We start from the raw sequence: 41,042 nt of genomic DNA, 5'->3' as shown, positions 1-41,042 counted from the left end.
ACCCCCTGTACCAACGCAACAAAAAACGAGAAGACGGGCGAAGAATTTGCACTACATTTTCGAGTTCCTAACGCCACAATTGCCCGCGAGCCCGCTCTGGGAGCGGATCCCGCAATTTTTCCGGCCGGATAACTGTCCAAGATCGGCGAGACTTAACCGATACGATTATGCCCATTTTCCCTCCTGATTTTTCAATCATCCTATTTGTTAAACCTCAATAATCGTCGATTCGACGAATGCCGTGCTGATCGTTTCGCCTTGCCGTCTGCGCTCGCCGAAGTTCGGGATAAACTCCTGGTTGTTGCGAACGTAAGTCTCGAACTCGGTAAGACCATCGGCAACCTTCTCCGCGGCCGCTGAATGCGCCTGAATCAAACTCAGGTCGCCGTCTGAACCGTCTCTCCCTTTCCCAAGGCTGGGATTTTCCGTCAGCCCGCCCCGGTGCGGGACCAACTAGAAAGGAAACGCTTTTTCCATGGAGAACATCCTCGACAAAGTCTGCGTGTTGGTCACCAGCGCTTTCGTGCTCGCGCTGGTGCCGCCGCCCCGCGGGCGGCCGCAACGCTCGTTACTCGCCGGGCGCGACCGCGGCACCGCGTTGCTCATCTTCGCCGTGCTCGGCTCCGTCGAGGAGCTCGCCGATTGGCACACGGGTTGGCTAAACGAGCGCATCGTCGCGGTGTGTGCCGCCGGGCTGGTGGCCGGCCCCTTGGGTGGGCCTGGCGATCGGGGCCTTTGTGACGTGGCTGGCCGTCTGGCACGACGGCTTGCCGCTGGGCACCATCGGTGTGGCCATGCTCGCCGGCGGCTTGGCCGGGGGGCTCGTGCAGCGCTTCGAATCGAGGAACGCATCGACCCCGGGATCGACCAGTTCCTGGTGCCACCCTTCTCCCTGCAACCCCTGGTCGAGAACGCCGTGCAACACGGCTTGCACCCCTGCCCGCACGCCGGCTGCCTGCGCCTTGCGGCGCGTCGAGCCGGCGCGTTCCTCGAGCTGAGCGTTGGCGACGACGGCCGGGGGATGGCTCCGGCCGAGGTCGAGCGCGTTTTCTTCGGGCCGCGCCCGCAGGCGCACGCGCTGAGCCTGTTGCGCCGGCGGCTGCAGGGCCTCTTTGGAGATTGCTTCCGGCTGGAGGTGCGCAGCGCCCTGAAGCAGGGCACCACGGTGACGATGCGCCTACCGCTGCAGACCCGGCCGGAGGGCGCGGCGCAAACCGCGCCACTCACGGGGGCTCGAGAACCAAGGGTTACTCAGTAGGCTAACCCTGCCTTTACGCTTGTTGTCATGTGGATCCGCATCCGTGCCCTCATCGTGGAGGACGAACCGTTGGCGGCCCAGTACCTGGCCACGCTGTTGGACGACGCCTGCCAGGTGGAGGTCGTCGGCACCGCCACCGAGGCGGCCGCGGCTCTGGCCCTGTGCGCCGAGCGGCGCCCCGACGCGGTGTTCCTGGACATCCGCCTGCCGGGCCAAGACGGCCTGTCGCTGGCCACGCAGTTGGACCTGCTGCCCCAGGCCCCGCGGCTGGTGTTCACCACCGGCCACGCCGAGCGCGCCCCTTCGAGGCGGGGGACCCGGCCAAGACGCTGCCGGCGGGCGGCCGTGCTCAAGGGGCCTGGGCCCGTGCGCGGGCCAAAGCGAACCGACGCGGGCGGGCGACGTCGCCCGGTTGAGCCCCGTTTATGCAACCGATTAAACGGGGGAGGCCACCTAAAGATCCGCCGCCCGTAGTGCGGGTTACCGCAGAAGCATTTGCGCACGGTTAAGCCCAAGCGGACTGACCAGTCGCCCCAGGTCAGATCGGCCAGGGTTCGCTGGTAGCGGCTGCGCACGCGATTGGTCGACGCCTCGCAACGCGGGCAGAAGAAGCGCGTCTGTTGGGAACTCAAGACTCAGGGCGACAACCCCCTGGACCGGATCAAGCTCTCCGCCCACGAGTTGCAGGCCGACCGGAACCGGTAACCGAAAAGGAGGAAGTTGCACAACCCCCGATATCGCGCGCCTCAGGCCGTTTCACCAAAAGTGGCCAAGAACCCGATTTAACTGCAAAAATCTGGCTCCAATTGCACTACTGAACGATTTGATTAAAAACGACAAAAGCCGCCGCGCCCAAATCCATTTTCAGGGGTCACGACACCAAACGTCAAAAATCGTTCGTTAACGGCATCGTTCAAGGAGTGCAATGCGCTGAATGCGTCAACTGAAACGCGGCCGACCCCTCGAAACGCAATGCTTACTGCGCTGACGGAGTAGCTTCTTCTGGAAGCGATTGCCGGCTTTTCACGTGCTCAGGGACAACACAAAGTTTTCGATGCGTCTGGCCAACTCCTCGGGTTCATCAATCGGGAGGAGATGCCCGCTACGCGGGATGACCTCAAACCGCGCAGTTGCGATCCGCGCCACCACCTCGCGCTTGTGCTGCTCGATCGAGTCGAGCTGATCGAGTTCGCCGGCCAAAACGAGCGCTGGAACCGCAATCTTGGGAACTTCGGAGGAGATGTCTTCAAGGATGGAGGCCGTGGGATATGCCAGCGTAGCTTCCCGTGACCCGGACAGGCTGTCCTCCACGATCTGTTCCACGATTTCCGGAGGGGGCGTCCGCGCGCTCAGAAAAGCGGTGGTCCGGAGTACATTCTCCCGATCGTCATAAGCGTGTATCTGGGTTTCGCGCATTTCGTCGGGAAATCGCAGAGGCGTGGGCGGAGCAGGAGCGACCAGCACCAAGCCAAGAAGCCCGGCAGGCCTGCGCGACGCGGCAAGCTGCGCGATCTTGCCGCCCAGCGAGTGACCCACCAGCACAAACTGATTGACTCCCAGTCCACGGGCGAGCGTCAGCACTTCGTCAGCCAGATCAGCCAGTGCATATCCGGCCGCTGGCTTGTCCGATCGCCCCCAACCGCGCGCGTCATAAGCCATCGTCCTAAATTTACCCTGCAGCTGGGCAGCAACCCGGCTCCAGGTCCGCGAAGTGCCTCCCCAATAGTGCAGGAAGATGATGGCCGGCTCTGTTGAGCCGTGCTGCTCAACATGAATGGAAAGACCCTGAACTTTCATGGATTCCCGCATCACAATGCAAATTGGATGTTCAGTTTGTTATTGAGTGACAAACCGGGCAGCTCAGCGCGTACGCGAGCGTGCGTCGTTTGCCGCATAGCGAATTGCCTCCGTCTCCCTTACAGTCCCGATCGGCTCGTACTTCTTCTGAAAGCTCTTAAGCACCTCAGCCGGCGCACCCTCGGGAGTCCCGGCGTGAAAGACGGGGTTCGGCGCGTACTCAATGGCAAGCTGGATCTCCTGAGCCGCCGCATCGCCGCGCAACAGAGAGACCAGCGCCAGCGCCGCATCCAGCCCCGCCGTCACGCCGGCGGCGCTGATGAGGTTGCCATCGACCACGACCCTTGCATCCACAAGAACCGCTCCGTAATACCGCATCAGATGCCGGGCACTCCAATGAGTCGTCACCGGTCTTCCCGCGAGCACACCCGCTGCACCACACAGCAGGGCTCCGGTGCAGACCGAAAACAGGAGCTTTTCCCTCTGTACGTGCTTGCGGAGGAGCTCAAGCACTTCTACATCGTGCATCAGCGCCTGCTGTCCATAACCGCCGGGCACGAGCAAAACATCAAATAGTCCCGCTTCCGCAATGCTCACCTCCGGCGAAAGCCGAAGCCCCTGCGCGTCGCGAACAGGCGCAAGTGCTTTCCCGATGATCTGAACGGTTGTGTCCGGCATGCGCGAAAGAACTTCAAACGGCCCCGTGAAGTCGATCTGATCCATCTGCTCGAAGATCAGGCAGCCCACAGAAAGCGCCCGCGTTGTAATTTGCGGCCTGGATCTCTCGCCAACGAACAAAGCAACGCTCATAATGCTGATCTCTCCTCAACATCAATCTTGTAAAACCAAGTGGGGTCCGTGGTGGCGCCACGAATCGACGTCGTGGCTGAATCCTTAGTGACCATTTGACCTATCCTTTATACTAACATTTGTAACGGCCGCTCCCGGCGGCCATGCCGGAGCATCGCGGCCGGCCAAACGCCTCACAGGCGCCAAGCGACCAAAAGCGCCCCGCCCAGCGCGGCCGCCGAGAGTAGCCAGCAAAGCGAGGTCTTCAGCGGGCGAGCGCAGCCGGTTAACCGCGCCCCGGGGGCCGGCGTGGGACGCTCTCCGGCTGGGGCAGCGGCGGGTTCAAACTCGGCCAGGAGCCGCTCCCGGGCGTGACGAAACTCCACGAAGCAGGCCAAAGACGTTGCGGTCGACAGGCCCGTATGGGCAGGGCGCTGCAGCGGCGTGCAGCGCGCGCCCGCTACCCGGGCGCTTCGATCACATGGTTGCGGTGTAACTTCCATAAGTTGCGGCAGGTCGGTGGGCCCCGAGTATGCGACGGAAAGGGCGCCGTCCTTCAGGCGCGGCCCCCCTCGCGTTTTTTGAAGCACTAAAGGCCAGGGTGGGACGGACCGGGCCGTCTCTTGTCCCAACCGCCGTAGTCGTTGTCCCGACTTTGAAATAAGGCGGCCATTTGCAGCTACATCCCGGGACCGAGCCTTGGGAGGCCCCCCTTGGCACTGGGTGTAGGTGTTTGCCACCTTGGCGAAACGGCCGCGCGCGTCCGTTAGTTTCGGCCCGCACCAGAACCCGCCGGCGCCGGCCCCCGTTGTTCGTTTGGGTTTCAGCATCGAGGGCATGAGTTGTTAGCGCTTATAGCGGCCGCTTCATTAACACTCAGTGACGCCTCCGCTTGAGGGCACCCGTCGGCACCAGTCCGAGGCGGCTTTGCCATGGCGAGGGTTAATCGGTTCTGCACCGCCACCACGGCCGGCAGGGGGCGCCACAGGACCGTCATCTCCTGGATCAGGCCCGCTGCATTGACGCGCCAATAGTCCATACCGTCCAACTCCTCCGAGCCGGCCGTGACCCCGAAGTACTGCGACGCATGCTCGGGGCCCTGCATGAGTTCGCGAAGGTCGAACCGGTCGACCACTTCGAAGAGGGCTTCGACGACCGCCCTTACGGCGGCTTTACCCTCGAAAGGCTCGGCCGCGAGCGGGGTTTTGAGGACGATGTCATCCGCCAGGTGAGTCAGCATGGATTCTAGATCTTTGCGCTGCATCGCAGCGGCGAAGGCGTGGATGTGGGTCAGATTCATGGATTTATTCTTACGTGGTTAGTGGGCCTTGGCGGTGGTGCGGCAATGGTTAGGAAACGCTCGGGGTCATCCGCAAGGGCGGCGCGCCAGGCCCCGAGCGGCAGGCGGTTCGGGGTGCGTGGCGGGGACGCAGGGCCCCAGACGGTTTCATCGTTCGTTTCCACGCGCAGGTGAAGGCTCGCACCGGGCAGCCGGGAGAAAACTTCAAAGGGCCCGGTAAAATCGAGCTGGTCGCGCCGCGGAAACAGCAGCGAGCCGATGCGCAGCGGCGTTTGCTCAGGTGAGGGGTTCATGGAGTAGCTTTCTGTGCTGTGATGAATCTCGCGGGCCAGGCGTATGGCCGCCAGGACAATTGCCCCACGGTTTGCGCCAATCTGCATTTGGTGCTTTCCTGGTCAGGATCCCGTACGCGCACACGCGTGCGGGGCCGACCAGTCATGCAACCCAAAAAGCCACCCACCGAGGGCCACGGTCGCTTTCAGCCCCGAAGGCGCATCGCCATCCTGGCCATTCCGCCCGTCAACGAACTGGACGTGGTGGGCCCGTTTCAGGTCTTTGCCACCGCCAACCGTTATGCCAAGCGCCCGGTTGAGCCGTACCGGGTTGAGGTGGTGACTACCGGAAGGGGACCCCGCATTGCGGGCAATGGCGGCCTTTCGCTCCTGGCCCACCGCCCCTATCAACGGCTCGGCAACCCGGTGGATACGCTGTTGGTGGCCGGCGGCGTGGGGGCACGCTCCTGCCGCGCGCCGGGCGTGCTGGAATGGCTTACCCGCATGGCGCCGCGGGTGCGCCGCCTGGGCTCGGTCTGCACCGGGGCCTTCATGCTGGCCGAAGCCGGGCTGCTGGACGGCTGCCGGGTCACGACGCACTGGGCGTTTGCCGCCGACTTGGCCGCCCGCTTCCCGCGGGTGGTGGTGGATCCGGGCCCGATCTGGCGGCGCGAGGGCAACCTCTACACCTCAGCCGGGGTGACGGCCGGGATGGACCTGTCGCTGGCGTTGGTCGAAGAAGACTTGGGCGGCGAGTTGGCCCTCGCGGTGGCTCGCGACTTGGTGCTCTTTTTGAGGCGACCCGGCACCCAAGCGCAGTTCAGCCGATTGCTGGACGCACAGGGCGCCGCTCGTAAACCGCTCCAGGAGCTTTTGGTTTGGGTTCTCGAGAACCTGGATAAAGGTTTATCAGTCGACCAATTGGCCGCGCGTGCGGCGATGAGCCGGCGCAACTTTAGCCGCGTTTTCGCGGAGGAGCTGGGCACCGGGCCGGCCCATTACGTCGAACAACTTCGGGTGGAGGCGGCCCGGCACCTGCTTGAGCAAACGAACCAAAGCGTGGAAGCCATTGCCTCGAGTTGCGGCTTCAGCAGTGCGGAACTAATGCGCCGGGCCTTTCTGCGGGCCCTCGGGATTTCGCCGAGCCAATACCGCGAGCGGTTTTGTTCCGCCCCGAGCGGTCCCGGTAACGCGTTGGGGGAGGTCCCCTCGTTCGGGCCGAATGCAGCCGCTACGGCGTAACAAAGGACCTAACCCCAAAACCCGGTGACGTTGAGCCAGCCGGACGACGATGGCTTTTTCAGCGGTTTCGGGGTGGCATTGCGATGTTTGGCGGGGACCAAAGGGGACGCAATCATCGTATGAATCGGGTGAGGGGAACCTGCCGCCGGGGAGGGGCGGGCTCAAGCGCCCCCCTTGACGGTTCTGGTGCAAATTTTATTAGGTGTATGTTTTCGTCGGGCAAGGGGCTTTGCAAATTTCAAGCGGCCCGCACCGCGGTGTCATTTGCAGTTAAATCGTTCAGCAAGTGACCGGCTAACCCCCTTTTTTTGGGTGCATCCATGCGAGCCGCGCGTGCGGGGCGCGCTTTGAAAGCAAGCCACCGCGGCCAGCGCCCGGGCGCACCCGCTGGAGGCCAGCTTCGGCAGCCGCTGTAAGAACGCCCCCCGCCTTTCGGCCGACAGCGGCCCGTAGAGGCAACCGAAGGGGGCCGGCTTACCCGGCGGCCGGTCTTCGCCGAGGCCGCTCCCGAGCGGTTCCGCGACGCCGGCCAGCAACTCGAAGCGCTCTTGGCGGCCCAGGCCCCCAAAGGGCTCGCATCCCGGCCGGCAACGGCCGCCCGACTGGCTCGGACGCACGGCAGGCGCCCCGTTGCAGGTGCTCCAGCAGCGAGAAACCCCCGCGGGCATCCGGCCAGCCCAACATTTCAATTAACTCGCCCACCAAGCGCACGAATGCCGCCAGCCGCCCCAGGACGACAGCAGCTCACCCGCCAGCGGCCGCGGGGTCACTGGCAGGTGGGCCGGCATAGAAACAAAGGGCTCCATCGCTTCCCTCAGGCCGCCGGACGCCGCGCGTGCCGATCGGAGATCGAAACTAGGCTGTGGGGAGCAACGCTTCATTCAGCAGATCGATTTCGATGCGCTCGCGCCCAGACTCGATGGCCTGGACCGCCGCGCTTTCCACCAATCGGCACAGCCGGACGGTGACGCCTTCCGTCAAACTCAAGAGCCGCTTTTGCAGTTTGGGCGCGCACAGTTCGAACGCTTCGCGCATGGGCAACATGGAAGCGTAGTTGGTGAGCAATTGGCCGAACGCGGCATCATCGGCCCAGACGGGGATCTCGAAGGCATCGAACCGGTCGGCTAACTGCTGATCGGTCATTAACGTCTGCTTGGCTTCCTGCGTGCCCAAACAGACCAGCGGAATGTGTAAGTCGTTGGCCAGAAATCACAGCGACTTTAGAAAGATGCGCTGCTCGCGGAAGGTGCCCGCCAGCATCGAATGGATCTCGTCGATCACCAACATGCGCACTTCCAATTCCCGGTCTCGCCCAGCAATCCCCCCTCAAGCGTACCACCACTTTATGTGCTCCCAACTACTTAGGTTGAGCATCCCAGTTTAAACGCCGAAGATGTCCTCGAGCGTCTTGCGCATAACTGTGGGCTCAGGATCGATTCCAGTCCAGTACCGAATGCTGATTACCCCCTGGCTGACGAGCATGCCAAGCCCGTCGAGAACCTTACAGCCGCGCGCTACCGCATCCTGGATGAGCTGGGTCCGCGGTGGATTGGGGATGACATCGGCAACGACCAGACCAGGACGCAGACTGTCCAGATCGAGATTAAGTCGACCTTTCACCTCAGGGAACATTCCGATCGAGGTTGCATTCACGACGATATCGCTTGCCTCTGGGATGCAGTACGCCCGATTCCCCCACGCCACAAATTCCGCCTTAGCCGGCGTCTTCTCATTGAGAAGGGTGACCAATTCCGACCCGCGCACCGGATCACGGTTCACCACCGTGATCGAAGCCGCCCCGGCCAGTGCGGCTTCCACCGCGATGGCGCGCGCGGCGCCACCTGCACCGAACACCAACAACGCTTTTCCCGCAGGGTCGGCCATTGTCCGCAGGGCCGTGAGAAACCCTTGTCCGTCGGTATTCTCACCGATGTAGGCACCGCCGCGCCGCACGACGCAATTGACTGCGCCGATGACGGCAGCTGAACCGCCCAGACCATCCAGATACTGGCGTATAGAAACCTTGTACGGCATGGAACAATTAAAGCCGATCCAACCCATCGCGCGGGCACCGCGCACGGCATCGCCGAGCGCCTCCGGGGCCACGTCACAATTGATGTAACGCGCGTTGATGCGGTGGTGTTCATAGGCAGCCTCAATCATCGCTACGGTCGGGTTTTGAGCCGCCGGCGTGGCGAATGATCCAGTGATCAGGCTCAGGAAGGTGGGCTGCTCAGGCATAAATGTTCCAGGGGTGAACTGGGCTCTCCGTAGGATGGGGAAGCCGGAGGGGGTGAGACGGCATGCTTTCCTGCCGCTGTCGTATTCAATTATTGAGACGAACCTTGAAAAGGCAAGCTCGGCACATGCCGTTCGGGCAACTTCCCGAACCGCGTTTTCAGAGGTGATGCGGCATTTGCAATGCACGTCCCAATAAATGCAATTGACTCTTGAGGTGGTAAACCCCCGTACGGCAACATGAGCGACGCCTTTCTTGAAGCCATCTTCATCACTGCGCATGCAGGTGCCGGGATGCAACGCGTCCACGAGGTGGAAGCCCTTGCCGGACGCGGTCTGGCTGGGGATCGTTACCTGCTCGGCACCGGCTACTACTCGGGGCATAACGCCTGCCAAGTGACCCTCATTGAAGCCGAAGCGCTGGAGCGGATGGAGGCCGGCTTCGGGGTTCAGGTGAGCCAGGGCGAGCATCGGCGCAACTTGGTCACGCGCGGCATTGCCCATGCCGAACTGCGCGGTCGCCGCTTTTCCTTCGGGGAAGCCGTGCTTGAGTATGAGCGGCCCCGCCCGCCGTGCGCTTACCTGGAACGCCTGACCCAGCCGCGCATGACGCGCGCCCTGGGCGAAGGGGCCGGCCTCTGCGCGCGGATCATCCAAGGGGGCATCCTGCACGAAGGCGATCCCATCCGGGTGCTGTCGGGAGGCGCGTTGCGCCCTTTTCCGCGGCTGCCTTAGAGGTCACCGCTGTCCCGGCCTTATCGAACTTCCGCCGGCGGCGGGGAATCCTTTACAGGATGACGACGCGTGACAGGGAGACCGAAATCGGGGCCGATCTGATGTTTCGAGCCGCTCGGCGCGCCCGCACCCGCCCGCCGTTCATGGCATGGCCGCTCGCGCGTTTTCAGGAGCAACAAGGCTGGAGCGGCCCGCAGTTAGCTGCGTACCTCGGGCTGCCGCCCGACCGGTTGCCCCGGTTGGCGCTCTGCCTGCGCCCCCGCGCGGACCACCGGGCCGAAGACGTGGCCGCCATTGCGGCCCGGGTGGGTTGCTCACCCTCGGCCCTGGCCACCCTCCTGCAAGGGGCCACTGGGGATACGCGTCCTTAAGGCTGACCCCACAAGTCGTCGCCCCCACCGCTGCGTTCTGTATTTACGGGCCTCCGTGCTTACGATTTTGCGCCTTCACGGCTTTCTGTAGCCACAGATCCAAAGATTTGCGCCCCGGCCGACTGGGATCGCACGCCCGGGTAAACCTCATCTTGGCCTGAGCCGTCCCCGACCCAAACTTTCCCAAGGAGGCCTACGCCGTGCCGAACGCACCCACGGCAGCTCCCGAGATTGTCCCTCCGCTGGGGCTTCACCTGCCGCCATCGCCCCCACCCTAACCCCGCCCACGACGCCGCTATGCCAATGGAGATTCAACGCGTTTGCACCCTTGCGCCCGAGCGTGGGCCTTGGTTCCTTAACCGAAATGGCTCCTGAGAGCAACGCTGCGCCCCAACCGGCCATCAAGCTGGCCGACTCTTGGCCCGCGACCTGCGGGTCCAAGACCCCGCAGCGTTTGCGCGCCGTTGGGGCCGATCCCGGCCGTGGCCGCCCGCGCCGTCGACAAGTGCCGTGCGGAATTGGTGGGCCGAGCCGGGCCCTACCGGTATAACTGCCCCTTGGACCGGCAGTTCTTCGGGTTCGCGGGCCTCGACGCCGACGCACTCAAGGCCAAGCTGGCCACGGGGGCCGCTGACCAGCAACTGGCCGACTGGATGCTGCGCAAAGAACTGGCAAGTGGCCCCTTGCCCTCTAAAGCCGCGATGCGCCTTTAATGCACGACCGTGACGCCGGGAGCAATTAGCCGATCCGTCCACCCGAAATCTGCGTCGAATCGCCCAGCATGAATGCTCGTCCCCAACTCGGGCTTCACACCCGTTTCCATCCTATAACCGCGTGTCCGGCTGAGCGCCATCGGAGGCAAGGAACAAATCGAATACGGACTTTGCGAAGTCTTCGCCGCGCTTTTTGCAACGCTCATACGAAAGCCATGCTGCCACTGCGGCTGAGAGCGGTAATGCCGCAAGTAACCAGCGCTTCTCCGGCAAAGCCTGCCATTGCGTCACGGCAACCACGGCGGAAAGCAACCCAAGAAGGCTGAAGAGGGTGAGAAGGCAGCGGAAAAACCCGTACTGGGCGTTAAAGATTTGTGGCCGGTCATTGAGTTTATCGACCGCGGTGTAACAAAGGTGAAAGACCTAACTTCGCGGCAAGAGGCCCGCCACCGGTCGCGCCAAGGGTCCGGGATTCGGGTGTTTTCCCGGCCAGATCACCTCAGGGAGTGGTTCAAAGCAGAAGGGCTGTCGTTAGAGTCGCGGGCGCACCTGATCACGGATGCCGGTCAATTGGTGCCCGGGCTGACGTTGGCCGATGACGGCATGGAGTTTTTCGTCCACTCGCCTTTTGGCCATCGTCAAAATGAAGAGGTGGTCATCAACCGGAACGACAATTGCCTCGTGCTGCAAGCCACTTTCTCGGTCGCCGGTACGCTCACCCGGTCGCTGATGCTGGCGGACATCCGGTGGGATCCACTCGATGCCCTCATTGGGATCACGCGCTCAAAAAAGCGTATGGAGCGGCTGTGGTGGGACATCTGCAAGCTTCCGCACCACTGCAGCGCCTTCTCGCTCTATGAAGAGAAAGGCGAGGTAAAGACGATCCCGACGCCGAACATCGACTGGCTCTATGGCCAACGTGGCGAGGGGGCGATCTTGGTGTGCTCAAGCGACCCGATCCCGTTCTCGGAGACCCCTCAACCGCCGCACTTCCAAGCCGCCAAATATTACCAAGATAAATTGGGCCAAGTCGCGCGCGGGCAGTGGCTTGTTTCCATGGAGCACCCATCGGCATCAAGACCAAGAAAAATCGAAATTGAGATCAGCCATCACGGCGCCAACGCTTTCCGTGAATCTGCCGATGCCTTGAACGCGACCATTTCCATCTGGAAGTTGGATCAGAGGATGCAGGTCATTCGCATCGACATCCCACCAGAACCGGTAATCACCCAAACTGTCGGCGGATGGGTAATCTGCACAGACGAGAGCCTCTTGCGTGCGGCAAGCCGTTCCCGGCAGCTGCAGCTGCCTAATGAAACCGGCGGCGTGCTGCTGGGCTCCTACGACATGCAGCGCCGGATTCTTTACGTGGTGGACATGCTGCCCTCACCACCGGACAGCGAACAATGGCCCACCTCTTACAAACGCGGCTGTCGTGGCCTTGCCCGCACGGTTGATGGCATTCGGGAGCGCACGCTACTGAACCTTGATTACGTCGGCGAATGGCATTCGCATCCGGAGGGCTGCAGCGTAGGCCAAAGTGACAAGGACCGTCACGCGCTGGGAGAGATCAGCACGGAAATGGCTCAAAAGCCGGCTTACCGGGGCTGATGTTGATTGTCGGCACCGCAGGAGAGCACGCCTTCTATCTGGAAGAACCGCGCTGAATCCACTTACGGAAGCGTTTTTGCTCCGCCGTCCTTTGGTTTAAGCGCAACTGCCCTTCGCGCGCGAGATGGGCAAACCGGCGCCACCCGCTGTGCTTTAAGGGAGGCTTACCTTCGCGAAGCAAGCAGGCGTGAGGGAACCGAGCAAGAACGCCGACGATCGTTGGCTGCCCATTGCCCCTGGTTTTTCACGGTACGCGTTCATGCCCTCAGGCTACACCCTGGAGGAGGCGTTCCGGACCTTACACCGGTCCTTCCGGCCGGTGTAAAGCCCAGGGGTCGTAGCCTGAGCGTACCACAACTTTTTATGCTCCCCCATTACGCCCTCCTGTTCCCAGCCTGAAACGCCCCCGAAACGGGACCAACCCCGCGCCCAAACCGGCCTGCCCCACGCGCAAGCAACCCGCCGGGGCACGTAACGGGCCTTCCGGCCGCGCACGACCCGGGCGGGCGCGGCCGCCGCCGCCCCCCAACCTGATTAAGGCCATGGCGCCGAGCCGGCCCGATCAGATATGACGTCCCCCAAGGTGTGGTAGATTCTGCACCAGCGCCAGCGGCTCGCTAGCCTTGAGCGTGCCCCGGACCGGGCGGAAGAGAGTTGAGCAGCCTGGGAGATCTGCAAAACCCCTCGGCCAACAAAAACATACACTTAAAGGAATTTGCACCAGAACCCCACGCCTCTGGGGTAACACAAGGGCGGGAGCCGATCAATTGCTGCACAAGGCCTTTTGCCGGGACACGGGGCCTCCGCCCTTGTTGGGTACGGTTTTTTCTGGTCTGGTCGCAACAGTTTCCGTGGTTCTGCTGGTGCTCTTGCTCAACCTGGTGCAATTGCTCTTACGGCGGGCGTGAGCGGCCCCGCACTTTATGGTGCATCCGCTTCTGAAGACGTTAAAGCCACCCCAAGAAACGACATGAAAAGCGAGACCAGCACTTTATTTTGGAGCTGACGCGATGTTCCATCAACAGAATCACTCCCTCATTCGCGAATATGCCGGCGAGACGCTCGTCATCGAACCCTGGGGCAAGGACAGCCTGCGGGTCCGAAGCGCCATGCGGGCAAGCTTCGAAGGCGAAGACTGGGCCCTGCTCCCCGGAGGACGTTCGGAGCCTGCGGAGATCCTCCTCCCGGCAGACGGTTCCGCCTCGATCACTCACGGCCGGCTTACGGCTCGCATTGACCCGAGAGGACAGGTCACGTTCCTTAACCAGAAGGGCGAGATCCTGTTGCAAGAGTTTATGCGCATCAGGCTCGGCAACATGCAGCGAGGCGACGAGCAAGTTGACCCGGAAGCGGTCACCTACTTCAACAGCGCCCTCTCTATCCACCCGCGCGAACTCAAACCGATCCCGGGCGGCGATTACGCCTTGACGGTGCGCTTTGAATCCCGGCCCGATGAAAAGCTCTTCGGCATGGGTCAGTACCAGCATGGCTTCCTGAATCAGAAAAACTGCGTGCTCGAACTCGCGCAGCGCAACTCGCAAGCGTCGGTGCCTTTTGCCTTGTCGAGCCTCGGGTACGGCTTCCTCTGGAACAATCCGGCCATTGGCAAAGTCACCTTCGGCAAGAATTGCACCGAATGGACGGCCCTATCGGCCAAGCAGATCGACTATTGGGTCACGGCAGGCGATGAGCCCGCCCAAATTTTATCCAACTACGCCGAGGTGACCGGGACGGTTCCCCTGATGCCTGAATACGGCTTGGGGCTGTGGCAGAGCAAGCTGCGCTACCAGACCCAAGACGAACTGCTCAGCGTCGCGCGCGATTACAAGCAACGTGGCCTGCCCCTCGACGTCATCGTCGTGGATTTCTTCCATTGGCCGCTCCAAGGCGAATACCAATTTGACCCCGCCTACTGGCCGGACCCGGCCGCGATGGTGGCGCAACTCGAGGCTTGGGGCATCAAGCTGATGGTGTCGGTCTGGCCGACCATCGACCGCAACTGCTCACAGTTTGCGGAAATGCACGCCAAAGGGTTGCTGGTGAGGGCTGAACGCGGGGTCGCGACCACCATGGAGTTTCTCGGTGACACGGTGTTCTTCGACGCCACCAACCCGAAGGCGCGAGAGCACGTCTGGAAGCTCATCAAGCAAAACTATTATGACAAGGGCGTCAGGATTTTCTGGCTGGATGAGGCGGAACCTGAATACGCCGTGTATGACTTTGACAATTACCGTTATCACCTCGGGTCAACGCTCCAAGCGGGCAACATCTACCCGCTGAAGTACGCGCAGGGTTTTTATGAAGGCATGGTTGCTGAGAAGCAGGAGCACATCGTCAACCTTGTCCGGTGCGCCTGGGCGGGCAGCCAGCGCTACGGCGCGCTCGTTTGGTCGGGCGATATCGATTCGAGCTTTGAATCGTTGCGCATTCAGCTTGCTGCGGGCTTAAACATGGGGCTGGCGGGGATCCCTTGGTGGACGACCGACATCGGGGGGTTCCATGGCGGGGTGAACACCGACCCCTCGTTTCGAGAATGCCTGATCCGGTGGTTTCAATTCGCCACCTTTTCGCCCGTGCTGCGCATGCACGGGGATCGAGAGCCCCACAACAAACCGCTGTCGGTGAGTGGCGGCGGCCAATGCGCCAGCGGCGCGCCGAACGAGCTCTGGAGCTTCGGCCAGGAAGCCTACGGCATTTTGGAAAACTACTTGCGCCTCCGTGAACGCCTGCGCCCGTACCTCCGCGGCTTAATGGCCGAGGCCCATCGAAGGGGGGCTCCGATCATGCGGCCGCTATTCTTCGACTTCCCACAAGACGGCCAAGCCTGGGCGGTGGAGGATGCCTACATGTTTGGGCCGGACGTGCTGGTTGCGCCCATCTTGTTTGAGGGGCAACGGGCCCGTGACGTTTACCTGCCTGCGGGAGCCCGGTGGGTCAGCCATGGGACTGGAGCAGTTCTTGACGGCGGCCAAGTAGTCAATGAACCTGCCCCGATCGAACATTTGCCGGTCTTTTTCCGCGAGGGCGGATCCGTCCGGCTCTGACTTCAGATAGCCGCAAATAGGCCCCAAATCGGAATGGCGCTGAGATCAGGGCATTTTGGAACAATTTTGCGAGGGCGTCGGCGGACGCCCAGGGACCGAACCCGACAGCACTTTTTGGCTCAGCTCACGCATCTCGCTAAGTAATTGTTCACCGGCAAACCGGTCTCGGCAGTTGCCATTGCGGCTGCCTTCCCCTTCGGCCGTCCGAGTACCTGCGGCCCTTCCCCATGCGGACGGCTTTCCCGGCCTCGGACGACTCCGACCGCTTCCGTCCCGTGGGCCTCGCGACCATTAGGCAATCCCGTGTCCCTGCGAGCCGAACGTCCGAGGCCACGCTTTAGAATTGCACACGGCCGTTCTTGGCTCTTGAACAATAGGTATCACCCGGCAACTTCACGCCTTTGCCCCTACCTTGGATTGCCGAACCCATGGCCACGATTGTACCCGGAGCACAATAATGGTTATATTGGCAATTCAGATCCCCGCGATACCCGGTGACGACGATCGCATTATACCCACGCGCTGTTAAAGCAGCTTTCAGTCTTTGCGCATACGGTGCCACTGGGTTACCTTGGAAGGTCGCCGTCAGACCTGCGGAGCAGCAAAATAATCGCAGGTCAACAAAGGTTTTTGGCAGCCCTTCTTTCTCTAAATGTCTGGCAAGCTCAATGGCGGAATAATACTTCCACGCTCCACCTTGCGCAGAATATCCGGTGAGAGAATTTCCATCCGGGACATATTGCGCTCCACGTTGCACGCCGATGCTTAATGCCCCGTCATTTAGCTGAGCTTTAACCCCGTGGGCAAGGATGTATACTTTGTCGGCAGCAGTTACGTTGCTTAAATAGCCCCCGCCGAACTGACGCCGCAGCGCTTTGCCGATGCCGCTTGAGTCAGCCCCGAGAATCTGATAGGGGGCTTTTCCTAATCGGGTACGGCCATTATTCCAGTCGGTTGCCATCGCCGCCATTTCACCCGTCATTATGGGGATGTAGATGTATGAAGCCATGATTTTCCTCCTGCAAGGTCCGCTCAGCGACACGATCTCTCTGAAACGCGCCGACGTGACCCTTGCGCTAGAATTCACTTATCCGGCATGATTTATGTTCATTCTTCGTAGGAACGTTGAAGGCGGAAATCGATCCAAGCCGATGCTGGTCTGGTGGCGCCGGAAACGGTGTCGCGAAGGCCTTTGTCCGCGGAATCGCCCCGCCGTTAAATGCATCCACCCCTGTCGAGCCTTGCGTATATGCCGTGGCCAGGAGCATGCACAGTTAACAGGTAAAGGTTAGTTGGTTGGCCCGCCGCCACGCCGTCGAAAGCCACCTCCTCCAAGGGGGGAATTTCTTGCCCCGTCCACCAAAGACGACCTGCCCCGCGCCCTTGTCAAGGGAGACCAGGACAAAACGGGGCTACGCGGCTTTCCGTTCAGGGATCCCGCTTTTCACACCGGGCCTGCTGGGTTCCAGGTTGTCTGCTTACGACGTTCCGTGCTTCAGGCTCTCCAGGTTTCGGGAGCTGCACTTTTTCGTCAACCTCGGAAACGGCTGAAGCCGGTTCGCGTTTTTGAGACGTACGTCACCAGCCACCGCGTGTTTATTTCAAACTACGGCGAGCACACCCGGCAGAGAGAGGGAGAGAGAAACCATTTCGACCGGGTTTACCGAATCAACGGTCAACCAAGTGGGCGAGTAAGCGGTCTGCAAAAAGGAGCAGGTGGGCTGGGCCGACGCCGGCGCCCACCGTTTGTTGCAAAAATCCGGACTCAGGTGCTCAATGGGGATTGGCACCAATGCGGCCTCTTGCGCTTAAAGTCCTCACCGTCAAAGCTCCATCTGCCCACCGGTCAACCCATTCACCGGCTACAATACCACTCGGTAGAAAAACTGGGTGGTCCGAAGCCGCCCTTTTGTGCAAAGTGCTCTGCATGCCGTTGACCCGGGTTCGGAACCGGTCAGGCCGCCCGCTGATTTCGCCATCGGATGCAACCACCACGCCCTGCCAAACGAACCAAAAGCTGGAAGCTGCTAAACGGATCTGCTTTATGGGTTTCGATATTCGTCTGCCGATCGGCTATCTCTTCACTATCCTAGGGTTGTTGTTGACCCTGTACGGTCTGACTACCAACGGCGCTGCTTTCTATCAGCGCTCACTGGGGTTGAATATTAACCTCTCCTGGGGAGTGGCGTTATTGATCTTTGGCTTAATCATGGCATACTTCGCCAATCGGTCCCGATCCCGGCTGCGGCGGGAGGTGCCAGAGACGCTCCCTGAAGGCTCCGCGCCAACGCAGCGCTTGCATTAATTGAAGCGGTACCGACTGGGTTAAAACGCCCTGCCCCGAGTGCAGACAATCAGCTGGCCGGTTTTCCCTCGGCCGAACACCATCTCTTCGATCCGTAATCCGTCGGTCGATGAACTAGGCAGGTACACGGTGGTTACGAGGGGTTCAGGCCTCCTGCCCCTTGAAAACCACGCGATCGCCTGAACCCACCGTTTTATGTTTCTGACGCCTCCAGGTGTTGGCCGTAGAAGGCGCTCGCACCGTGTTTGCGCAGGAAATGCTCGTCGAGCAGTACCTGGGGAATCGGTAGAGTATTCGGGTTGAGTTACAGCGCCTTCAGGGCCATTTCGGCGACGATTTCCAGCCCCAGCGCTTTTTTTCCATGGCCCTCTTGCCGCTCGGTCCCTAGCGGTGAACGGTCCGCGGCTTTAAACCAGCACCGCGCGGATTCGCGTCGGGTCTAGATCCTTGAAGCGTTCGACGATCACGTTGCCGGTCTCCCATTCGTAAGCGGACTCGATTTCCGGTGCCGTCATCATGCGCGTCACCGGAACGGCACCATAAAGGTAGTAGCTGCCGATTCTTGTTCGTTGTTTCTACCCGCGTCGCCCCCACCGGGTCCCCTTTGCCGCCGGTGCCCAGGGAGATGGATTTCCAGAGAGGGTTTGCCTTCGGCGATCGATTCACGCACTTCCAGCATGTGCGAGCCGAGCACCAGGTGAGCACTGGGATGCAGGTGGTAGATGTGACCTTCCATGAAGGAGGTGCCGCCCTTCAACAACAGCAGACGCCTGCACCGGATCCCAGGGGCACCAACAGGCGTCCCTCAACTGGTCAGGGAAGCTCAGTGATCGGCGGGCAAGGGGTCGCCGGGCCTCATACGCTTAGAAGAAGATGACGTTTAGGACCAGAGCGAGGGCAAGAACCAAAAGCCCCACCGGCACCGGTCGGGTATACCAGGGACCCGTTTCGCGGTCCTTTTCCGTAAGGGAATAGACCAAACCCTTAAGCTCCTCGTCGTTGTGCGGCTTCGTCATCAGGCTGATGAGGATCGTCACGATGAAGCAGGTACCGAAAGCAAAGATGGCCGTCCAGAAGCTCTGGGCCATTTCACTCGGGTAACGATTCACGACGTAAATCCACCCGCCTTTTACCCCTGGGGAACTCTCGGCCGGCAGCGTTAGCCCGTGGTGAGCCATCGCTGCGACCGTGCCGATCAATAATCCAAAAAAGGCGCCGTGACCGGTGGTGCGTTTCCAGAACATGCCCAGCAAAAAGGTCGCCAGGAGCGGGGCATTCACGAAGGCAAACACCAGTTGCAGGATGTCCATGATGTTGTTGAAGGCCGAGGCAAAATAGGCGGCGACCACCGATAAAAGGATCCCAAACACTGTTGCAAAATGTGCCATCCGCAGGTAATGCTCGTCGCTTTCGTGCTTGCGGATGTAGGCTTGGTAGATGTCGTAAGTCCAAACCGTGTTGAAAGCGGTCACGTTGCCCGCCATGCCCGACATGAAACTGGCCAGCAAGGCCGTCAAGCCCAGACCCAGCATGCCCGCCGGAAAATAGTGCAACAGCATGTTGGGAATGACCAAGTTATAGTCCAGGACCACCTTGCCGTCCTTGTCCTTGACCACCTGTCCCGTCCGGGCATTAACCTGAGGCGGCAGGAGGTCAGTCTGCCCTTCAGAGGCGCCGGCTTGGGACGGAATCACTTTGGCCGTTTCGGTGGTTTCCGCCGCGGCGGGTTCGACCGTGGCGGCTTGCGCGGGTGCGGCCGTAACGGGGTTGGCATTCGGGCTCTGGGTGCTTAATGCCAGCGCAATCAAGCCCGGCAAAATGACCAAAAAGGGAAACATCATTTTGGGAAAAGCCGCAATCAACGGGGTGCGCCGCGCGGCGCTCATCGAATCAGCGGCCATGGCCCGCTGCACCACCAGAAAGTCCGTGCACCAGTACCCAAAGGACACCACGAAGCCCAAGCCCATGACCAAGCTCAGCCATTCAAGCCCCAGCGGGTTATTGTGCGGGCTGTCCATACCGGACCAGGAATGCACGTAAGCGGCCGGCAGCTTTTCTTTGAGCCCGGACCAACCGCCGACGTTCTTGAGCCCGAGGAACACCAGCGGGGCAAAACCAGCCACGATGAGAAAAAACTGCAAGACCTCGTTGTAAATGGCGCTGCTTAGGCCCCCCAGAAAGATGTAACAGAGCACGATCAGGGCCGAAATGATGATGCTGACGTGAAAGATCCAACTTTGCGGCAAGCCCATCATCCGGAACGGCGTGTCGAAGATGTGCAGGGTTTCAATCAGCAGCGCCATGGCGTACATGGAAATCCCCGAAGACATAATGGTCATGCACGCGAAGGTGATCGCGCTCAGGCCGCGGGTCTTTTCGTCAAACCGCAACGACAAATAATCCGGCACCGAGCGGGCGCGGGAGCCGTAGTAGAACGGCATCATAAAAATGCCCATGAACACCATGGCCGGAATGGCCCCGATCCAGTAAAAATGGCTGGTGACGATGCCGTACTTGGCGCCGGACGCTGCCATGCCGATGACCTCTTGGGCCCCCAGGTTGGCGGACAAGAAGGCCAGGCCGGCTACCCAGGCCGGGATGGAGCGGGCGGCCGAAAGGAATTCGGCACTGGTGTGCATGAATCGTTTCAGGGCGAAGCCGATACCCAGGACGAACCCAAAGTAGACGACCATGATGACGTAATCGACCCACTGCAGCTCAGAATGATGCATATTGCGCGAGGTGCTCCGGTTGGGTTAACTCACCAGTAATTACCCCGTATCCTTACGGTAGTAACCTGGGGACCTTCCAGCCCTTGGTTCGCCCTGCATCGCTTGGTGGTTTTATCCAATATGATAAAACAAGGGAACTGACCGGTTGGGAACGGAGGAGATTATTAATATATTAATATATTAATATTGCTGTCTTTCCGGGCTTGTTCTGCATCGTTTCCTGTCGGCCAAACGCGTGCACCCCCAGCGCGTCGCTTCCCAGCACGTGTCCGGCGTCAGCCGAACCTGCCCGCAGACGCTGCCGATCGCTCGACGAACCTTCATGAGCAGCCTTGTTTCAGCCGCTCGGAAAGCCTAAGTGGGCATGCAAAAAATTAATGCCGGCTCCGGCTGGTGCGACACTAATTTTTGGGGATTCACTCAGTGTTCACCCGTACCCTGCGTAATAACGCGCTACCGAGGACGGCTCTGGGATACGCCGAAAGGACAAACGCCGAGATGGCCGGCTGCGGGCTCGTGTCGAAGTTCATTTGGCGGGGTGTTGAAACAGGTTCTGGTGCAGATTTTGTAAGGTGTATGTTTTTGTCGGGTGAAGGGTTTTGCAGAGTTCAACCCGCCGGCGGCGGGGCCCAGATCGCCGCCCGGTCCGGGGTGTCCTACCAGACGGGTTCGCGCGTGATCAACAAAATGCCGGACGTGACGCCGGAGACGGGGCTGCGCGTTGGGGCACTCGGCGGACGGCGTGGGCGCTGACGCAAAAATCGTCGCGCTGAAGGCCGGCCCTTTAGACCGTGGCGCCCTGGCTGCCCTTGCAAGGACGGAGGAAAACGTGGGGAGCTCCCTGCGCTTTACCCGATGCCATTTGACAATCAAAATAGACGTGTCATGTACCCGTGAACGTTCACGGGTACATGTTTAAAACGCCTTCCTCTGTGTCATCCGCGTTTGAGAACGTTTCACCACTGAGAGGGGTCGATCGACCCCGGACTGAGGAGCTGGCCTCCAAGATTGAGGAGCTCCTGTTGGATAAGGCGATTAAACCCGGGGTACGGCTCGGAAGCAAGACGCAACTGTGCCGGTGGTTCAGGGTCGCGCAAGGCACCCTCAACGAGGCGCTTCGTGTGCTGGAGACGCGCGGCGTCGTCGAACTCCGCAGAGGGGCCAAGGGGGGGGTATTTGCAGCGGCCGCTTCCCTGCACCCCTGCCGGGATGAAATGTTTTTCGAAACCGAGCGTGACGCCGCGGCCCTCCACCAATGCCTGGCGGTCGCGACGCGGCTCGAGCTGCTGGTTGCGATCGAGGCCGCAAAATCGGCCCAGCGGGAAGCTGTCGGGGAGCTGCGTTGCTTAGTTGACCAAATGATGGTTGCCGACCCGAGCCGTTGGTTCAAGTGGCACTGTTTATTTCAACGAAAGCTCACCGGGATGGGGTCGAATGGCGTGCTCACTCGCGTCTACCTGACGCTGCTGAGCTACCTTGAGCAGCTTTTCACGGACGTGGCCCCTCTGCTGGATTCCTCAAGCTGCCAGCGCGCCGTTGCCGCGCATCGCGCTTTGGTTGATGCGGTTGCTTGTGGGGACGCGCCACGGGCGGCGGCGACGGCCTCGGTGGCGTGCCAAGGCGTATTCCCGTTCGCCCCTGAACGAGCTGTGCCGTCCTGCCCACAGACGGGATCAGCCCAACCTTTTGAAATGTTGCCTTGAGCTTACCGAGACACAACAGGGGAGGTTAGGAGGCTCCTGAAGACCGAAAAGTAACCCGGTATCAGTCGGGCCGACCTGATGGATCGGGTCATGCGAGGCAGGAAGCAGGCGCGAGTGGCCGTTCTTGATGGTGGTCACCGAGAGTCGAAAAGATCGGGCAACGCCCCCGGCCCGCTTCGCGATTTGGCTGCAGTTTGACGTTCATAGCGATCTTCGGATTCGAAGGCTGGTTCATATCTCTATCGCATACACCTTTATTTACCTCCAGAAATTGCAAACGGCCGCGTTTGCAGGTAACGACTTCAAGCGAGGGAGTGGTCACTCTTCTGTCCGGAAACCGGAACCTTTGCCCGGCCTGTGAAGGGAGACGCTTAGATCCACTCGTTCTCCTCGAAACGAGACGCCTTCCTGACGGAGCCGGGCCCGTTGCTCTTTCGCCGAAGCCCCTGATGTCTTGATTGCACCGTCCGCACCGACCACCCGATGCCATGGTAGACGGTCGAAGTGTTCTCCGCGCAACAACCGGGCTACGGCACGGTGGTAGCGTGGATAGCCGGCTGCTTCGGCAACCTTTCCATACGTACTCACCTTACCGGCTGGAATCGCCAGGATTGCTCTTTGGAATGCGTAATCCCGCTCGAAATCTTCGTCCCGCCGGTCACCACTCCTGCGCTTTCTTCCGAACCAATGATCCATTTGCATTATCAATCGGCGCTGACAACCGGTCGGCTATGCTGGTGGTCATGATTAAGGCGATGCCGAGTGAATGGCTGCAGCGTTCGACTTCGAGAGAAAATGCCTGATCCATTCTTACTCCTTTTCCGCTGGCTGCCCGCTGGCTGCCCCTTTGCCTCTTTCAGGTTACCGGCTCTGCCGGGGGCTGTTCACTCCCACCAGGTTTGTTCGCAGACTCTGATTAGTCAAGCAGACCTCTAATCTGGTTTACGTGTCAACTCGCGGGCAGCCCGGTCGTACAGTACACTCCAAGGTCGCCGAGCGCGCTGGCGACCAGCGTTGGGCCCGCAACGGCAGTCAACAGTTACGCCGCGCCGTCTGATGAGACTCCCGTAGCCTTGAGCTTCTCAACGCACATCTTGGAAAATCGCTCCGCCTCAGCTGCCACCCCTTGCGGCAGATCCGGCGAGGCTCGGCCGAGTGCCACACCGGAGACCAGAAACAACCGGTGTCAACAGGGACAGTGGCCCAATGTTCCGACAACAGGTCGCCGGCGGAGATTGCCTGACGCTTGTCGTTGCGTTGCGCGAGCGTCGCGGGCAAGCGCGGGATGAGGCCAAATGTCGCCGATACTCTCCTTTCCAGCCTCCGGTTTTAAATAGAGCATCACGGCCAGTGCCGGTGCTGCCGCGCCTGCCGACGTTGGGACCGGCGACCCTCCCCGGGACCGGGGCTGTTTACCCCGTGATGTTTCATTCGCTGTTCGGCGACGTGCCCGTGCGGGTACGCTGCTTGCGCAGTTGCCCTTGCCAGGGCGCCTCCTGCCAGAGCTTCTCGACACTCTTCAACGGCAAACACCCGATCGCGCCGGAGCTGAGCTTCGTGACACCCAGGCCAGCCGCCCTTTTGGCCGAGCACCCGCTCAACCTGGCCCAGGAGCAACCGCCACCTGAGCCTTCGGCGCCATTCAATATGCGCGCCTGGAGCCTGGACCTGACCAGCCGGCACGGGATTTTAGATAATAATCGCCATGCCGGCTCAACGTAGACTTTGGTGCACGGCTCAAACGGGGCGGCGGGCGCGAGGGGATTCGACCCAGGCGTGCGGCCGCGATCTATCCTGATGCGCAGGACCAAGCAGCAGGTCCCGTTATGCGGAAGATCTTAAGCCGGTACGGCCGTCATTGCCCTGGCAGCTTCTGGTTTTTCCACTTTCGCTCCCAATAATCAGAGGTACCCGGCGCCCGGGTCTCGTACCGCCAGGAAACCTCATGAGGAGTCTGCGACGCCGCACCCGCATGCACCGGGACCACCGCCGCGAGATTGTGCCGCTGCGTGTGGCTGGGTCAAGGAGAGTGGGCGGTGACTAGAACGTGCCGTTAGCCTCGATGATGCATTCGGTGGTGGCGTGGTCCGCTCGGCTCAGCCGACCCTGGCCCGCTCACAGGCACCGGCCTTACGACGCGGCCGTCATCGAGCACAATGGCGTAGAAGGTCTGGGCGCTTCCGCCGATATTCCCGGTCATCTGTACGAGATAATAGGGCACCGGACTCGTTTCGTACTGGACAGAATCGACTTTGATGTTGGACGCGTTGTAAAACCCGCCGGGTTTACTGCCGCCAAGATCAACGGTCGAATTGGAATATGGATCACTGGGGTTCCCTTTTATGAGACCGCCCGCCCAGCCCACGGCCGTAATCTGCGCCGCGCCAGCCGACATCGTCACAAGTGAGGAATAAGGCATGTCGGGATCGGTCTTGATTTTTCCGACGGTGGTACCCGGGGGGACGTCAAGCTGGTAATACTGTTCGGCACCACCTGCCTGACGGACGGCGTAGGTGACGGCGTGGGCTGGCGCCGTTATCGCGGAGCAAACAACGATGGAGGTCAGAATAGTTAAGAGGCTACGTTTCATAACGTGGTTAGCATAAAAGAATCTTGTGCGCAGCGCTATCAAACTGTGATCCGATCATGCTGGCCGGTAACGAGGACAACCTCATCCGACCTTCTTTGCTTCCTGGAAGTACCCCACGGGCAAAGCGCGTGCGACGACTGCAACGAGACCGGCACTCAGGGGCTGTCTCGTGGTCCAGGAACCTTTTAGCTTGCACTGGGCAGTGGATTCGGCCGGCGCCCAAAGTTGGACACAACCGCAAAAGAGCCGTTCGCTGCCGCCGGATTTGTCGCGGGGTCAAAGCCAAAGACGAAGCGCCAAATCGCACCTGCGGCCCGTGTTTTGAGCCCGCCGGAACCCACCGCCGCCCGGTTCGTTCCAGATTCAACTTTTTTGCACTTAATCGGTCAGGCCGAGGGGAACGGCATCCGGCTGCTGAACGATTTAATTGCATACGACAATGGCAGCGCTCTTCAGCATTCTCTGGGTTCTGCTCGGCATCAGCTTGATGCTGCTGCTTAATCTCAAGTTCAAGGTCAACTCGATGGTCGCGCTGCTGCTCGCGGCGCTCCTCGTCGGCGTCCTTGCCGGCATGGATCTCCTCAAGCTGCTCAAGACCATCAAGGCCGGCTTCGGCGACACGTTAGGCGAGTTGGCGATCATCGTGGTGTTCGGGGCCGTCATCGGCAAGCTGATGGTGGACTCCGGCGCCGCCCACCAGATCGCCCAGACGCTGCTGCGCCGTTTGGGCCTCAACTTGGTCGAGGCTGCCGTTATCAGCATCGGCCTGATCTTTGGCCTGGCGATGTTCTACGAGGTCGCCTTCATCATCCTGGCCCCGCTGGTGGTCACGATTGCGGTCGAGGCCAAGATCCCCTTCCTCAAGCTCGCCATCCCCGCCGTGGCCGCTGCCACCACCGCGCATTCCCTCTTCCCGCCCCAGCCTGGACCGTTGGCCCTGATCAATGCCTACCATGCGGACACCGGCATGGTCTACATTTACGGCCTGCTCGTGGCGATACCCTCGGTGATCTGTGCCGGGCTAATCCTGCCGCGCCTCCTCGGCGACCTTGAGCGTCCCGTGCCGCCGTACCTTCGGGCGGAGAGCCCGGTGGACGAGCACAACCTACCCTCCTTCGGCATCTCGGTCTTCGTGCCGCTGATTCCGGCGATCCTCATGATCTCAGTCACCATCGCCAACCTCTGGCTAGTCAAGGGCACACCGGCGCACACGGTCCTGAATTTCTTGGGCTCGTCCCAGATCGCGATGTTCATCGCAATGCTCGCCGCGTTCTACTTCTTTGGTAGCCGCCGCGGGCACAACATGGAGTGGGTCCGGCACGCCTTCGAGGGCGCCGTCAAGGGCATCGCCATGGTCGTCCTGATCATCGGTGCCGGTGGCGCACTCAAGCAGGTCATCATTGACACCGGCATTGGGAATACCATCGGCTCGCTCATGTCCGCCGGCGGCGTCTCGCCGTACCTCATGGCCTGGCTGATCACGGTCCTGATCCGTCTGGCTACCGGCCAGGGCGTCGTGTCGGCCATGACTGCGGCCGGTATCGTGGGTGCGGCGCTCCTCAACCCGGCAACACACACCATCACCGCCGTTAACCCGGCCCTGCTGGTGCTGGCCACCGCCGCCGGTTCGAACACCCTCACGCACATCAACGATGCCGCATTCTGGTTGTTCAAGGGTTACTTCGACCTGTCGGTCAAGGACACCCTGAAGACCTGGGGTCTGCTCGAGCTCACCAATTCGGTAGCCGGCCTGAGCATGGTCATGCTCCTCAGCGTGTTGGTCTGATCAGCGCAAAGCTCAATTCGATTCCGGACCAAAAGGCCAGGGGTGCTCAAAGTCCATCGTTTCCGTGTTATAGGTCCCCGGACCAAGCTTTATCCAGTTTTTATCCGCTTTCGCAACATTAGCGTCCGGGTTGGCGCTGAACTCTTTCATGGCTGCCGGGCTCGAGCAGACGTAGAGCTTGCCCTTGTAGATATAGAATACGTTGGGATCAATATCCTTCCGCTCTCCTTTGGACATGCGGTTTGCGCAAAAGCCGCCATACTGCGGCTCAAATTTCGCGGGACTCTTGTCGAAGTCCGCCTTATTCGTCTTCGACGCGAATAAATAAGTTGCACCGTGATAGGTGCTGATGATGGAGGGGTTGCCTTTTACTGCTCGACCTTGCTTGAAATAGGCGACGGGATCATAGCCTTTGAGGATCACGTGGTAGCGCGTGAGTTTAGCGCGCGTTTGGGTTTTGGCGTCTTTTTCAGCCAGGACGATTGCGCCAACCGCGCTGCCGATCTGGTCAAGGGCGCGTATGGAGGTTTCGGACGCACGCATACGGGTTGGACCGGCGGTTAGAATCAGGGTTACGATACCAACTGCAGCAAGCGAACGTGAGAGGATTTTCATGCTTGAACTCTGAGTTGACGGTTTTGGTTGAGCTTGTCGGTGGAACGCAGCCGACCAACGCTCTGAGTTCCCGATCATGGTCCGGTTCGGGAAGGGTTGCAAAGTTTTACCTCCATGGACATCGAAATGGTATGAGGCCTTCTTCTGTGAGAAATGCGTTGGTCCGTTCCAGCTGCCGGACCAGCTCCATATACGCAGGTCCGGCATCCCGGACCCGTTGCGACTTCCCCAACGACTCGATTTCCCGCAGCACCGGCACCACTGCTACTATGCCGCAGTTCGCACTTGCACCCACGTGCTGGTGAGCGAGTTGCGCCACTGCGTTGGCGTCGCCTGCCTGCATTGCCGTTCGGAGCCTGGCGAGAAAGGCAGTGGTTTCCTCCAGATACGCCTGCACAAGGTCCCGGAGCCCTGCCGGCTCACCCGCGCAAGCTTCGAGCAGCTGCGTCAGGTCCACCGGCGCGTTTGGTTCAACCGGGCCCAGTGCGGCGCCGGACACCGATTCCGCAGCACCTGCATCGGTCAGAACCGGTACGGGTTCTCTCGAGGCGGCAGGCGTTTCTGACGTCCGTCGCCGTACCCTCGATTCCCATTGCGCCCAGCGTTCCAGCGCCGCTTTAAGTTCCGCCGGCCGGATCGGCTTGCTTAGGTAGTCGTCCATGCCGGCCTCAAGGCACTTCTCACGGTCGCCCTGCATGGCGTTAGCCGTCATGGCAATGATGTACGCGGGCGCGTTCCATGGGCATTGCCCGTCCTGTTCCCGGCGCCGGATTGCGCGGGCGGTTTCGTACCCGTCCATTTCGGGCATCTGGCAGTCGAGAAGAACGATGTCGTAAGGGATGTGCTGCAGCGCTTCGAGAGCTTCCAGCCCATTGGCGACGGCGTTCGCCCGGCAGGACAGGTTGCGCAGCTGCGCCAGTGCTACTTTCTGGTTGATGGGGTTGTCTTCGGCGACCAGAATCCGGATCGTGCCCCCCGCGCGGCTAGGGAATGCCGTCGGGAGACTGCCACATTCGGCGGTCGAAGTTCGTGCGCCTGGCGGAGCTTCCGCGCAGGTTTCCGTGAGTGCATTTACCAGGCAGTCAAACAGGCGCGACTGTTTGACGGGCTTGACCAGGTATGCGTGCAGCCCGGCTTCCCGCAATTCGCCGGCGGCGAGCGATTGTCCGAGCGAGGTCAGGACCACCAATCGGGTCGACGCGATGGTGGGGTCGGCTTTGATCACGCGCGCCAAGTCAAAACCGTCGAACTCCGGCATCTGCACGTCCAACAACGCCAACGTGAACGGATCGCCGGCGGCCGCCGCGGCGCGCAGCGCCTGCAATGCCTCTTTGGCCCCGGGCACGTCGTAGGGCCGCATCTTCCAGGTGGAGGTCTGGTGGAAAAGAATTTCGCGGTTGACCGCGTTATCGTCCACGATCAGCACGCGCACCCGGAACAGGTTGCGGTCGTCGCGGTCTGCCGAACGCGCGCCCGCCGGCTGCTTGTCGAATCGGGCGGTGAACCAAAACGTTGACCCCTTTCCCGGCTCGCTCCGAACGCCGATCTCGCCCTGCATCAGCGTCACGAGTTGTTTGGCGATGGCGAGGCCCAGGCCGGTACCGCCGTACCGGCGGGTGGTTGAACCGTCCGCCTGTGTGAACGGCAGGAACAAACTGGACTGCGCTTCCGGCGGGATCCCGATGCCGGTATCGCTAACTTCAACCCGCACAACGGCCTGCGTTTCAGTTTCTTCCGCCAACTCGGCCCGGATCACCACTTCCCCGGCGCGGGTGAACTTCACCGCGTTGCCGATGAGGTTGGTAAGAACCTGCCGCAGTCGTCCCGGGTCGCCCCGAAGGTGTGTGGGCATGCCGGGCGCAATCATCGCCGCCAGCTCAAGCCCTTTAGTTTGGGCTCGCTCGGCCAGGAAATGCACGGTGCTTTCAATCGTCTCGCCCAAGTCAAAGTCGAGCAGTTCAAACGTCAGTTTGCCAGCCTCGATCTTAGAGAAATCGAGGATGTCGTTTATGATCGTCAGGAGGGTATCCGCGCTGGACTGAATTGCTTCCGCAAACTCGCGTTGGGCGGGCGCCAGTTTGCCTTCGAGCAACAAGCCAGTCATGCCGATGACGCCGTTCATAGGCGTTCGGATCTCATGGCTCATGTTGGCCAGGAATTCGCTTTTCGCCCGCGCGCCCATCTCGGCCGCGACCTTGGCGGCGCGCAGGTCTTCCTCGTCGCGCTTCCGCCGTGTGATGTCGCGCGACAGACCGAAAGTGCCGATCACGTTGCCCTCCTCGTCCCGGAAAGGCATTTTAGTGGTCAGTGCCCATGTTTCGCGTCCGTCGGGCCAAGTCTCCTTTTCCTCAATCCCGACGATCGGTTCACCGGTCGCGATGATACGTTGCTCATCGGTCAGCGCCTCGCTCGCGTGGGCGGACGTAAAAATTTCCGCGTCCGTCTTGCCGATGATCTCTTCGGCGCTCTTGAAACCGTGGGCCGACCACATTGCCCGGTTCGCCAGCAGGATCCGGCTTTCGCGGTCTTTGAAATAGATGTGGTCAGGGAGGCTTTCCATCAACATGGACAAGTAGTGCCGGTCCCTGACCAAGGCCGCATCGCGCGAACGCTGCTCGGTCACGTCCCGCACGACGCCATAAACGCGCCCGGGCGCCCCATACTTATCGCGGCAGATACGGAAACGCAGCTGGAGAAGACGCGGGGGACTGTTTCCTGGATGGGAGACGCTGACCTCGACGGCGGCTTCGTCGTTTGTTTCCACTGCAGCCGCGATCGCTTCGACAACTTTCGCACGGTCGCCGGGGTCGATCAGTTGCAAAAAATCGTCACGTTTGCCGGAGAAGCTACCGGGCGCCAGCCCGAAGTACGCATGGGCGCGGTCGTCGAGGTTCACCCTGCCGTCGGGCAAATCCCAATGGCACTCGCCCAGGCCGGCCGACGCCAGCGCAAACTGGAGGCGGTTCAGCAATTCTTCCACGGAGAAAAGGTCAGCGGTCATGGATAAGTGGCGAGCACCAGTTTTTGCAGGTGTGAAGAACGGCGCAAGCAGTTCCGGATTTAGTTGGCAATCTCGCCGATGAGTCGGCGTAGGGAACATTGATGGGACTGCATTAAGCCTATCGGTTGACCTTAAACCCCTGGTTGTAGCGGCGGCCGAATACTCGCCGGTTGGTTCATGGCTGTTTTAAAGGGAGCTTTGGGTTTGCAACGCCGGGCGCGATGCGGCTTCGGGCCGGGCCCGCTCGACAGCTGCCCGCATCCGTTCGGCCACCTCCTGCGCGAGCTTCACTTCGGCGGGGTCCACGCCCGCGACGCCGGCTGGTGGGCCGCCAGGAAGGCGACAACCCGGCCGCCTTTGACCAGCGGCACGACGATGCACGCGGCTCTGGCTCACGCGCAGCGCTGCCTCAGCCTCCTTGCGCGCCGTGATGTCCGTGGCTGTGCCAAACCATTCGATGAGCTCGCCGTCGGGGCCGAGCAGCGGGATGGCCCGGGAGGACGTCCAGCCGAGCGACCCGTCCACGCGTCGCACCCGGTGCTCGAGTTCGAACGGCCTTTTGGCCTGTACCGCCTCACGGATGGCCGCCAGCACGCGCGGTTGCTCGTCGGGGGGGAATGTACCGCTCAGGCCACCCGGCGTCGGGTCCTTCGGTGTCCGCGATGAAGCCGCGGCCGTAGAGCCGGCGCATTTCCGTCCAGTCACAGTCCATTTGGTAGACGACGTCGGAGCTGGCGGTGACGAAGGCGCGCTTGGCTCGCGCGCAGGGCTTCCTCGGCACGCTTTCGCCCGGTAATATCTTCGTAAAGGACGGCGAACCGGCCGCCCTCTTGCGGGTAGGCCAGGACGTCGAGCGACGCGATGTGCGATTCGAACCGGGCGGCTTCGCGGGCATCCACAACGCGCTCGAAGGCGCGGCACCACAGCGGGTCAAGGCCCGGCAACAGCCGGGGCGGCCTGTCGAACGGAGCGCCTCGTCCCGGCTGAGCCCCGTTTGGCGCTCCCACGCTTGATTCAATTCGAGGTGGCGCCAGTCAATGGCGTGGCCGTCCGCGCCGCGGACCAGTTCGCACACAGCGAAGCCTTCCTCCATCCGCTCGAAGAGCGAGCGGTACTTCGCCTCGCTCTCGCGAAGGGCCTGCTGCGCCTGGTGGCGTTCGAGCAGGTCGGCCGCGACCCCGGCGGGTGCGGTGGCGATGGCTGCACGCTCAGCCACGGGCTCGACGGCATACCGGAAAGATTTGTACGGCATCCAGATCGTGAACGCCGTGCCCTGGTTTTCCATGCTCCGGACGGTCAACTGGCCGCCCATGCGGCTGACCAAGTCCTGCACGATCGACAGGCCGATGCCCGAACCCTCGGCCGTCCGCGCCCGCGCGCCGCGCACTCAATGGAAGCGCTTGAAGAGGTTTGGCAGCTTGTGCGCGGGGATGCCGCCCCCCGTGCCGGCGACGAGCTCACCGATGACCTGCCCCAGGTCCGGCAACGGCACGACCAAGTCCGCCGCGCCGGCCCGGATGGTCGCCCGGGGCATCTCCGGGTATTCGGCGGAGGCCTCGCTCTGCGCCAGCACCTGCCCGCCCGCTAAATGAAGCTGACGGGCGCCAGCGGCGCCGTCGTTGCCCAGGCCTGTCAGCACCACGCCGATCGCCAGGGGGCCGAAGCTGCGCGCCACGGATTCCAGGAAGCGGTCGATCGGTTTGTCAACCGCGCCGCGCTCGCACGGCGAAACCGTGCAGGTACCGTCCGGAAGTAACCGGACGAACGACCGCGGCGGGCACACCAGCAGCGTTCGGGGCGCGAGCGCCACGCCCGGCTGCGCCCACTCCACAGCAAAGGGCGCCCAGCGGGCGTACAGCTCGACGGTTGCGGTGGCCTCCGGCCCCAGATGCTGCATCAGGAGAATGGGGAGCGCAAAATCGGCAGGCAGGCCCCGCAGGAGGGTCGTGACTGCCGCATGGCCGCCAGCAGAGGCTGCCAGCGCGAGCACCTCAAAGGGACCGAAGGGAACGTGTTGGGCCGGGTGCTCCATCGCTTCAACTTAAGGAGATTATTAAATTTTTAAAATTTAAACCCTTGGCCCTTTACTTAAATCCGGCGTCAAACGCGGCTCGGATCGCCTTGGCCGTGATTCGTGGGACGCCCACAACCGAAGGGTCACGCGCACCGCTTCGGTGATAGGCGGGACTCCGGAAGCCCCTGCGCCGCGCTGGGCGGCTTGAAAAGACCGGCACACCGCCGTCGCGCAGGATAATAATTGACACCAAAACCTTCCCACGAGACCGGGGCGTCTCCTTCACCCGGCGCCCGCCACTCCCCCTGGGTCACCGGCGGTATTTTTCGGGCCACACGTCATCCGGTAGATGGCACGTTGGGCGTGCATTCCGCTCGCGAATTCCCCAAGCGGCCGTCAAGGCGGCGAGCAACAGCAGGGCGCTCGACAGAGCGAACGCGGCCCGGATACCGGCCACCCCTGCAGCAGCCATGAGAGCGCCGTAAAAGGCAACTCCAACAGCACCGCCCGATTGGCGTACTGTGTTTAGCACGCCCGATGCCGCCCCCGATCGCGCTTTCGGCACGGTTCCGAGCAACGAGGCCGTCATCGCGGGGACGGCCAGCCCGACCCCAAGCGGCAGAACCAGTAACCCCGGCAGCATCGCGGAATAGGGCGAGGTGGCGCCAAGCCCGTGAAGCAACCCGAAGCCAAGGGCGCCGAGAACCGTCCCCACGACGATCAAGCGCCGGGGGCCCCACACCCGGGATAACCAACCGTTCATGACATTCGACAGGGTCAGGGTGCCTGAGAAGGGTAGGAAGGCAAGCCCGGCCCACGTCGGCGAGAACCGGCGCACCTGTTGCAGGTAAAGGCCAAAAACGAAAATCATGCCATAAAGGGTCAGGTTGATCAGCAAACCCACCGCAGTTGCGGCGCTGAACGTGGGATTGGAGAAGAAGCCGAGGGGCAACATGGGCGCGGAGATGCGCCCCTCGATGATTACGAAGCAAACCCCAAGAAACAGCCCGAGGCTTAAGGAGCCGAGCACGGCCGGCGCGCCCCAACCTACTGACCCCGCCTCAATGATAGCGCCGGTTAGAACGCCGAGGGTAGCAACGGCCAACAACTGTCCCGCTAAATCGAATCTGGTCCGGTGAGGCGCGGATTCCTCCAGAAACCGGCAGGCCAGACCGACTCCGGCCAGACCGACGGGCAGGTTGATCAGAAAAATGCTGCGCCAGCCAAACGCGTCGGTGAGGACGCCGCCGAGCACGGGTCCGACGGATAACCCGACGCCTCCCGCAGCGGTCCAGAGGCTGATCGCGCGTGCGCGTTTCGCAGGATCGTGGTGGAAGGCATGATTGATCAGGCTTAACGAACAAGGCACCAGCGATGCCGCGCCGATGCCTTGAACGACGCGCGCGGCGACCAGTGCCATGGCATTTGGCGCCAAGCCGCAGCCCGCCGACGCCGCGGTGAACAGGAGCAGACCGGCAATGAACGTTCTGCGCGCTCCAATCTGGTCGCCCAGGACTCCCGCGGAGAGCAGCAAACAGGCAAACGCGAGCGCATAAGCGTCGACCACCCACTGCAGCGCGGCGACACCGGCATGCAGGTCGCTGCCCATCCTGGCCAATGCAACGTTAATAACCGAAACATCGAGTTGAACGAGTGCAAAGCCGAGACTTGTGGATAGAATCGTCCACCCAAAATGGGGCCGCCTGCGTGGTTGGCGCATGGCATTCCGGAGTGGGATCTTTAAAAGCAATGCAGACCCGGGGCAAACCTTTATGCTTCGGCCGGGACCGAAGGATGGAGGGTTGCGAAGTTGATGGGCCAGTCAGAGCTTAACGTGTGTCGGAGCTCTCTTCCCTCGCGCAGGTGGCCGCACTCCTCGGAGAAAGGGCGAGGAGTGAAATGGTGCTGGCGTTAATGAGCGGGCGCGCCTTGACCGCGAAAGAATTAGCTTACCTGGCTGGGGTTACTCCCCAGACGGCAAGCGAGCACCTCAACAAACTGGTGAGCGCGAAGATGCTGGCGCTGACCCGGCAAGGCCGGTTTCACTATTTTCGCCTGGCGTCACCGGCGGTCGCCTACATGGTGGAGTCGATCATGGCCGTTGCGCCGCGGGCCAAGCGCAACCTTGCAGACCGCGCCGGCCAACCACTCGTGACGGCGCGGCTCTGCTATGATCACCTCGCCGGGAGACTCGGCGTCAGCCTGACCGCCTGGCTTTCCGGCTGCCGGTACATTCTGCTGGACGACGAAGGCGGCGAGGTCACGTCTGCCGGGCGTAAATTTTTTGTCGATTTCGGGATAGACGTCCGCGACATTCAGAGGGAGCGCCGGAGTTTCTGCCGGCCGTGCCTGGATTGGACCGAGCGACGCTTCCACATCGCCGGGGCGCTCGGTGCCGCGTGGGCGCGGCGTTTTTTTCATTTACGCTGGATCCAGCGTATTGAAGACAGCCGCGCTCTGACCATAACCAGCAATGGGCGGGCTGCCATCGAGGAGCGGTTCGGTATCCGGACGAATCAATGGTCATGAAGAAGATGGGCCCAATACCGCAACCCGCGCTCCCTGCGTGCGGGCGAGGTGCGTGTGGTTCGGGACCGTGCAATCCGGTTGCCAGATCGCCGAGGACCTCCATTCGACAGGCCGTCGACTGCACCTGTGCAATGGGGGGCGCTCCCAGGACAGCGCGGCGCTACCATGGCAAGGACGTCGTCGATTGGCCGCATGAAACCGGCAATAAGACACACCTGTCCACGAACATCCCCTGAAAGCGCGCGTCCGGGCCAAGCCTAAGCCCTTTTACAGTTTCCATTCGATGTTCACCGAATAGGCGTTTCGGAGACAGAAACCGATAACAAGCTGATCGCGGCGATAAAACGCTCAGCGTCTACGACGGTGAAAGCGATTCGAATCCATTTGCCCCGCTGCGTCAGCCGAAAGATCCGGTCCCGTTTTGGCCGTCCCAGATCCAGAGGGTAAAAGGTTCTGAGATCCCCAGAGCCCCAGAGGCGGAATCTCCCCGTCCAAAGATTTGACCGAAGGATTTCGATCCGGTGAATTTCTGCCAGTGACACGAGCTTCGGCTGCAGCGTCGGAAAGTAATAACGCTTGAGGAGCAGCGAATCCGGGGTCACGACAACCAAGTCATCTTCATACAGAGGTAACGGCGGCATAGACCAGGGTAAGCTTCAAGGCTAGTCAACACGCGGATTCGGGGCCCGACATAGACGATTTTAGAGCGGCGCGAGAACCTCCTTCGAGGGCGTGGCCATCAGCTTGATCTTTTCCGGGACAGCCTCGGACAGCTTTTTGTGAAGTTTTTCGGATCGTCGATCGCATCCGGAGCAATGCGGCTGGGTATCAGGAATGTCGCCATCGGCCCCTCCGATTCGATCAGCGTACACGCCCAGGCATCATCCAGCAACAATCCCTGTTTGAGCCCGCCGGCTACTCCGGATACCCCAGCCACCTGACTAACTTGCAGCTCGTTCCGCGTTGGGCCGCCTTCGACAAACGACAGGGACTGTCCGGCACCGGGGTGACCACGGTCGAACTCGGCTCGCAACCGAGCACTGCCCATGGGGTTTAAACCTATAAAACGTTCCATGCAATTGCCGCATTTTTGTGAGCTAACCCGCAGCGCAACTCTGGGGACCGTGGCCATGCTGGCCTTTAACGCGTGCACAGAAACCGTCGTGTACCGATCCCCGCGCCCTTACCGCCCGCCACCGCCGCCATTGACCGAATACCGTCCACCGTACCCGGCCTATCCGGTGGTCTGGGTGCCGGGCCACTGGCGTTGGAACGGCTACCGCTACATTTGGGTCCGGGGGCATTACCGCCCCGCCTAACTCCCCGGAGGGAAGGAACGGGCAAGCGGCTTGCCGCGGCCCGTTCCCGAGGCCGGATCACGCTGCTCTAACACCGCCCCACACGCCCCAAAATCGCTCATCAAACCGCTCTGCAATCGCCTCGATTTCGGCCCCGCCTCGCTGCGCCGTTGGTTTACTTTTAAGCCTCACTGCTCGAGACGGTCATAGAACCGCTGGCTGGCTTCGTGCAGGTCGTCAAAGAGTTCTCCCAGGCGCTCGTAGGTCGCCCGCCAATCCGGATTCGGCTCGATCGCGGGCCCGAATTCGACGCACCGGGCAACCGCGTCCTCGAAATTATCGTAAGCCCCGGTTGCCAACCCTGCCAGGATCGCGCAACCCACCACTCCGCATTCGGCCTTCTTCGGCACGACGATCGGGCATCCGTAAATGCTGGCCTTGATCTCTAACCACAGCGGCGTTTTCGCGCCGCCTCCGCTTGCGACCAACACGTCAATGGGGTGGCCGGCCGCTTTCATCAAGCGAAGGTTTCGTCGCGCGGCAAACGCCACCCCTTCCATGACCGCCCGGTGCAGGTGCGCGGCGTCGTGGCCGCTCGTCAGGCCGAAGAATTGCGCCCGGGCATTTTGATGGGCGCCCAGGCGTTCTCCATTGAGGTAGGGCAAAAAGAGCAATTGATCGGAACCGGCAGGGGCAGACTCAGCCAGCCGGACGATCTGCTCATAAGAATATTGGTTTTCGTGAAAGGCCCGGCGCGCCCAGCGCATGGCATCCCCGCCGGCATCCAGGATGGTGAAGGTGTTCCAGTTTCGGCCGTCGACGCTCAGAACGTTGGTGATGATCGGGTCGAGCGTCGGGCGCTCCGTGCAGAGCGTCACCAGGGTCGACGTTCCGGTCGAGTCCGACCCGGTTCCGGGCCGAATGACGCCCGAGCCCAGCAGGCTAGCCGGGAAATCCCCTACTCCGGTCACCACCGGGGTTCCTTCCTGTAAACCGGTGACCGCGGCGGCCGGCGGCGTCACCCGGCCGATGAATTCCGCCGGGAGCTTCAATGGCGGCAACAACTCGTAATCGAGTTGCAGGAGATCGGTGATCTGCCGGCTCCAGCCGTGGTCCTGGCAACTGAAAAGAAAGCTGCAGGAAGCCTCCGGATAATCGACGGCTCGCTCGCCGGTCAGCTTGAAATTGATGAAGTCCTTCGGCATCAGCAGCGTGGTTGCGCGCCGGTAGGCTTCCGGGTGGTTTTCTTTGATCCAGGCCAGTTTGAAGGCTTGCCAGGCGACGGCGGGTGGATTGGCGGTGATCGGCAAAAATCTCTCGATCCCGTGGTCTCGCCGCACCTTTTCGACGAGGGCGCGGGTCCGTTTGTCGTTCCATAGCGGGACAGCATCCAGGACGGGTTCACCGGCGGCGTCAATGAGCACCGTCCCGTGCATTTGACCGCAGGCGGCCACCGCGACGATCCGGTCGGCGGCGCCCGCCACGGACTGAAGCACGGCGCGCGTCGTTTCGACTGCCCCTTCCCACCACTGGCGCGGCCGTTGCTCGGCCCAGCCTGGACGGGGCACGATCTGGGCATGTTCTTTGGCCTGAAACGCCACCGGGTTGCCGTTGAGGTCGACCAACGCCGAGCGGACGCTGCCCGTGCCGACGTCAATGGCCAAAAACAAACCGTGCGAACTCATTGGGTTCAGGTTTATGCGGTCCGGCCTTCCGGCGCCAGCACATGATGATGATCACCCGGCAACCCGCGCCAAACCATTCGGAGAGCACTACTTTTTGCTGGTTGCCCCTCGGACAGGCTATTCACCGGCGCCTCGATGCTGCGCGATTTGATGGCCGATCGCTTGGCGCCCAGAGGGGGGGGACTACCGGATAGTAGTCTTGCTACCATTCAAGCGTGCAACGCTACCGGACGAAGCGGCTTTTAACCGTGTCATGACGCCTTTGCAGTTGAAATCTGAAGTGATAACCCAGTAGTTTTTAGTTTCTTAATTACAAATAGATTTTAAAACTACATCTTTGGGCCGCAGATTGCGTTTGGTCTGCCGCGTTTCTTACCCGTCCCACCGCCCTTTTCCTCCTGACCGGCCTATGCATTTTCCCGAACCTGCCCAGGCCGTTGTCACCCCAAAAACCGGCGAGCTCTACTACCGCCAGACCGGCGCGGGCGTGATGCACATAAAAACGCCGTTGGGCGACACCTGGGCCACGGCGATGCAACCGCAAACGGCGGTCTACGCGCCCCCGCATTGGATTCGCCGGAGCGTCAACGCGGGCCCCGGGATCTTGTTCACCCTGTTTTGCCACCCGGCCGATTCCGGGCAGGATTATGGCATCATCGCCAGGGCTCAACGCATGAAAGTGCTGATCGTCGACGACGGCGCCGGGGACTGGCGTGAAGTGCCCAATCCGCGCTGCCAGGAAAGCTCGCAGGAAGAGATCGCCCGCTGGGAACGGGCCAAAGCCGCCGCTTCGGCGGCGGCCGAAGCACGAGCAGGGGAGGCAGCGCGATGAGCGAAGCTTACGTCCCGGCCAGCCGGCCCACGATGTACTTCATCGGCGTGTCGACCGCGCAGTCTTCCATCATGAAAGTCTTTCCCCGATGGGCCGAGTACCTGGGGATTGCCGACGCCCAGCTCACGGGCATCGACTTCCCGCTGCATGCTGAACCTGACGCCTACCGGGCCGCGGTCGAGTTCATCAAAAACGACCCCCTCTCGCAGGGCGCTTTGGTGACCACGCATAAGATTGACCTCTTCTCCGCCTGCCGGGACCTCTTCGATGAAATCGATCCGCACGCACTGCGGTTGGGCGAGACCAGCTCCCTGTCAAAGGCCCACGGCAAGCTGGCTGTCCACGCCAAAGACCCCATCTCTTCCGGGCTGGCCCTGGAAGGATTTCTTCCTCCAGACCACTGGCAAAAGACCGGGGCCGAGGCTTTCCTGGCCGGCGCCGGCGGCTCCTCAATCGCGACCAGTTGGTACCTCATGTGCAGCGAAAACAACGCCGCAAACCGGCCCTCGCGCATTGTGGTGTCCGACCGGCAACCGTCTCGTTTGGCGGAAGCCCGCCGCGTGCACGCCGGCTTCGGCTCGGACGTGCCGGTCGAGTACCTGGAGATCACCGGGCCCGAAGGCAACGACGCCGTGCTGAAGCACCTCAACCCCGGCTCCCTGGTCGTTAATGCCACCGGCCTGGGCAAAGATGCGCCCGGTTCGCCGGTGACGGATGCCGCCCTGTTTCCGCGGCACGGGATCGTTTGGGAATTCAATTACCGTGGCGATCTGGTGTTCCTGCGTCAGGCCAAGGCTCAGGCTGCGGCGCGCAACCTCCAGGTCGAGGACGGTTGGACGTACTTCATCCATGGCTGGACGCGGGGCATTGCAGAGGTGTTTCACCTCGACATCGCGGTGAGCGGGGAAAAGTTCGACCGCCTTTGCGAGCTCGCCGCCGCGGCGCGTCAATCCTCGGGCGCGAGATAACGCCACCTTTGAGCGGCGCTTGACGGCTGCGCCGTTTCCGTGGAGAGAACGCCGGTGAAGGGGCGCCGAAACGCATTGTGGGCCCATGGGGGCCTTCGCATCAGCCTTGCGCTTGCTCTGGGCCTGCTTGGGTTTCGGGGATTGGCCCTCGCTCAGGGAGAAGGAGGGAGCGCGACGCCTGCCCTGAGCCGCTCGGCCGCATCGGAGCCGATCTTGCGGGTCGGAGGCCAGGTGCCCGCCCCGGCGGAGTGGACCGCCTCGGCCTGGGCGCGCCTGCCCCGCACGCAGGTCCGCGTCCAGGATCGGCAGGGTCGGGAAATCACCTATGACGGCGTGTCGCTCGGGGAAGTGCTGCGCGCCGCGGGCATGAAACTCGATGCGACCACCATGCCCAACCGCGAGGCGGTGGCCAGGTACGTCGTGGTGGACGCTGCGGATGGGTACCGGGCCGTCTTTGCCCTGGCAGAGTTGGACCCGGCCCAGACCGATCGGGTAATCGTATTGGCGGATCGCCGCGATGGCCAGCCACTCACCATGGCGGAAGGCCCCCTCCGGGTCATCGTTCCCGGCGAGAAACGTCCAGCACGCTGGGTTCGGCAGGTCCGGGCCATCTGGGTCGGCCGGCCCTAACAGCGTGAAGGGCTGCATCCGAGGGGTATATCTCGGCCCCGCCGACTAACTTGGGTAGTTTCTATGCCAAGCACGGGTCGGACCGCCACGCTTTCACGGCGGCACGTTCGCCGGAGGATAAACCGCTGGCCCCGAACCTGACCACGCTTTATATGCCCCCGTTGAGGAACTCACGATGCCACCCGCGCATGCCCCGCCTTCCGCGACCCAAAGCCCGACTCCGCCGCACGGGGCCCGCACTCTCGTGGTGGCCGGCTTGGCCCACGCGCTGCACGACGGCTACGCCGATCTGCTCTACGTGCTGCTGCCGGTCTGGCAAGCCGAGTTCAGCCTGGGCTACGGCCGGCTCGCCCTGCTGCGGGGCCTCCACGCCGGGCTGATGGCGGCGCTGCAGGTGTCTGCCGGTCAGGGGGCCGAACGACTCGGCGGTCGCGCCGTCCTGGCCCTGGGCACGGCGGTGGCCGCGCTGGGTTACGCGCTGGCTGGTTGGTCCGGCGGGCTGCTCGGTCTCTGCGCCGGGTTGGCGCTCTCGGGCGCGGGCTCCAGCGCCCAGCACCCCACCGCCTCGGCTGCGGTGGCCCGGGCCTATGGGGCCGAAGCCCGTGGACCGCTGAGCACCTACAACTTCACCGGCGATCTGGGTAAGGCGGCGCTGCCGGCCCTCACCTCGCTGCTGTTGACGCTGATGCCTTGGCGCCAAGCGCTTCAGTGGCTTGCCGCGCTGGGCATGGCCGTCGCCGGGACGGTCCTGGCTTTCCTGCCACCGGTCGCCCCGGCACCGGCCAGGGAAAAAGTCAGCCCCGTTTTCCGCGATGGCCGTGGCCGCGGCGGCTTCGCCCTGTTGTTTGTCCTGGGCGTGCTGGACACCGCCGCGCGCATGGGGCTGCTCACCTTCCTGCCCTTCCTGCTGCAGGCCAAAGGCGCCGCCCTGCCGACTGTGGGCTTTGCCCTCGCGCTGGTGTTCGGGGGCGGCGCGGCGGGCAA

39 protein-coding genes and 3 pseudogenes (1 of these 42 only partly in view) are annotated in these 41,042 nt (G+C 62.0%); 18 read left to right on the top strand and 24 right to left on the bottom strand.

What is annotated here, in order from left to right; translation table 11 throughout:
• Positions 1 to 207: 207 nt before the first annotated feature.
• A complete protein-coding gene (locus JO015_13300; GenBank protein MBW0000071.1) occupies positions 208 to 453 on the bottom strand; it encodes a hypothetical protein in 246 nt (81 codons plus the stop codon).
• A 22-nt stretch (positions 454 to 475) separates the two neighbouring features.
• Here JO015_13300 and JO015_13295 point away from each other — a divergent pair, with 22 nt between their 5' ends.
• Both JO015_13295 and JO015_13290 read left to right on the top strand, forming a co-directional pair.
• Positions 476 to 1,258, top strand: coding sequence for a hypothetical protein (locus JO015_13295; protein MBW0000070.1), 783 nt, complete (start codon positions 476 to 478; stop codon positions 1,256 to 1,258).
• Between the two features lie 27 nt (positions 1,259 to 1,285).
• Complete coding sequence (locus tag JO015_13290) at positions 1,286 to 1,732, top strand: response regulator (protein MBW0000069.1); 447 nt, start codon at positions 1,286 to 1,288, stop codon at positions 1,730 to 1,732.
• A gap of 549 nt (positions 1,733 to 2,281) precedes the next feature.
• Here JO015_13290 and JO015_13285 read toward each other — a convergent pair.
• The 5 genes from JO015_13285 to JO015_13265 form a co-directional block, all read right to left on the bottom strand.
• A complete protein-coding gene (locus JO015_13285; protein MBW0000068.1) occupies positions 2,282 to 3,055 on the bottom strand; it encodes an alpha/beta hydrolase in 774 nt (257 codons plus the stop codon).
• A gap of 63 nt (positions 3,056 to 3,118) precedes the next feature.
• The gene (locus tag JO015_13280) at positions 3,119 to 3,853 is read right to left on the bottom strand and encodes a DJ-1/PfpI family protein (protein ID MBW0000067.1); all 735 of its coding nucleotides are present in this window, start codon (positions 3,851 to 3,853) and stop codon (positions 3,119 to 3,121) included.
• Between the two features lie 185 nt (positions 3,854 to 4,038).
• The gene (locus tag JO015_13275) at positions 4,039 to 4,347 is read right to left on the bottom strand and encodes a hypothetical protein (GenBank protein MBW0000066.1); all 309 of its coding nucleotides are present in this window, start codon (positions 4,345 to 4,347) and stop codon (positions 4,039 to 4,041) included.
• A 320-nt stretch (positions 4,348 to 4,667) separates the two neighbouring features.
• Positions 4,668 to 5,144 (bottom strand): nuclear transport factor 2 family protein, encoded by a 477-nt coding sequence (locus JO015_13270; protein MBW0000065.1) that lies wholly within the window; start codon positions 5,142 to 5,144, stop codon positions 4,668 to 4,670.
• Positions 5,141 to 5,524, bottom strand: a complete 384-nt coding sequence (locus JO015_13265) for a hypothetical protein (GenBank protein ID MBW0000064.1) — start codon at positions 5,522 to 5,524, stop codon at positions 5,141 to 5,143. The genes JO015_13270 and JO015_13265 overlap by 4 nt, the downstream gene beginning before the upstream one ends.
• Positions 5,525 to 5,581: 57 nt before the next feature.
• Here JO015_13265 and JO015_13260 point away from each other — a divergent pair, with 57 nt between their 5' ends.
• A complete protein-coding gene (locus JO015_13260) occupies positions 5,582 to 6,658 on the top strand; it encodes a GlxA family transcriptional regulator (GenBank protein ID MBW0000063.1) in 1,077 nt (358 codons plus the stop codon).
• Between the two features lie 855 nt (positions 6,659 to 7,513).
• On the opposite strand, the gene JO015_13255 is transcribed toward JO015_13260, so the two are convergent.
• The 3 genes from JO015_13255 to JO015_13245 form a co-directional block, all read right to left on the bottom strand.
• Positions 7,514 to 7,831: a TniB family NTP-binding protein gene (locus JO015_13255; GenBank protein MBW0000062.1), complete on the bottom strand. Its 318-nt coding sequence runs from the start codon at positions 7,829 to 7,831 to the stop codon at positions 7,514 to 7,516.
• A gap of 36 nt (positions 7,832 to 7,867) precedes the next feature.
• Positions 7,868 to 7,957, bottom strand: a complete 90-nt coding sequence (locus JO015_13250) for a TniB family NTP-binding protein (protein ID MBW0000061.1) — start codon at positions 7,955 to 7,957, stop codon at positions 7,868 to 7,870.
• Between the two features lie 81 nt (positions 7,958 to 8,038).
• The gene (locus tag JO015_13245) at positions 8,039 to 8,899 is read right to left on the bottom strand and encodes a shikimate dehydrogenase (protein ID MBW0000060.1); all 861 of its coding nucleotides are present in this window, start codon (positions 8,897 to 8,899) and stop codon (positions 8,039 to 8,041) included.
• A gap of 237 nt (positions 8,900 to 9,136) precedes the next feature.
• Between JO015_13245 and JO015_13240 the strand changes: the two genes are divergently transcribed.
• From JO015_13240 to JO015_13220, 5 genes are all read left to right on the top strand, one after another.
• Positions 9,137 to 9,631: an MOSC domain-containing protein gene (locus tag JO015_13240; GenBank protein MBW0000059.1), complete on the top strand. Its 495-nt coding sequence runs from the start codon at positions 9,137 to 9,139 to the stop codon at positions 9,629 to 9,631.
• 59 nt (positions 9,632 to 9,690) lie between these two features.
• Positions 9,691 to 10,002 carry a hypothetical protein gene (locus tag JO015_13235; protein ID MBW0000058.1) on the top strand — a complete coding sequence of 104 codons (312 nt, stop codon included), beginning with the start codon at positions 9,691 to 9,693 and terminating at the stop codon, positions 10,000 to 10,002.
• Positions 10,003 to 10,484: 482 nt separating this feature from the next.
• Positions 10,485 to 10,715, top strand: a complete 231-nt coding sequence (locus JO015_13230; GenBank protein ID MBW0000057.1) for a DUF5069 domain-containing protein — start codon at positions 10,485 to 10,487, stop codon at positions 10,713 to 10,715.
• Positions 10,716 to 11,318: 603 nt separating this feature from the next.
• Positions 11,319 to 12,326, top strand: a complete 1,008-nt coding sequence (locus JO015_13225) for a Mov34/MPN/PAD-1 family protein (protein MBW0000056.1) — start codon at positions 11,319 to 11,321, stop codon at positions 12,324 to 12,326.
• 1,010 nt (positions 12,327 to 13,336) lie between these two features.
• Complete coding sequence (locus JO015_13220; protein ID MBW0000055.1) at positions 13,337 to 15,370, top strand: glycoside hydrolase family 31 protein; 2,034 nt, start codon at positions 13,337 to 13,339, stop codon at positions 15,368 to 15,370.
• A 337-nt stretch (positions 15,371 to 15,707) separates the two neighbouring features.
• Here the strand turns inward: JO015_13220 and JO015_13215 are convergent, their stop codons facing one another.
• Positions 15,708 to 16,379, bottom strand: coding sequence for a hypothetical protein (locus JO015_13215; protein ID MBW0000054.1), 672 nt, complete (start codon positions 16,377 to 16,379; stop codon positions 15,708 to 15,710).
• Positions 16,380 to 17,297: 918 nt separating this feature from the next.
• Between JO015_13215 and JO015_13210 the strand changes: the two genes are divergently transcribed.
• Positions 17,298 to 17,675 (top strand): hypothetical protein, encoded by a 378-nt coding sequence (locus JO015_13210; GenBank protein MBW0000053.1) that lies wholly within the window; start codon positions 17,298 to 17,300, stop codon positions 17,673 to 17,675.
• A 384-nt stretch (positions 17,676 to 18,059) separates the two neighbouring features.
• Here JO015_13210 and JO015_13205 read toward each other — a convergent pair.
• Positions 18,060 to 18,411, bottom strand: a pseudogene (locus JO015_13205) (hypothetical protein).
• Between the two features lie 127 nt (positions 18,412 to 18,538).
• On the bottom strand, positions 18,539 to 20,407 hold the full coding sequence (locus tag JO015_13200) for a sodium:solute symporter family protein (GenBank protein MBW0000052.1): 1,869 nt from the start codon (positions 20,405 to 20,407) through the stop codon (positions 18,539 to 18,541).
• Positions 20,408 to 20,983: 576 nt separating this feature from the next.
• Here JO015_13200 and JO015_13195 point away from each other — a divergent pair.
• Entirely contained in the window at positions 20,984 to 21,160 is a 177-nt protein-coding gene (locus tag JO015_13195; GenBank protein ID MBW0000051.1) for a LacI family DNA-binding transcriptional regulator, read from the top strand.
• 179 nt (positions 21,161 to 21,339) lie between these two features.
• Positions 21,340 to 22,110 carry a FadR family transcriptional regulator gene (locus JO015_13190; protein ID MBW0000050.1) on the top strand — a complete coding sequence of 257 codons (771 nt, stop codon included), beginning with the start codon at positions 21,340 to 21,342 and terminating at the stop codon, positions 22,108 to 22,110.
• Between the two features lie 318 nt (positions 22,111 to 22,428).
• On the opposite strand, the gene JO015_13185 is transcribed toward JO015_13190, so the two are convergent.
• Positions 22,429 to 22,812: an MGMT family protein gene (locus tag JO015_13185; protein ID MBW0000049.1), complete on the bottom strand. Its 384-nt coding sequence runs from the start codon at positions 22,810 to 22,812 to the stop codon at positions 22,429 to 22,431.
• Positions 22,769 to 22,918 (bottom strand): hypothetical protein, encoded by a 150-nt coding sequence (locus tag JO015_13180; protein ID MBW0000048.1) that lies wholly within the window; start codon positions 22,916 to 22,918, stop codon positions 22,769 to 22,771. The genes JO015_13185 and JO015_13180 overlap by 44 nt, the downstream gene beginning before the upstream one ends.
• A gap of 614 nt (positions 22,919 to 23,532) precedes the next feature.
• On the opposite strand from JO015_13180, the gene JO015_13175 reads away from it, so the two are divergent.
• Positions 23,533 to 23,832, top strand: a complete 300-nt coding sequence (locus JO015_13175) for a hypothetical protein (protein MBW0000047.1) — start codon at positions 23,533 to 23,535, stop codon at positions 23,830 to 23,832.
• Positions 23,833 to 24,163: 331 nt separating this feature from the next.
• Here JO015_13175 and JO015_13170 read toward each other — a convergent pair whose 3' ends face one another.
• Positions 24,164 to 24,700: a hypothetical protein gene (locus JO015_13170; GenBank protein MBW0000046.1), complete on the bottom strand. Its 537-nt coding sequence runs from the start codon at positions 24,698 to 24,700 to the stop codon at positions 24,164 to 24,166.
• Between the two features lie 439 nt (positions 24,701 to 25,139).
• Here JO015_13170 and gntP point away from each other — a divergent pair, with 439 nt between their 5' ends.
• Positions 25,140 to 26,486: a gluconate permease GntP gene (gntP, locus tag JO015_13165; protein ID MBW0000045.1), complete on the top strand. Its 1,347-nt coding sequence runs from the start codon at positions 25,140 to 25,142 to the stop codon at positions 26,484 to 26,486.
• 12 nt (positions 26,487 to 26,498) lie between these two features.
• On the opposite strand, the gene JO015_13160 is transcribed toward gntP, so the two are convergent.
• From JO015_13160 to JO015_13135, 6 genes and pseudogenes are all read right to left on the bottom strand, one after another.
• A complete protein-coding gene (locus JO015_13160) occupies positions 26,499 to 27,101 on the bottom strand; it encodes a hypothetical protein (protein ID MBW0000044.1) in 603 nt (200 codons plus the stop codon).
• Between the two features lie 106 nt (positions 27,102 to 27,207).
• A complete protein-coding gene (locus JO015_13155) occupies positions 27,208 to 30,102 on the bottom strand; it encodes a response regulator (GenBank protein ID MBW0000043.1) in 2,895 nt (964 codons plus the stop codon).
• 186 nt (positions 30,103 to 30,288) lie between these two features.
• Positions 30,289 to 31,136: pseudogene (locus tag JO015_13150) on the bottom strand (PAS domain-containing protein).
• Positions 31,058 to 31,414: pseudogene (locus JO015_13145) on the bottom strand (PAS domain-containing protein). Before JO015_13145 ends, JO015_13150 begins: the two co-directional pseudogenes overlap by 79 nt.
• 75 nt (positions 31,415 to 31,489) lie before the next feature.
• Positions 31,490 to 32,134 (bottom strand): chemotaxis protein CheB, encoded by a 645-nt coding sequence (locus JO015_13140; protein MBW0000042.1) that lies wholly within the window; start codon positions 32,132 to 32,134, stop codon positions 31,490 to 31,492.
• Between the two features lie 292 nt (positions 32,135 to 32,426).
• Positions 32,427 to 33,836, bottom strand: a complete 1,410-nt coding sequence (locus JO015_13135) for an MFS transporter (GenBank protein MBW0000041.1) — start codon at positions 33,834 to 33,836, stop codon at positions 32,427 to 32,429.
• A gap of 116 nt (positions 33,837 to 33,952) precedes the next feature.
• On the opposite strand from JO015_13135, the gene JO015_13130 reads away from it, so the two are divergent.
• Entirely contained in the window at positions 33,953 to 34,645 is a 693-nt protein-coding gene (locus tag JO015_13130; protein MBW0000040.1) for a helix-turn-helix transcriptional regulator, read from the top strand.
• A 287-nt stretch (positions 34,646 to 34,932) separates the two neighbouring features.
• Here the strand turns inward: JO015_13130 and JO015_13125 are convergent, their stop codons facing one another.
• From JO015_13125 to JO015_13115, 3 genes are all read right to left on the bottom strand, one after another.
• Positions 34,933 to 35,286 (bottom strand): hypothetical protein, encoded by a 354-nt coding sequence (locus tag JO015_13125; GenBank protein ID MBW0000039.1) that lies wholly within the window; start codon positions 35,284 to 35,286, stop codon positions 34,933 to 34,935.
• 98 nt (positions 35,287 to 35,384) lie between these two features.
• Positions 35,385 to 35,693, bottom strand: coding sequence for a hypothetical protein (locus tag JO015_13120; GenBank protein MBW0000038.1), 309 nt, complete (start codon positions 35,691 to 35,693; stop codon positions 35,385 to 35,387).
• A gap of 438 nt (positions 35,694 to 36,131) precedes the next feature.
• Entirely contained in the window at positions 36,132 to 37,628 is a 1,497-nt protein-coding gene (locus JO015_13115) for a pentose kinase (GenBank protein ID MBW0000037.1), read from the bottom strand.
• Between the two features lie 409 nt (positions 37,629 to 38,037).
• Here JO015_13115 and JO015_13110 point away from each other — a divergent pair, with 409 nt between their 5' ends.
• The 4 genes from JO015_13110 to JO015_13095 form a co-directional block, all read left to right on the top strand.
• On the top strand, positions 38,038 to 38,460 hold the full coding sequence (locus tag JO015_13110; GenBank protein ID MBW0000036.1) for a hypothetical protein: 423 nt from the start codon (positions 38,038 to 38,040) through the stop codon (positions 38,458 to 38,460).
• Entirely contained in the window at positions 38,457 to 39,428 is a 972-nt protein-coding gene (locus JO015_13105) for a shikimate dehydrogenase (GenBank protein MBW0000035.1), read from the top strand. The genes JO015_13110 and JO015_13105 overlap by 4 nt, the downstream gene beginning before the upstream one ends.
• Before the next feature lie 54 nt (positions 39,429 to 39,482).
• Positions 39,483 to 40,058: a molybdopterin-dependent oxidoreductase gene (locus JO015_13100; GenBank protein ID MBW0000034.1), complete on the top strand. Its 576-nt coding sequence runs from the start codon at positions 39,483 to 39,485 to the stop codon at positions 40,056 to 40,058.
• 175 nt (positions 40,059 to 40,233) lie between these two features.
• A protein-coding gene (locus JO015_13095) for an MFS transporter (protein MBW0000033.1) crosses the window boundary here: on the top strand, positions 40,234 to 41,042 show its 5' portion. It continues 397 nt past the right edge of the window; the window shows 809 of its 1,206 coding nt (coding positions 1-809); the start codon lies at positions 40,234 to 40,236; its stop codon lies off the right edge, out of view.

The sequence above is a fragment of the Verrucomicrobiota bacterium genome (assembly GCA_019247695.1).
Classification (GTDB): Bacteria; Verrucomicrobiota; Verrucomicrobiia; order Chthoniobacterales; family JAFAMB01; genus JAFBAP01.
Note: the sequence above shows the minus strand (reverse complement) of the source record. Positions and strands in the feature narration are given on the sequence as shown.

Coding starts and splice junctions, on each gene's coding strand:
- JO015_13215 (MBW0000054.1), bottom strand. CDS start 16,379: ATGGCTTCATACATCTACATCCCCATAATGACGGGTGAAATGGCGGCG.
- JO015_13260 (MBW0000063.1), top strand. CDS start 5,582: ATGCAACCCAAAAAGCCACCCACCGAGGGCCACGGTCGCTTTCAGCCC.
- JO015_13220 (MBW0000055.1), top strand. CDS start 13,337: ATGTTCCATCAACAGAATCACTCCCTCATTCGCGAATATGCCGGCGAG.
- JO015_13175 (MBW0000047.1), top strand. CDS start 23,533: ATGTTTCATTCGCTGTTCGGCGACGTGCCCGTGCGGGTACGCTGCTTG.
- JO015_13120 (MBW0000038.1), bottom strand. CDS start 35,693: ATGGGCAGTGCTCGGTTGCGAGCCGAGTTCGACCGTGGTCACCCCGGT.
- JO015_13245 (MBW0000060.1), bottom strand. CDS start 8,899: ATGCCTGAGCAGCCCACCTTCCTGAGCCTGATCACTGGATCATTCGCC.
- JO015_13275 (MBW0000066.1), bottom strand. CDS start 4,347: ATGGAAGTTACACCGCAACCATGTGATCGAAGCGCCCGGGTAGCGGGC.
- JO015_13240 (MBW0000059.1), top strand. CDS start 9,137: ATGAGCGACGCCTTTCTTGAAGCCATCTTCATCACTGCGCATGCAGGT.
- JO015_13195 (MBW0000051.1), top strand. CDS start 20,984: ATGTTTTTGTCGGGTGAAGGGTTTTGCAGAGTTCAACCCGCCGGCGGC.
- JO015_13185 (MBW0000049.1), bottom strand. CDS start 22,812: ATGCAAATGGATCATTGGTTCGGAAGAAAGCGCAGGAGTGGTGACCGG.
- JO015_13125 (MBW0000039.1), bottom strand. CDS start 35,286: ATGCCGCCGTTACCTCTGTATGAAGATGACTTGGTTGTCGTGACCCCG.
- gntP (MBW0000045.1), top strand. CDS start 25,140: ATGGCAGCGCTCTTCAGCATTCTCTGGGTTCTGCTCGGCATCAGCTTG.
- JO015_13295 (MBW0000070.1), top strand. CDS start 476: ATGGAGAACATCCTCGACAAAGTCTGCGTGTTGGTCACCAGCGCTTTC.
- JO015_13265 (MBW0000064.1), bottom strand. CDS start 5,524: ATGCAGATTGGCGCAAACCGTGGGGCAATTGTCCTGGCGGCCATACGC.
- JO015_13115 (MBW0000037.1), bottom strand. CDS start 37,628: ATGAGTTCGCACGGTTTGTTTTTGGCCATTGACGTCGGCACGGGCAGC.
- JO015_13225 (MBW0000056.1), top strand. CDS start 11,319: ATGGAGTTTTTCGTCCACTCGCCTTTTGGCCATCGTCAAAATGAAGAG.
- JO015_13135 (MBW0000041.1), bottom strand. CDS start 33,836: ATGCGCCAACCACGCAGGCGGCCCCATTTTGGGTGGACGATTCTATCC.
- JO015_13200 (MBW0000052.1), bottom strand. CDS start 20,407: ATGCATCATTCTGAGCTGCAGTGGGTCGATTACGTCATCATGGTCGTC.
- JO015_13285 (MBW0000068.1), bottom strand. CDS start 3,055: ATGAAAGTTCAGGGTCTTTCCATTCATGTTGAGCAGCACGGCTCAACA.
- JO015_13140 (MBW0000042.1), bottom strand. CDS start 32,134: ATGGAGCACCCGGCCCAACACGTTCCCTTCGGTCCCTTTGAGGTGCTC.
- JO015_13155 (MBW0000043.1), bottom strand. CDS start 30,102: ATGACCGCTGACCTTTTCTCCGTGGAAGAATTGCTGAACCGCCTCCAG.
- JO015_13235 (MBW0000058.1), top strand. CDS start 9,691: ATGACGACGCGTGACAGGGAGACCGAAATCGGGGCCGATCTGATGTTT.
- JO015_13105 (MBW0000035.1), top strand. CDS start 38,457: ATGAGCGAAGCTTACGTCCCGGCCAGCCGGCCCACGATGTACTTCATC.
- JO015_13270 (MBW0000065.1), bottom strand. CDS start 5,144: ATGAATCTGACCCACATCCACGCCTTCGCCGCTGCGATGCAGCGCAAA.
- JO015_13160 (MBW0000044.1), bottom strand. CDS start 27,101: ATGAAAATCCTCTCACGTTCGCTTGCTGCAGTTGGTATCGTAACCCTG.
- JO015_13210 (MBW0000053.1), top strand. CDS start 17,298: ATGCCGTTGACCCGGGTTCGGAACCGGTCAGGCCGCCCGCTGATTTCG.
- JO015_13290 (MBW0000069.1), top strand. CDS start 1,286: ATGTGGATCCGCATCCGTGCCCTCATCGTGGAGGACGAACCGTTGGCG.
- JO015_13170 (MBW0000046.1), bottom strand. CDS start 24,700: ATGAAACGTAGCCTCTTAACTATTCTGACCTCCATCGTTGTTTGCTCC.
- JO015_13110 (MBW0000036.1), top strand. CDS start 38,038: ATGCATTTTCCCGAACCTGCCCAGGCCGTTGTCACCCCAAAAACCGGC.
- JO015_13180 (MBW0000048.1), bottom strand. CDS start 22,918: ATGGATCAGGCATTTTCTCTCGAAGTCGAACGCTGCAGCCATTCACTC.